This is a genomic window from Desulfovibrio sp. SGI.230 (assembly GCF_050313065.1).
Classification (GTDB): domain Bacteria; phylum Desulfobacterota; class Desulfovibrionia; order Desulfovibrionales; family Desulfovibrionaceae; genus Desulfovibrio.
In genome coordinates this window covers 1-56579 of the sequence record NZ_JBNPKS010000001.1, presented here as the reverse complement: position 1 = coordinate 56579, position 56579 = coordinate 1, and the positions used below count along the sequence as shown (strand labels likewise).

Here is a 56579-nt window from a genome sequence, read left to right as displayed (position 1 = left end):
CACCGTGCCGCTGCTGGTGGTATCGGACGTGACCTTGACCTTGACGTAGCGCTTGGTGTCCGGCAGCACGAGCTTGCAGAGGATGTCCCCGTCGGCAAAGGACGTGCCCGTACTGGTAGTGCCGGTGATGGTCACTTCGGGCGCACCGGGGATGTCGGCAAACGGCCCGTCTTCCGTATCACTGCCTTGCAAGGTCAGCTTGAAGGTCTTGTCCGCTGCCACTTTCACCGCACCGGCCGCCATGACGGTGACGGCAAGGGCGCCGTGATGCTCGCCCACGACAAGGGCGTTGGCGCAGACGAACTCGGCTGCATTGATGGCTTTGCCCTTCTCGAAGAACTGGTCGTACCAGCGATTCTCGGAACCGTAGGAAAAAGACATGTTCCCTCCTCCTTAGGCCACGGCCGTTTCGTTGCTGTCCGGCAGGTTGTAGGAGCCCACGACCTTGACGCCGTTGATGGCGCCCACGATGGTCTGGAGGTCCTTGTCGCCATTGACGTACATGATGTCGGCCTGCTTGATGGCGCCGAACACGCGCTGCACCACGCGGTGCTGGCCGAAGATCATGGTGTTCTGGGCCGAGCCGTGGATCTTGGCGATGGCGTCCTCGATCTGGGCCAGCGTGGGCAGTTTGGGCGTCTCGCCGTTGATGTCGATATTCACCAGGGCATGGACGGCCTTGGACGGCTTGAGCAGCTGCCAGCCGAAGCGGCCGCGGTACTCCACGCCGTAGCCGGTCACACCGGGCTGGGAGCGCAGGTGGTACAGATTGCCGCCGTTGATGGGCGTGGGATCGAGCAGACGGCCGGAGTTGAACTGCGTGGGGTCATAGATGCCCACATTGATCTCCTGGTCGAAACGCACCACGAGGATGGAGGAAAGCGTGCTGCCCGTCCCCCCGCAGGAAGTGAACAGCCTGTCCTTGAGGGCCGCCTTGCGCCAGTAATCGCGCCAGATGGCCAGCTCGGTGTCCATGCCCGCCTGCCGGTAGAAGGCATTCTCGCGGCGGGCAAAATACTGCTTGGCACCGCCGAACTGCGCGGCCTTGTCCTTGCTGACCTCGATCTCGCCGCCCATCAGGCTGACATAGGTCTGGCGCAGCTGGGTCTCGGCCTGCATGGTGGGCAGCGGCGCGCCCAGGTCGGTAAAGCTGGCACCGGTGATCTTGTCCAGCACTTCTTCCACGTTCCACAGGCCGTGGGTGGCCGGGATCCATTTCAGCAGGGTCAGGATGGGGGCTTCCTCGGTCAGATAGTCCACCAGCTCCGGGCGCTTCTTCGCCTTCTCAAGGGCGATCTCTTTGAGCGTCTGTGCAACAGCCATGTGTCACTACTCCTTGAACATGCCCTTGTAGGTATCGACCGCACTCTCCCGGGCATCGGAGGGAGCGGTACCACTGCCGCCGGACAGGACATCTTCGGACAGCAGCTTGCCGATCTCATGGAAGGCCCGCACGAACACGGGGTTATTGGCCATGTCACGACCTTCGATGGACGTGGCCAGGCGGCCGCCCATGCGTTTGTCCAGGGCCGTGAACGCCTTCAGGGCCGTCGCCTTGTTCTCTTCAAAGCGGCTGCCCCACTCGCTGCGCAGTTCCTTCACGCCGTCAGCGATGATCTTGTCCGTGATCTCCTTGTTGGCGCCCAGCTGCCAGTCCAGCAGCTTTTGTGCCTGGTCTTTGGTGATACCGTTGTCCACGCAGAACTGGCGGAAACCGTTTTCCACGCCCTGGTCGATCTGCCCCTTGAAGCTGTCGGGATATTTCAGGGCGATGTCCTCGACCTTTTCCGCCGGGCGGTAGCCAAGGCCGCGTTCCAGGGCCTTGAGGGCTTCTTCCGCGCTTCCCACGTCCTTGAGTTTTTCGCCCCAGCCTTCGGGCAGACCTGCACGCCAGTCGCCAGGAGGCGTGGTGCCGTCACCGGCCGGCGCCCCTTCACCGCCTTGAGGTGTCCCACCCTGGAGCGTGGTTTCCGCAGAGTCGCCCGCAGGCGGGGTACCGGGGTCGGTGACAGTAGAGGTCTCGATATCGTTGGACATGAAATATTCCTCCTATTGGATGCCTTGAAGTTTGCACACGATGCGGATGTAGATGTCAGGCACGGCCTGTGCCATGCGGTTGAGGATCTGATCGCTCACGTTCCTCATCCTCATGTCGTTTTCCGTGACCATCAGCCGCCCGGCGCCCAGCTCCTGCAAGAGCTGGAGCCAGATGCGTTCCGCTGCCGGGGACTGCATCATCTCGAACCAGTCCAGCTCAAAAAGGCGGAATGGGATGCTGGCAGGGCCCTGTCTTTCTGGACCATGACCGACTGCAAGCGCCTGATCCGGGAAGCTGCCAGGCTCCAGCCCAAGACGGCCTCCGAGGCTCAAGGCGCCGCAGCGCAGGAACAGCCGGAAGCACCGCAGCCCAAGGAATCCCCTGCCCCGGACTCCACGCAGGCCGGTGGCGCCGACACAGCGCCGGAACCGGAACAGGTGCAGGCCTTCGTCCCGCCGTACCAGACGTTCACCTGCCCCCACAACGGCTCCCAAATCACGGAAGACGACTGCTACGACTGCAAGCACCGCACAGGCTGCCCCCATTGGGAGGCTGCCCCGGCAGCGGATGCGTGATTCCCAGCCATCCATCCTCCCCCAAGCGCCCCGCCGGGGGCCTCGTACCCGGCCATGAGGAGGACATATGCTGCCCACCTTCAATGTCATCACCTGCCGCCGGTGTGGAAGATCGTTCATGGCCCCATCGCCCAAGTACAGGTTCTGCCCTGGCTGCCAGAAAGAAAAACACAGGCGTACCGATGCCGCTCGACGGGCCGCGAGGAGGATGTCGTATGGCAAAGTTGAGAGTTGATTTGACAGGCAAAAAAATAGGCCGTCTTACCGTCATCGGAAGAGCAGAGAACAAAGGAAGACATGTCGTCTACCGTTGCAGATGTGATTGTGGTAATGAAAAGGATATCTTTGCCGAAAGTCTGAGCAGTGGAAACACACAAAGCTGTGGCTGTCTCCAGAAAGAGAGAGCCGCCAATGCCCAAAGAAAGCACGGCGGCAAAGGGACAACGCTGTATAATGTATGGGCAACCATGAAAGCTCGCTGCCTCAATCCTAACAGCCCAGCATATAAAAATTATGGAGCAAGAGGCATTACGATCTGTGATGATTGGGCCAAGAGTTTCGCGGCATTCAAGGAATGGGCTGACGCCCACGGATATGCTGAGGGGTTGTCCATTGAAAGGATCAACAACAATAAAGGCTATTCCCCAGAGAATTGCAAATGGGCCACCCCAAAAGAGCAAGCTCAAAACAGACGTTTTCGAAAGCCGAAATACAAAGAAATTGTTTACAGCGTGGGCCAGGATGGAAAACGCTGGCTGCTCAAAAAGATTCCCTTTGAGGATAGGTGACGTGCGCGTGCTGACGCGGGAGGAGCTGCGGCAACTTACCAGCAAGTGAGCATCACCAACGAAAACAGGCCGTTGCCTTCGCGTCGTGCGGGGCAGCGGCCTGTTTGGCAAATAAACGTCGAGCGTTGTGTCAACTCAAAGCCCGTTTTTTGAGCAACAAACATCCTTGCTGCTCATCCATGTGACACAAGCGAAACGCCCCTTCTGGGCGTCGTCGTGGCATGGCGGCCACGGACTGATGAGCAGCCGGGGAAAAACGCATGAGCGCATATTATAACGAGATCGACCCGTTCGCTGCCCAGTGGCTGCGCGAGCTTATCAAGGCCGGGCATATCGCACCCGGCGAGGTCGATACAAGGAGCATAGAGAATGTCGCAGCAGATGATCTTGCCGGGTTTACCCAGTGCCATTTCTTTGCGGGCATCGGGACATGGTCATACGCCTTGCGCTGCGCAGGATGGCCGGATGACCGCCCCGTCTGGACAGGATCCTGTCCCTGCCAGCCTTTCAGCGCGGCAGGCAAAAGAAAAGGGACTGCTGACGAGCGGCACCTGTGGCCCTCCTTCTTTCGTCTCATCAGCCAGTGCCGCCCTGACGTCATTTTTGGCGAGCAGGTTGCAAGCCCTGACGGCCTTGCATGGCTCGACATTATATCGTCTGACCTGGAAGCAGCGCACTACGCCTGCGGGGCGGTCGATACCTGCGCTGCGGGCTTCGGTGCCCCGCACATCAGACAAAGGCTGTACTGGGTGGCCGACGCCGACGGGGAACAGTTACACCGGAGCTGGTTCCGGAAATCGGGAGGGAGGGCTGAATTTGCAGACGGCGGTGGAGTTATCGGGCTGGCCGACACCGCGTTCTGCGGAAGCGGGGCATTCTACGGGCAACCCGGCAAGGGCGTTCAACAGCAAAAGCCGACTGGAGGATATAGTTTTTCTGACGGGCTGGGTAACACCGTCGGCAAGAGGCTGGAAGGATACGCCGGGCATGGCGGCGGAGAGGCTGGACGGCAGAAACAGAACAGATCAACTTCCACGGCGGGCAGCAACGACGTACCCCTGCCGACTGACGGTTTCTGGCAAAATGCTGACTGGCTTCTGTGCCGGGATGGAAAGTGGCGGCCAGTTGAACCCGGCTCTTGCCCGCTGGCTCATGGGACTACCGCCAGAGTGGGACGACTGCGCGGCTATGGTAACGCCATCGTCGCGCCGCAGGCGGAAGTCTTTATAAGAGCGTTCATGGATATTCTGTAGCGAAACGCCAGAAAACAGGCCGTTGCCTTCGCATCGTGCGGGGCAGCGGCCTGTCGGGCAAGTAAAACTTATTCTGTCAAAGCTAGTATTTTATCACCAAGTTCATTAAACGTTTTTGCAAAATTATCTCGACTTTGTTGCATTGTATCCTGTGCAAAGCCAAAAACTTTTCCTGTATTATGAATATCATTATCTGTTAAAGCAAAAATTGGCTTAGAAAGTTGCTGGCTTATTGCAATGAGAGAGTTAAAATCAGATATGTAAGCCAAATCATAAGGCTCAAGGCCCGACCCCTCTAAAATATTTTTGATAGTCTCTTGTGATATTGTGCAGTTTATCTCAGTCAGCACTGGGATAAGCTTACTATTAATAGCTACACGAATTTTATCTATCCAAGCTTGAAAAGATGTTCCTGGCTTTCCATAACGAGGACGATATCGCTGTTGAATCACACCAAGAAATTGAGGATTATTACGGATAGGATATGTTCTTTTTTCAAATCTGTTATCCTCTATAAATCTTTCTATCTCTCTATGCCATTTTTTTATATTTTTTTCTAAAGAATTAACAGCCTGATAGCAGAAGAAATCTGGAGATGTAGGCACAATAAAATAATCACTTGACATCAAAATAACTTCATTCAAGCCACCAATTGTTGGACTTAGGTCATATATGACATAATCAATACCATTTTTATCAGCAATATCCTGCAAAATTTTTGGTAAATTACCAGGAATATTTCTAGTTGCTGGAACGCCTGCAGCGATTCGCAATGCTACACTGATCTGTGAATCGAGTTCAGAGACATCCAGATGACCTGAAAGTAAAAAAAGATTTGGGTTCCCAGTTTGATATAGGGAACCGTTCTCAGTACGATTAAACTCTTCAGGAGATGTCCCAGTAATAAGAGCAGTGACGACAGGTTTCATTGTCAAATTATCACGGCTAGCATAAAATTTTTCCATGTTTTCCTCTGTCGCAGCATCAAATCCCAAGACAAGTCCAGTCAAATTACATTGCGAATCGAGGTCAACGATAAGGACTTTTTTACCTTTATCGGCAAGAGTCCACCCAAGATTAAATGTCGTCGTTGTCTTACTGACGCCACCTTTATGATTAAAAAGACAAATACTTTTAGCCATATATTTCCCCTCACTGAGTTATTTTTATTATAGACAATGCCTCATAATTTTGTGTAATGCAATATCTCCCTTGACACCCGGCCGCCTTTTCGGGCAGCATGAAGGCACTACAAAACATCGGCAGTGTCCGCGCCACTGGCTCCCCAAACTACGCGCGCCCTGCCCGGCTTTCTGTGCTGGGTTTTCTTTTTTCAACTGTTAAGCTCTGCTTAACAGTTGTCTCCTTGCATATTTTGCCGGGTCGATAGCCTCTAATATAATACCCTTCGGGGGAATAAAGGCAGCGCCACCGATGGGCGTAGTTGAGGCCCGGCATTTCCTCAAGGGATGGCTTCTTACCATGCCCTAACCAAATGCCATACTACTAAACCATCGGAGGCCATCATGTGCCAGCTTTCTCCCGTCACCTTCCACGGCGACACCATTTTCTGCATCGACTACCAAAACCAGCCCTACACGCCCATGAAGCCCATCGTTGAAAATTTGGGCTTGGATTGGGCGACGCAGTTCCGAAAGCTCAAGAACAATGAGAGCAGATGGGGTATTGTCATCATGACAACAGCCATCAGAGGGACCGTCACGATGTTCGTGACGGTCCCTCTGATGGCGAACAGGAAATGCTCTGCATGCCCGTCCGCAAGCTGCCCTCCTACCTCAACAGCATCAACCCCAGGAAGGTAGCGCCGGAGCTGCGGGCAAAGATAGAGCTCTACCAGGCAGAAAGTGACGACGCCCTGTGGAACTACTGGATGCACGGCCGCGCCGAACGCCCGGCCCCGCAGACGGCGGAAGCCGCCATCACCCCTGACCAGCAATGTACGTTGCAGGCCATCGTCCGGGCAAGGGGGGAGGGCATCCCGGCAGAGCACCGCAGCAAGGGCCTGTATCCGCAGATTTGGTCGCGCTTCAACAGCCATTTCCGTCTGGGCAGCTACAAGCAGCTGCCCCAATGCCGCATGAGCGAGGCCGTGGCCTACCTCACCCGCATGGAGATAGCCCCGGCCCTGCCGCCGTAGCCGGAGCGCCTGCCCCTGTACCGCAACAGCTGCTTCTATCCGCCGCACCGCGACCGGAGACACGTCCCCGGCCCGCAGGAGGCCGCGCTGCTGGAGCTGTGGCAGGACTGGACCCGGCGCGAAGCCGGCCTCCGGCAAGAGTTCATGGCCATGCTGCGGGAACTGGACGCCCGCCGCGGTGACCTGTTCAGCTACGCCGTGTCCGACCTGGGCCGCAATGCGGATACCATGTTCAGCTCGCAGTGCCTGCTGGACAGCCTGTTCCAGAGCCGTACGGAAGCCGAGCAGCGTTTCCACCAGGCTCTGGAGGATGCAAGTCTGCACTTGCGCCTGAGCCTTAATGTGGCCGTGGCGCTGGGAAGATAGATAAGGAGAAGGGGCCCCGAAGGGGCCCCAAAGAGGTTCGAGCAGATCAAACAGTGAGAACTGCTTACATGTGACAGCTATCTGCGCCTTTTCGAGATGGACGTTTGCTTCCCAAGCGAAATGTCCTCCTTGAACGTCGCCGTGGCATGGAAATCCCATCCTGATGAATAGGTACGGATGGCCTTGTATTACTTATCCCTTTCCTTTTTTTTACTTCATTATAAAGCCATTCAAATTTATCTGCATATGTTTTATCATCATGATATTTTCTAACCTCTTCAATATATGGTTTTGCTCTGTCATATAAGCGTACAACACCAGATCCAGATGCAGTATCGAATACCCACATAGGTAAATATTTTTCCTTAGCAAGCAATCCCCAATGTTGGAAAAAATTTATAACAATATTTATTTCTTCTTCATCGAGTTTAATATTATTACCTGGCTTATAATTATATACATAGCGTCTTGCCCTGACCATTTCCTTATTTTCCATTATAGATAAGAAATCATGAACAGCCTTATATTTATTAGCTCTTATTGTTTGCAAAGAAAGCATAAAAGCTATTATAGCTCCCAATATTCCAACTATGGCTCCCAATATTCCAACTATAGAAGCATTCTTACCAAAAACAATCATTACTAAATCATTCATACGCTTCCCAACCTAACAGTTTATACAGCTAACAGAATCCCTAAGAGGGTTAGCATCTCCCTTGACACCCGGCCGCCTTTTCGGGCAGCATGAAGGCACTACTACTCTAGGCAGTGTCCGCGCCACTGGCTCCCCAAACTACGCGCGTCCTGCCCGGCTTTCTGTGCTGGGTTTTCTTTTTTCAACTGTTAAGCTCTGCTTAACGGTTGTCTCCTTGCATATTTTGCCGGGTTGATAGCCTCCAATATAAGACCCTTTGGGGGAATAAAGGCAGCGCTCCTAGAGGCGTAGTTGAGGCCCGGCATTTCCTTAAGGGGAGGGACAGTACCCCCAATCAATGCCTACTACTAAACTCTAGGAGGCACTATGTGCCAGCTTTCTCCCGTCACCTTCCACGGTGACACCATCTTCTGCATCGACTACCAGAACCAGCCCTATACGCCCATGCGCCCCATTGTGGAAAACATGGGGCTTGATTGGGGTTCACAAAGCGTGAAACTCAACGCAAACAAGGAACGCTGGACTGTTGCGATAATCGCAACGGTTGCCTAGGATGGCAGCGAGCGGGAAATGCTCTGCCTGCCCGTCCGCAAGCTCCCTGCCTACCTCAACAGCATCAACCCCAGAAAGGTACGGCCGGAGCTGCGGGCAAAGATAGAGCTCTACCAGGCCGAAAGCGACGACGCCCTGTGGAACTACTGGATGCACGGCCGCGCCGAACGCCCGGCCCCGCAGACGGCGGAAGCCGCCATCACCCCTGACCAGCAATGTACGTTGCAGGCCATCGTCCGGGCAAGGGTGGAGGGCATCCCGGCAGAACGCCGCAGCAAGGGCCTGTATCCGCAGATCTGGTCGCGCTTCAACAGCCATTTCCGTCTGGGCAGCTACAAGCAATTGCCCCAATGCCGCATGAGCGAGGCCGTGGCCTACCTCACCCGCATGGAAATAGCCCCGGCCCTGCCGCCGCAACCGGAGCGCCTGCCCCTGTACCGCAACGGCTGCTTCTACCCGCCGCACCGCGACCGGAGCCACGTCCCCGGCCCGCAGGAGGCCGCGCTGCTGGAGCTGTGGCAGGACTGGACCCGGCGCGAAGCCAGCCTCCGGCAAGAGTTCATGGCCATGCTGCGGGAACTGGACGCCCGCCGCGGCGATCTGTTCAGCCATGCCGTGTCCGACCTGGGCCGCAATGCCAACACCATGTTCAGCCCGCAGTGCCTGCTGGACAGCCTGTTCCAGAGCCGTACGGAAGCCGAGCAACGATTCCGCCAGGCATTGGATGATGCCAGCCTGCACTTGCGCCTGAGCCTCAATGTGGCCGTGGCGCTGGGAAGATAGAATCAATCGCACAACCGAGAACATGAAGAAAGGCCGTCCATTGGGCGGCCTTTCTTTATTGCCCCGGCGGCAACGAAAACCGAGACAAAGGAGACCCCTATGCCCTCTGAAAGTATCCTGCAGACCCCAAGGCTTCCCCCGGAAATCTGTGCGGACAGTGGCCGGATACTGCGAGCCCAGCAGGCCATGCAGTACCTCAACATCTCCAGGAACACCTTTTACCGCTACATCAAGCGCGGCATCATCCCGGCGCCGCGGTATCGGGGCCGCACCCCCTTCTGGAGGCTCGGAGACTTGCGGGGCGTCTATGCCAACCTTTCCGCCACCCCGGAAACAGACTGAGCCCTGGCCCTCAACTCATCCAGATAGTCCGCCCAGGCCTGCATCAGGCGACGGCGCTCCTTCATGTACTCTGCGCGGTTATAGATGGCCCGGATCTTGTCCCCTCCCGTGTGGGCAAGCTGGGCCTCTATAACATCGCCCCGAAAGCCCAGCTCATTCAGCAGCGTGGAAGCCATGGCCCGAAAACCATGGGCCGTCATCTGATCGCCGCTGTACCCCATCCGCCGCAGCGCCGACGTCACTCCGTTCTCGCTCAGGGGCCTGGAACGGGACACCCCAGGGAAGACATAGCGTCCGTCCCCGGTAAACTGGCGGATATCCTCAAGCACCAGCATGGCCTGCCGGGAAAGCGGCACGCGGTGCTCCTTCCGCATCTTCATCTTCTCTGCCGGGATGCGCCATTCCCGTGCCTCAAAATCCACCTCTCCCCACTCTGCGTGCCGGATCTCACCTGGCCGGCAGAAGGTCAGCGCGCTGAATTGCAGCGCAGCCCGTACCACCACCCCGCCTTTGTACTGATCCATGCACAAGAGCAACGCCCCCACTTCCGCAGGATCCGTGATCGCGGCCAGCTGCTTTCCCTGGTGTGGCACAAGCGCCCCGCGAAGATCACGGCTGGGATCCGATTCCAGCAAGCCGACAGCGACGCCATAGCGGAAGATCTGCCCACAGATACCCAGGACGCGCTGGGCGGTCTCGTAGGCACCCCGGGCTTCTATCTTGCGCAGCATGGCCAGGATCTCCGTTGGCCGTATGTCCGCGATGTCTTTCTTCCCTAGCACAGGATAGACGTTCAGTGCCAGACGCTCCCGGATCGTTTTGGCATGGCTCTCCGACCAGACGTTCTCCATGTTGTTGCGCCAGGCCTCTGCCACCTCCTGAAAGGTGCGACCAGGACACGTCGCTTCGGCCCTCGCTTTTTTGAGCTGCATGGGATCGTTTCCGGCTGCTATCTCCTGCCGGCACTGGTCGCGCTTCTCTCTGGCTTCTTTCAGGCTCACCTGAGGCCATGTACCCAAGGCCACCAGTTTTTCCTTTTTCTCGACACGGTACTTGAAGCGCCAATATTTTCCCCCTGTCGGACTGATCTGCAAATAGAGGCCCCCGCTATCATAATAGCGGGCCATCTTCGCGCCCGGCTTGATCGCCTTGATCTTCATCTCTGTGAGCTGCGCCATGCTTGCCTCCCGGGGATATCTTTGGGGTACATCTAGGGGTACCTGTTTGGGGATTGATAAATATACCCCAAAATGTACCCCCAGATAAAGTGTGCTGCTATGACACAAACAGGGACAGCAAGGGACTGTAACCCCGCGAAAAGAGAAGGCCCACGGTGTCTTTTGGTACACCGTGGGCCTCTGGGACATGCGCTGATGGTGGAGGCGGGGGGAGTCGAACCCCCGTCCGAGAACATTCCACGCAAAGCGTCTACAGGTTTAGGTCAGGAACAAATTTCACCACCCTGCTCGCCCCTGACCGGGCACAGAGCAGCAATCCCGCCGGTACAGATCTCGTGGAAACTCCCGGCAGGCGCCAAGCTCCACCAGCCTGATGCGATGTCGCCAGCCGGACGTATCAGGCGTCGGCCCGTCTGACGTGACCATCAAATGTGGTCAGGTGCCTCGCTGTTTTTAGGCAGCGTAAGCGTAGTCGTAATCGTTGTTGGCAATTACTTTTGTGCCGCTTTTTACGAGGCCAGCGGCGCCTCGACCTGCAACTTTGGTTTCCACATCCCCGTCGAAACCAATGCGCCCCCAATTGGGAATTACTACTATAGATAATACTGCCTGCTTTGACAAGCTGTTTTTTTATGGCCCGTGTACGACAGGTGAAGAGGTTGCACAAAAAAACTCCAGACGCTACAACCGCCCTTCTGGAATATGTTTCAACCCGTACGGAGGATGCATGGCTTCTGCCACTCGAGATCATTTTTCTTCACGGCTGGGTGTCCTGGCGGCAACGCTGGGCTCTGCCGTCGGGCTCGGTAATATCTGGAAGTTTCCCTCACTGGTTGGCCAGAACGGCGGTGCATCGTTCCTTGTGGTCTATCTGCTGGCATCGCTCTGCATCGGGCTGCCGCTGATGATATCGGACCTCAGCCTCGGCCGGGCCGGACGCAGCAACGTCATCAGCATTTTCCAGAAGCTGGCCCCCCGCACCGGCTGGTGGCTGATAGGCCTTTCAGCCATCATCAGCTGCCTGCTGATCCTGGGCTTCTATTCCGACGTGGCAGGCTGGGTCTTTGCCTATATCTTCAAATCCGCCACGGGCGCCGTCTCGTCCACGGATCCGGCCGTAGCCCAGGCCAGTTTTTCCTCTTTGCTGAATGATGGGCCGGTGTCCCTGTTCTGGCAATGGCTCGTCCTGCTGCTGACGGGGGGCATCATCATGCGCGGTGCCTCGGCCGGTATCGAAAAAGTGACGCGTATCCTGATGCCTGTCCTTTTCCTGCTGCTGGTGGGGGTCTGCATCCGCAGCCTGACCCTGCCGGGGGCCTCCGAAGGCTTGCGCTTTCTGTTCATGCCCCAGTGGGAACGGGTGGACGCTTCCGTCATCATGATGGCCATGGGGCTGGCCTTTTTTAAAATGTCCCTCGGCATGGGCTGCATGCTGACCTACGGCAGCTACTTCAAGGAAGACGTCAATATCCCGCTCATGGCCACCCGCGTCATGATCTGCGACCTGCTGGTCTCCCTGCTGGCCGGCATCGCCATCTTCCCCGCTGTGTTCAGCTTCGGCTTCCAGCCCGCGGAAGGGCCTGCCCTGCTCTTCCTGACCATACCCGCCGTCTTCGCTTCCATGCCGGGCGGGACCTTTTTTGCAACGCTCTTCTTCATCCTGTCTGCCATCGCCTCCACCGGAGCCATCCTTTCCTTGCTGGAAGTCCCGGTGGCCTGGCTCTCCGAACGCTTTTCCCTGCCGCGGACCAAGGCGGTGCCCATCCTGCTGGCCGGGCTCGTCCTGCTGGGCCTGCCGGCAACCCTTTCCACCGGTCCTGCATTGCAGGATGTAAAGCTGTTCGGCCTGACGTTCTTCGACCTGTACGATGCGTTATCGTCCACCATTTTGATGCCGCTCAGCGGCATCGTGACGAGTCTGTTCGTGGGCTATTTCTGGAAAAAAGAGCATATGCTCGCGGCTCTGGGGGGCGGTATGCCGGCCAGACTGGTACGTACCCTGTGCCGCACGGTGACGCCTGTGCTCATCACCCTGGTGCTGCTGCATGGTTTGGGCATCATCTAGGGCCAAGGACAGAACAACCGGTAACCGCATAGAACAGTTGAAGCGAGCCATCCCCTCCTGGATATGGTCTTCTCCGGTACCCCGTGCCGACAACAGACCAGGATAAACCGCCTCTGCCCCGCCATCGAAAATAAAGAAAGCCCGGCGTTTACGTCGGGCTTTCGTGTTCTCTCACCAATGTCTTTTCTGTCTTGCCGGTGTCGATACGATCCGGCCCGGCAAGCCGAAGTTTATTAAAGTATCACTTTAAAAATGGATGGATCATATTTTCCGGGAGCAGCAGCTCATCCAGTTCTTCCCGGGTAAGCAGCTGTTTTTCAAGAACAAGATCCATGACGGAACGCCCGCTTTCCAGGGCTTCCTTGGCGATGCTCGCTGAGGTTTCATACCCAAGGCGGGTATTCAGCGCCGTAACGATCCCGATGCTGTTCTCCACCAGCTGCCGGCAGCGGTCAGCATTGGCCGTGATCCCTGCAACACAGCGTTCCTGCAGGGTACTGAAGGCCCGGGCCAGCCTGCGGATCCCCGTAAAAAGCGTGAAAGCGATGATGGGTTCCATCACGTTCAGCTCCAGCTGCCCGGCCTCGGCGGCCAGGGTGATGGTCACGTCCTTGCCGATGATGTCGAAAGCGACCTGATTGACAACCTCGGGGATCACGGGGTTGACCTTGCCCGGCATGATGGAGGATCCCGGCTGCATCCGCGGCAGGTTTATCTCATGGAAGCCCGTACGCGGGCCGGAAGACAGCAGACGCAAGTCATTGCAAATCTTTGAGATCTTGACAGCTGTCCTCTTCAGGACGCCGGATGTCTGCACATAGGCGCCGGTATCCCACGTCGCTTCCACCAGATTGGTGGAGAGCCGAACGGGGATGTCACTGATCTCGGCCAGGCGCGCGACCACGAGCTGCGCATAGCCCTGGGGAGAATTGATGCCTGTCCCGATGGCCGTGGCCCCCAGATTGACTTCCAGCAACAACTTCTGCGCCTCATGGATGCGCTGGATATCCTCCCCTATGGTCGTGGCATAGCTGCCGAATTCCTGCCCCAGGGTCATGGGCACAGCATCCTGGAGCTGTGTGCGTCCCATCTTGACGATATGGGAGAACTCCACGCTCTTGGCCGCAAAGCCCTTCTGCAGAGGGATCATATGCTCCACAAGGTAGTCCAGCAGCCGGAAAAGGGCCAGCCGCAAGGCCGTGGGATAGACGTCGTTGGTCGACTGCGAGCAATTGACGTGGTTGTTGGGGTGGCAATAGGTATAGGCCCCCTTGGGATGCCCCATGATCTCCAGCGCCAGATTGGCGATGACCTCGTTGGCATTCATGTTCGTGGACGTCCCCGCCCCGCCCTGGATGCAGTCCACAGGGAACTGGTCGAGCATGTTTCCGGCCAGGATACGGTCACAGGCGGCGCAAATGGCGATGCCGATATCCCGGGGCAGTACCTGCAATTCCATATTGGCCAGGGCACAGGCTTTTTTGACGCAGGCCAGGGCCCAGATCATTTCCGGAAACTGGGAAAGCGGCGTTCCGGAGATATGGAAATTGTTCATGGCCCGCAAGGTCTGCACGCCATAGTAAACCGAATCATCTATGGTCAATTCACCCAGAAAATCATGCTCCAGCCGACTCATGGGACCTCCTGTGGCTATGCCGAAAAAGACAACGCCTGAACAGCGCGGATAACGGAACCCTGTTGCCAAGCGTACCGGGATGCCGGAGCAAAGTCCACTACTCCCCTGCCCGCAGCTCTTGCCAGCGGCGGCAACGCGCTGTAGGTTCGCCAGAGAAGATTCCCTCGAAGATACAGGAGATAGCAGCATGATATTCTTTTGCAGAAAGACTTCCACGGCCGACGGCAGGACGCGCTGGTCCGTGTGTGTACCGACCCTGATGGGCTTCACCACCATCGCCTGGTTCTACTCGGAAGATCTGGCGGACAACTTCATCCGTCATCTGGAAAGCAATGAAGAGGATCGCCGCCTGGCCAGCCTTGATGCCTGGCGCGAATTCCAGTTCCGCCTGGACTTCATCTGGAGTGAAAAGCTCCAGCAGGACCGGGGTTTGCTGGAAAACCACTGGCAGGATATCCAGAAAGTTCTGGAAGCATACAATCGGCGCATCCATGAGCTGCTGCGCGATACGGCCAGTTATCACAGCGAAGCCTTCACGGCCATCTGGAACGAAAGCTTCCAGGAGCTGGGGGCCATCCCCGGCCTGGAAAAGCTGGCCCAGACCCTGCATCAGCAAAGCCGTGTCCTCCACAGCCTCAAGACGGAGATCACGGCCCGGGTCCAGCAGGTCATGCCGGCAACGTCCCAGCGCCTGAACTGATCCCTCCTTTTACGCAAAAGGGCACACCTTGGGTGTGCCCTTTTTTATTTATCGGCGAAAAATACATCGCGCAAAATTGAGATTTAAGGCATTAAAAAAAATTTTTTGACCCGTGATTCATAAAAACAACTTTTTCGCTCTCAGGGGAAATATGCGCCATTTCCTATTTTATTGGCGATATCGACCTTTTCCACGTCCCCCAATTTGCCGCAGCCAGGTCACTGGAATGCTCCAAAAGGTACTATGACCGAAAAAGGCCACCCGCAAGGGTGGCCTTTGGTTAACCCGGGCTAAAAAATGCTATCCGGCATGCGCGGCCAGCTGGGCCTTGGCCTGACGAGCCTCTTCCTCCAGCTGTCCCTTGCGAGCTTCGGAGATCTTCAGGGCCGCGGCAAGCGCATCAAGGTAACTGCGTTCCATAAAGTGGTCGATATCCACGATCATACACGACAGACGGTACAGGTCTTCCCCCTGCTCTGCGGACCGGATCTCCGCGGCCAGAGCCGCAGGATCGATGGGGGCATTCAGCAGCTGACCCAAGAGGGCATTGGTGTCCTGACCGGGAGCCATCTGTGCGACGACCTTGCTGATACGATCCTGTTCCGTCGCATCGATATGTCCATCCGCCCGCGCGGCGAACACCATGGCGCGCAGCAGGAGCCGGGCCGTAGGATCCAGCTCGGCAGGGGCCACAGCCGCCACCGGCTGCTGGACAGGAGCCGGTTCCGCAGGCTGGCTCTCTTTCTGGGACTGCGACCATTTCTGGTAAAAATTCCAGGCTACTGCGCCCGCACCGACCAGAGCGGCATTCTGCAACGCGCCTTTGGACATGAAGGAGCCCAGCAGCGCCCCCAGGGCACCGGCACCCACCAGGCCGCCAACGCCGCCGGGAGCAGCCTTGGTCAGACCGGATGCCTGTTCTTTGGCCGTATCCATAAGAGAGCCAAGCGTTTCACCAATGTTCTTTTTATTGAAGATGTCGAAAAGGGACATATGAACCTCTCATGTTGTTGTCTGGCACAGGGGGATTTTCCATATATTCCCCTGTGCGTGAACAGCGTGTGTCAGAGTACAGATAGGGTCATGCCGCTATAAGTCAAGAGGATAGCCTTCGGGCTGCTTGCCGGTGGCCCTTGCTTTTTCCCTCACAGCCAATCTTCATTGCAAAAAACATGCTTCCACTATGTCATGGGCAGCGGAGCCACGATCGCACGACCATGCCTCACCATGCCCCGCTTCTGCTTTCATACTTTTCAGGGGTACATCCAATCGTCACACAACGGACATGCTCGCGTTCCCGTTTTTGCCTAGTGTGATTTCTGCAAAGGCAAGGCTTTCTTTTCACTTCAAGGAGAAAGATCATGACCAAAAGAAAACAGCCCCCCATCGAATGCCGCTTGCGCCCCAATTATACGAAAAAATGCATCGCCTGTGGGCACGGCCCGGTAGTCGATGTCTATACGAGAGACGGCCATTTCGTGAACAGCACATCCATGTGCGGTGCATGCAGCTTCGGCAAGGAAAAATACGCCGATCCTGAAAACTGGTAGCTGATTCTGCCGGAATTCCCCAATTCCTTCCTTCCCCTCAGAATGAAAGATGCCATGGCATATGCTGCCATAGCATCTTTCGTTTGTTCCTAAAAAATAAAACTCAATAATTATAGCATATTACTATGCGACGGACGAGCTGTGGAAAATGCCTCAGGCCAGCATCTCCAGGAAGGCTTCCAGCCGGACCTTGAGCTGCTCCGTATCCGTACCTGAATAATCCGTCACCACCTGCAGGAAAGGCAAGCCCAGCTCTTCGCGCACGAATTTTTTGACGCTCCAGGACTCGACATCATACGGCTGGCAGCCCTGCCATGTCAGATCGACCACGGCATCCACGGCAAAATCCCGGGCCAGATCCTTCAGGATGCTGTAGCGGTGGGGGTTGGGAGACATGACGGCGCAGTGCATGTCCAGATAGCGGCGGGCCAGGATGTCCAGGGCATCCCCCTCTTCTTCCATGTTCAGCAGGACTTTCTTGTAACAGGTGCAGTTATCGATACAGACCACGCTGGCACCGCATTCTTCCAGCAATTGCACGACTTTGTGCGACCCCATACCCGTGGGGACGCCTGTCAGCAGGATACGGGGAGCATCTGGAGCCACAGCCGCCGGGGCGTCCTGCAATTCCGCGTGGATGGCCTCCAGCAAGCGGATGGCCTGTTCATAGTCCGGCATGAACGAGGCCCGAAAACAGATGTCCAGCAGATCGAGACCCCGCAGGGGCGACGGACGCCGGCGGGCCAGATCCAGCACCTTTTTCAGGGCCTGACGCAAGCGGGACGTCAGATCCATGGCAGCCCGCAGCTTCTCTTCCGTTATCCGGACGCCAAAGTCCTCTTCCAGACGGGCTACCAGCAAGGCGTACTGCTCCCGCCAGTAGGCATGAGCGCGTTCATCCTGGATCTGCGGAAGCTGCAGGACCATCACGGGCTTATAGGCAGCCAGGAGTTCATACATCTTTTTCTTGCCATCACAGGTGGCATCCGCCACCACGATGTCAGAAGCCGCCAGATAGGGGCAGCTGTCCTGCAGGGCAAAGCCGAAGCTGCTCTTGATCAGGGGACACAGACAGCGCGGCAGCACCTCTTCCGCCACAGGGATGGAGTCCTGCTTCGTACCGCACAACGAGACCGGTACGGCACCCGCCGCAAGGGCGATCTCCAGCGGGGAATAGATGCAGAACTGCCCCACCACCTTGCGACCTTTTTCCCTGGCTTCCTGCAGGGCCAGCACGTTACGGCTGGTCACATCCCGAAAATGTTCAAGACTTGCGTATGTCATCTTTATTCTCCCATGCGCTCCGGACCGTGCCGGTGGCGTCGTTGCGTTATCAGCGGGCCGCCACAAGGGCCGCGCCCAAAGCTCCCACGGTCTGGGGATCGTCAGGGACATTGACCGGTACTCCCAGCTCCGCCGCAAGCAATCCGCTGAATGCCGGACTGGTAGCCAGCCCACCGGTAAAGGTGCACTCTCCCTTCAGCGGGATACGTGCTGCCAGCCCCCGCATACGGCGTGCGATGGACAGGTATACCCCCGCAGCGATGTCGGCCGGGGCCGTCCCCTGCGCCAGCAGCCCGATGATCTCTGTCTCCGCAAATACAGCGCACATGCTGGAGATGGATACGGGTTTGCCGGTGGCGGCGGCCTGCCCCAGCTCCGGCAGCTCCATGCCCAGGATACCGGACAAGACCTGCAAAAAACGTCCTGTCCCGGCCGCACATTTGTCATTCATGACAAAATCCTGCACAGCACCGTCTTCCACCGCGATGACCTTGCTGTCCTGTCCGCCTATGTCCAGCACCACGCCTGTGGCAGGAAACAGCCAGGAGGCACCGCGCGCATGGCAGGAGATCTCGGTCACGACCTTGTCGGCAAAGGGCAAGGCCACGCGGCCATAACCCGTGCCGACCACACGCCGCAGGCCCGCCGGCTCCACTCCCGCGGCACGGCAGGCGGCCTGCAGCACCTGTTCCCCGGCTTCACGGCTGTTCCAGCCGGTGGGCAGAACGGCCCGCCCAAGAACGATCTTTTTTTCCTCGTCCAGCACTACGGCCTTGGCGGCCACAGAACCCACATCCACTCCAGCTACCGGCATGGACAGCCTCCCGCATCATTTTTCCGCTCATCGCGCCCGGTCCCGGCACTTGTATCCAGCATTTCCAGGATGGAAGCCGTCAGGCGCGCATATTCAGGATCCCCACGGTGGCGGGGCCGGGGGATGTCCACCGGCACGACAGCGCGGACCGTTCCCGGGCGCGCCGACATGACCACGACCCTGTCAGCCAGATATACGGCCTCGTCCACCCCGTGGGTCACGAAAAGGATGGTGGTCTTGTGATGCTGCCAGATGCGCAGCAGCTCCCGTTGCAGCAGGATACGGGTATGCGCATCCAGCGCCCCGAACGGTTCATCCATCAGCAGCACGTCAGGCCTGTTGGCCAGGGCCCGCGCTATGGCCACGCGCTGCCGCATGCCGCCGGAAAGTTCATGGGGCATGGCCCGGGCAAAAGCGGCCAGATCCACCAGCTCCAGATATTCGCGCGCCACCTTGCGGCGCTCTTCGCGGCCTTTTCCGGCAAATTCAAGGCCCAGAGCCACATTGTCTTCCACCGTGCGCCAGGGCAACAGGGAATATTCCTGGAACACCATGCCCACCTCACGGCGCGGTGTCTTCACCGGCTGGCCCCGGTACAGGATCTCGCCTTCACTGACAGGTTCAAGCCCGGCAGCCATGCGCAAAAACGTCGATTTGCCGCAACCGCTGGGCCCCACGATGCAGATGAATTCATTCTCCCGCACATCCAGATCCAGTCCTTTCAGGGCCAGCACTTCACCTTCACGCAGGCGAAAGCGCTTGCGCACCTTTCGGGCAGAAAGCACACTCTCCGTCATACGCGCCTACCGGGAAAACTGTTTCCACGCATACTTGCGTCGCTCTATCCACTGAAAAGCCATATCCAGCAAGGCTCCCACCACACTGATGCTGATCATGCCGGCAATGACCACGTCCGTACGTCCCACGGTATAGGCATGTGTGATCAGATAGCCCACTCCGGAAAGGCTGCCGGGCAGCATCTCCGCGGAGACCAAGCACATCCACGCCACCCCGAGACCTATGCGCAGGCCATTGACGATGGACGGAGCCGCGGCGGGCAGCAGGATCTTGGTGAAGATGTCCCGCTCGGACGCCCCCAGAACCCGGGCCGAATCCACCAGCGTGCGGTTGACCGTCTGCACACCATGCACGGCGCTGGTCAGGATAGGGAACAGCGCGCCGATGAAGATGATGAACAGCATGGATATCTTCAAGTTATTAAGATAATAATATAATTCGCTTCGCGGCAGGCCCATGGCCGTTGCCAGGCTGCTGACGCCGAACCAGGCCAGCACCAGCGGTACCCAGGCCAGAGGCGGGATGGGGCGGAACATGCCCAGAAAAAGATTGAGCAGGCGATGCAGACCGGCATAATAGCCCATGGCCACCCCCAAAGGCACTCCCAGCAGCACGGCTGCCGCATACCCGCAGAGGACGCGCACCAGACTGATGCCGATATTGCCTGCCAGCGTGCCCATGGCGATGACATTGTCCAGCGGGTGCGCCAGCAGGGCCCCGATCTCCTCCAGCGGAGGAAGGATCAGGCTGTTGCCCACCAGCGTCGCCATAGATTCCCATACGATAAAGAAGAGCACAGGCACCAGAAGAGGTGCCGCCCAAAAGATGATTCGTCCCGGCATAGTCGACCTGCAAGCAATGAGTGGCCTGCGGCAGAGGCTCATCCCCTGCCGCAGGAAAAGGAACGCGGTTACAGAGATCCGGCTATTTTCCGGTATCAAGGAACGAATCGTTGATCAGCAGGGGGCGGGCCTGCTCCATGGTCTTGTGGCGCAGGCTGCCGCTGAACTTGTTCATGCTGTCCAGGATACGCAGATAGGTATCCGCGCCGCGCAGCCAGCTGTCATTGAAGCTTCCCAGGAACACAAGGCTGGACTTGCGCCCGGCCTCGGGCGGCAGACCGATCCACTGGGCGGCGATCTCACCGGCCTGCTGGGGATGGGCATTGCACCAGGCCCCCACGCGGGAGATCAGGGCCACGAAAGCCCGGACAACTTCAGGATGCTTGGCGATCATTTCTTCAGAGGCCACGCCCACACAGCAAGGGAAGTTGGCCCACTGCCCGGCGGGAGGCAGTTCGCCCAGATTGACCAGCACCTTGCCGATGCCGCGCGTCTGGGCCACTTCGGGGAAGGGCGAAGGACCGACAACAGCTTCCACCTGCCCGGCGGTCAGGGAGGCCAGCAGGTTACTGGTCTCTTTCAGGTCCACCAGCAGGACATCCGCCTTGCTGTCCGAAGGATCAAGCGTCACCTTGAGCCCGGCTTTGACCAGCGCGCCTTCCAGCACGATCTTGGGGGCACTGGTAGGCGAATGGAAGCCGATCTTAACGGGCTCCTTGCTGTCCTTCACCCGCTGCAGCAGGCTTTCCCAGCTGGTCAGAGAAGAATCTTTGGGCACCACCAGCGCCATGCCTTCCGTCTGCAGCGGGCAGACGATCTTCATGGGCGTCCCCTTGTCGATGCCAGCCATGATAGCCGTGATGGAGGCGATGCCCATATCCAGATGCTTCTGGGCAAAAAGCGTGGCGGTCTCGGAACCGCTCTTGGCCACGACCAGATCGAGGATGGCAATGGGCTTACCGTCCTTGATGAGCTCGTAGCTTTCGCGTTCCACAAGAGGTTTCAGATAGACGCCCAGATCGCGGAAGGCCTCACCGCGTGAAGCTGCGACCTGGAATGGGGAATGGTGGGTGGTGAAGATGAAACCAGTCTTGAAGGCCGGCAGTTCAGCGGCAACAGACATGGAACACAGACCCAGCACAGCGATGCCGGCCAAAGCCAGCCTGCGAAGGGTGGACGGAACGAACATGGGCAACCCCCTTTTTGTGATGATGCGACCACCGTGGTCGCAAAACGGCAGGCCATCCTGCCGTTGGGCACAAAAAAACCGCGCGAGACTGCGCGGAAGTGATGGGGTGTTGCGAGCTTGCCCGGAGAAAGGCGACGGAAAACAGGCGTCAGCAAACCGTCTGCGGCGACAAGGACATACAGCCCCACCACAGACAGCGTCAGGTCAGACCAGACAGAAGCATGCGCCAACTATCCATATTCTCTCCAGAAATACTACACCATATATATTTTGAGCATACGAAGGAAGGAATACAAAGTAAAGTACCCTCCCCTGTTCTCTTGAAAGTTTTTCCAAAACAACCAGCTATGAGACCTTTCCCTGTCGCCGGAAGGATCAAGACAGTCCTGAAAGAAAAAAGGGGGCGCTTTGGGCGCCCCCTTTATCGTCAACGTATCCGCGAACTGGCTCAGAACCGACTCGCGAACCGGTACGGGTTAGAACTTGATTTTGCGGTATTCTTCCAGGGCAGCAGCCTGCTCTTCGAAGGAAGCGAAGCCGGCCTGATGCAGGGCGTCTTCCACCGTGCTGCTCCAATCCCAGGTCGCGTAGATGACGGGCTTGTGGAACATGGAGCGGAAGCTTTCCAGCTCGGTGCGGTAGAAGGATTCCTTGGGGGTATCCAGATGCTCACGCAGCTGCTCGTGACGACGCTGCAGCTCGCCTTCGTACCATTCCTGGATATCCTGGGGCAGCGTGTACTTCTTCAGAATGTGGCCGTAACCGGCCTCTTCCATCAGCTTGGCAAGACGCTGATGATGCTGCTTGCCCAGCCATTCGCCCAGCTTGGACGTGGGGATGTTCTCGGCTTCCACAGCGGCGATGTCGAACACGGTCTGGAAGTAGGTATCCGGCACCACCGAAGCGGAGACGATACCGGCGATGGCCACCAGGCCGCGCAGGATCACACTGTTGGAGATACCCTGACCGCAGAAGCCCACCTTCTTGCCGTACTTCTGGCCGGTGAAGATGCTGACCAGGATGGCCCAGACCACGGCGGGATCTTCTTCGTCGTAGATGTGGCCCAGACGCGCGTTGTCGCGGTCCGTGGCCAGCACCATCTGGGTCATGTCGTTGGAACCGATGGAGAATCCGTCGAATTCCTGGATGAACTGCTTGGCCAGGATGGCGTTGGAGGGGATTTCCGACATCTGGATGATGCGCAGGCCGTCCTGACCGCTGGTCAGCTTGTGCACCTGGCTCAGGTAGGTCCGCATGGAGCGGGCTTCTTCCAGGGTACGCACGAAAGGCAGCATCATCTGCAGGTTGGAACCGCCGTACACGCCGCGGGCCAGCTTGAAGGCTTCGATTTCCCAGTCGTGGATATTGCGGGACACACCGCGGTAACCCAGCATGGGGTTGTCTTCGTGATGTTCGAAGAGGTTGCCGCCCAGCAGGTTGCGGTATTCGTTGCTCTTGAAGTCCGTGGTACGGTACACGATGGTCTTGCCGTAGAAGGCCATGGCAAACAGGGCCAGGTTCTGGGCCAGCGTCTGCACATAGTGTTCCTTACCGGTGCGGAAGCCGCGGGACTTGATGATGGCGCGAATCTTTTCGGGCAGAGCGCGCACATCGTCCATTTCCTTCTTCAGGCCGCCACGCAGGCTCACTTCTTCACGCAGACGGGCAATGTTGCCCAGCAGAGAAGTCACCACGGGCAGATCCTTGATGCGCTTCACATGCTCTTCCACCGAGGCTTCGATCTCGGCGATGCGCTTGGCCGATTCGGGATCGGAGGGCGAAAGCAGGGCCAGCTCGTCGTCGTAGCCCATGATGATGCGCACATGATCGGCCAGATCCACGGAGGTCTTGAGGATCTCCAGGCGGCGGGAAGCCATTTCCATATGCTGGTCGATCTTGTGGTCGAGCTCACGCATCTTGCGGTGCTGCAGCAGCACTTCTTCGGCACTGAGGCTGCGGTCGGCGTCCACCAGAGCGGAGACTTCGGCATTGAGGCCGGTCACTTCGCCCACGTATTCACGCAGGTTGAAGTTGAACACGATGAGGCCGGCAGCCATCTGCTCGCGCAGGACCTTGGAAAGGTTGTCTTCCAGTTCCTTGAGCTTGCCCTGCACCACGTCTTCCAGTTCGCCGTTATCGAAGGCTTCCAGAGCCTGGGGATGGATGCTGATGTTGCCCAGCATGAACTCGGCACGCAGCAGACCCACTTCGAACTGCGGGAACTCGCGCAGACGGGAGAGGAACAGGGCCTGGCCCACGTCCGCCAGCACCAGGCCGACCTTGGTCTTGGTGGTGGGCAGTTTGGCCACGTCCATTTCGCCGCCCACTTCGCGCAGAGGCAGTAGACCGCGATACACCCGGCCGCGGGTACCGTCGACGGTCACTTCCACGCCATCCAGGGCGCGCAGCACGTCCAGGCGCTGGATGCCGATGACGGCGGCGATGCCCAGTTCACGCGAGGTGATGGCGGCGTGGCTGGTATCGCCACCCACGTCGGCCATGATGGCGGAGGCCACACGCATGCCGGGCACCATGTCGGGGTCGGTGCGCTCGGCGGCCAGCACGTCGCCCTTGGCGACCTTGTTCAGTTCCAGAGCCGAACGCAGGAAGCGCACGGTACCGTGACCGGCACCGCGGGAGGCACCATTGCCTTCCACCAGCACTTCGGCATTGGCGGCAGCCTTGGCGTCCACTTCGCGACGGCGCATGAAGATGGTGGTGGGATGCAGCTCCAGCTCTTCGTTCCAGCGGGTCTCGGGGCGGGCCTGCACGAACCACAGTTTGTCGTTGGCGTCGATACAGAATTCCGTATCCATGATCATGCCGCCGTAAGCCTTGCTCACGGCACGCACGCCCTTGGCCACACGCTCGGCCTGGCTCAGCGACAGGGCCCAGCGCAGGGCTTCCAGTTCAGGCACGGCCACTTCACGGGTACCACCGCGTTCGTCATAGACGATCTTCATGTCCTTGCAGCCCATCTGGCGGATGACGACTTCACTGCCGTCATCGCGCTGGAAGACATAAAGCTTGTCGGGGGTCACCTTGCCGCCCACCACAGCTTCGCCCAGACCGTAGCTGGTATCGATGCTGACCAGGTCCTTACGGGCCGTGCCGCGGCAACCGGTGGACGTATCGGCCGAGAAGGCCGTACCGGAGATCACGGGGTTGATCATCTGCATCATGCAGACGGAAAGCGAGGTGTTCTCGATGGCCCATTCCTGCTTGGCGTTGATGGCGATGGCTTCATCGCCGGTCTCTTCAGCGCGGGCAATAGCATCGAGGATGGCCTCGCGGCGATAGGTCATGGAGCGCAGGTTGTACGCGGAAGCACAGTCCCAATGGTAGGCTTCCACGACCTTGGCCGGGCCCACCATGTTGAGGTAGGTGTCCTGCAGACCGGCAAAGGCTTTCTTGCGGGAGTCTTCACCGGCAGCCGAGGAACGCACGGCCACGGGGGTCATGTCGTCGCCGTTCTCGTTGCAAATGGAGAGGTAGGCACCGCGCACGGCCTCATCCACATCCTGGGGAAGATCCACGGACAGGATGGCGGCCTGCACCATGACAGAGCGTTTGCGCAGCTGGTCGATACCTTCGGGAGAGGTAGCAAAGCCTTCCACGATGGTATTGATGAAGGTGCGCAGTTTGGTGTGGGACTGGTCCCCTTCCGCAGCGGCAGCGTCATGGATCTGCTTGCCGAGCTGGCGGACGAACTTCTGCAGGAAGTCGGGGTCCTGGTTGATTTCGGGATCATTCCAGTCGATACGGCCGTACTCGCGGTCGACGACCGCGCGAACGATACGCCCGGTAACCTTGGTCTCATCCAGCACCCTGTGGAAGGCGAGCGAAGAGATGGCGCGGAAATAAGGCGCCTGGATACCTTCGATCTGGCTGATGAGGGCCGTGTTGTAGTTCTTGCCACCCACAAGCAGCTCGGCTTCTTCGCCGATCGCCACGATGTCGGCGCCGGTCAGCACCAACTTTTTGCGGATAGCTTCCGGGGATTCCTCTTTCTTAGTGGCAGCCGTTTTGGCCATGACTTCCTCCGTTATACCAGGAAAGAAAGCTTTTGATTGCAATCATCATACCCTAGCAGGCACATCCTGTCCACAATGCGGCGCAAATGCGCCACACGGCTAGATCACGCGGGATCCGCAGTAAGGACAGAAGGAGACATTGTCCATGGGGATAGGTTGTGCGCAGGCTTCATTGCTGCAAATACGCGGCACGGGGCCCAGTTCGACGAGCAGCTCGCCTTCACGCACGGATACCATCTGCTTGTTTTCCTTGAAGTCGGCCGTCTTCAGCACGCGCTTCACGACGCCATCCACAGGAGCCAGCACAGCCTTTTCCTGCTTCATGATGGATACGTTGAACAGCTCTTCGCCGGCCTTCACGATATCGCCGGGGTGGACGTACATGACCCACAGGTCGCCATTGCTGGGCGACGCCACATGGAACTTGTTGGCAGGATCCGCCATGGTCAGGCCCTTGGCCTTCTGGCCGGTGGGCTGGGCGACCTGCACTTCGCAGCTCATGATCTCGGAGTCCAGCACGTAACGGCAGATGACGACACCGGCATCGTTGGGACGGGAGATGCTCAGCAGCAGCAGATGGTGGGGCTTACCGCTGCGGTCATTGAAATAGAGGTCCTGGCCGGGCTTGAGGCCTTCGAACCAGACATGCAGGGGCAGATTGTTGGGATCGCCGTACTGCATGCGGAACTGCATGGTCTTGAGGGCATCGGCCGGATGGTTCAGGTACAGGACGAACTCTTCCTTGGTGGGCTTGCGCTTCAGCAGTTCGGTGCAGGCAGCTTCTTCGGCGGCCAGGTTCACGTCCGGCAGGCTTTCCAGAGGCGAGACTTCCGTACGGTTGGCAATGGCGCTCTTCCACTCGGAGCCAAAGGCGCTCTCGTAGACCCAGTCCGCGGGGAAGCCCAGCGGCAGGCGGCCGAACTTGCCCAGCAGCAGCTTGCGGAAGGCGTCGTTGCAGTCCTGGTAGATGTTCAGGCGGGCCTTGCGCATCTCGCTGGAAAGTTCGGATTCGGGCGTACGGGTGACTTCGTTGAGCACTTCGAGCAGGAAGCGGACTTCTTCCTCGCCGCCGCGCTTCCAGGCCCCGGTGACCGCCAGGAAGGCGGTGTTCCAGGTGATCTGCGAACCGGGCGTCACGTCGTGGTAACGAACGATCTGGCGGGTCCCTTCCAGGAACTTGAGCATGTAGGGCAGCAGGTGGATGTAGCCCTGCTTCATGGCGCCTTCCTGCGAGGAGGAAGTAGCACCGCCGGGCATGCCGTGGCGGGTCACATCGTAGTCGATGCCTTTGAAGTACGGCGAGCAGTAGCGGTCATAGTAGGGCATGATCTGCTTGCAGACGAAGTTGGCGTCGCGGATGGCATCCTTGTTCAGATGGCACTCCAGGCCCAGCTCGTCTTCCATGTAAGCCACCGTGGCCAGCACGTCGCCCTGCCCGTAAGAACGGACAGCGGAGCCCAGGCCCACGTCGATGATGTGGGCACCGGCCTTGGCCGCGGCCCCGCAGGCGGGGATGAACAGGCCGTCGGTGCAGTGGCGGTGGTAGTGCAGCACCAGTTCGGGCCAGCGCTTGCGCAGGGCCGTCACCAGCTCGGTCATGAAGCGCGGCGGGCAGACCCCGGCCATATCCTTGAGGCCGAGGATGATGCTGCGGGCAGCGGTCTTTTCATCGGCGCCCATGATGTCGGCCATCATGCGCAGGATGTTCTCGGTCACGCCCAGATAGTGATTGACGTCGAAGCCCTTGGCCCACGAAAGGGAGATGGCGGGCTGGAAGACCACGTCCTTGCGGTCCATGACCACTTCGGCAATGGGGCGCATGTTCTCCACATGGTTCAGGAAGTCGAAGCAGCGCACCACTTCGTAGTGATCGCAGATCATCTCGCCGGTCAGGCGCATGAGGTTGCGCGGCTGCGGCGTGTAGCCCAGCACGTTGGTGGAGCGCACCAGCAGCTGCTTGAGCGTCTTGGGAGCGAAGCTCTTCCACTCCTTCGCTTCGGAGAAGGGATAGGTCATGTTGGCCAGCATGGCCACATGGAAGTGGGCGCCGCCGCCGTTCTCGATGGAGAAGTAACCGGCATTGTCCAGGTAGGGACCGATCAGGCGGTCTTCGGCCAGGCGGAAGCGGTTGCCGGAGTTGGACTGGGTGAAGTCACGCGGCGTGGTATCCGTAAAGTGCACGTAGCCGCTGTCGCGGATGAAGTCCAGCAGGGCGCGGCGGTCGCCCTGAGGATAGGGAGACGGCTGGCGGCGCAGCTGGCTGGGGATGGGCGGCAGCACCGGATCGAAGGCGCCCAGACGAGGCGTGGTGACGGAACGGTATTCCCCGAGCTGCACATGGGGGTTGTAGCCCTTGGCGGAGATCTCCGCCACCAGGCGGGCCAGGCGTTCGCTTTCGGGGGCCACGTCCCGGTACTGCATGAGCTCGGGATGGTTGGCCACGAAGTTGGTGTTGATCTCGCCCTTGCGGAACAGGGGATGCTTGAGGATCTGGCGGTGGAAGGGGATGGTGGTCTTGATGCCGCCGATGATGTACTCGCTCAGGGCGCGGTCCATGATGCCCAGGGTCTTTTCCCAGTCGTGGGCATAGGCGATGAGCAGGGAGCCGGCCGAGTCATAGTTGGCCGGGAACTCATAACCGGCACTGATGTTGGAGTCCAGACGCACACCGGGGCCGCCAGGCGACACGTAACGGGTGATCAGGCCGGCATTGGGAGCGAAGTTCTCCTGCGGGTTCTCGCAGTTGATACGCACCTGCATGGCACAGTAGGAAGGACGCAGGTTCTCTTCGCGGTAACGCAGTTCCGCACCAAAGGCCACGGCGATCTGCTCTTCCACCAGGTCGATGCCGTAGCGGCATTCGGTGATGCCGTGTTCCACCTGCAGACGGGTGTTGACTTCGATCATGTAGGGCGTGCCGTCGGGCGTGACCAGGAATTCCACCGTGGCCAGGGAGTGGTAGCCCACGGCGCGCACCAGGCGACGGGCGTAGTCCTTGAGCTGTTCGCGCAGCTGGCGGGTCATGCCCGGCCAGGGCGAAGGCGTGATCTCGACGAGCTTCTGATGGTTGCGCTGCACGGTGCAGTCGCGTTCGTCAAAGGCAAAGACATTGCCATACATGTCGGCGATGACCTGGATCTCGATGTGGCGCACATCGGCCAGGAACTTTTCCACGAACAGGCGCGGATTGCCGAAGGAGGCCTGGGCCATGGTGGAGGCCTTGAAGAAGGCGTCTTCCAGCTCGGCTTCATTGTGGATGGCGAAGATACCGCGGCCACCGCCGCCGCCTTCGGCCTTGAGCATGATGGGCAGACCGATCTCGGAGATCAGCTGACGGGCGGTGGCGATGTCCACGGCCCCGTCAGAACCGGGTACCACGGGGATACCCAGCTTGCGGGCCACGGCGCGGGCCTGCACTTTGTTGCCCAGCAGGTTCATGGCTTCGGCAGTGGCACCGATAAAGGTGATACCGGCTTCCTTGCAGCGCTGGGGGAAACGGGTGTCCTCAGAGGCAAAGCCCCAGCCGGGGTGGATACCGACAACGCCGCGCTGGCGGGCTTTGTCGATGATGCGGTCAATATCCAGGTAAGCGCGGGGATCGGGTCCGAGCAGAATCAGTTCCTTGGCAGTGGATGCTGACGGCGCAGTTTTATCCACATCGGTGGCTGTCATGGCCGCGACGGCGTCAAAGCGTTCGCGGATGGAGCGACAGATGCGGCGGGCGGGAATGCCACGGTTGGCGACAAGGATCACCTTGCCCTTGAGAAATTCCTGGACGTCTGCAAAGGATTTGTTGGCCATGCCTTTTTGCCCTTTAGTAATGATGCGAAAGACGCAGGCTTCCGCTGTAAAAAACCTCCTGCCGGCCATTGCGCGACAGGCACAGTCCTCCATCATGGCACAGCCCTGTCAGAATGCCCTCGACGACCTCATCGCCGTCGTCGAGACAAACGCAGGACCCGCGCCAGAGCAGGAAGCTCTCGGCGAGATCCTTCCAGTTTTTCTTTAGAGAACCGCCGGTACTATACTCGCAAAACAGGCAGTTTACAAGTTGATACCATAGGCTCTCGGCGGTAAGAAATATTTTTTGTGATTTTTCCAGGCCCGAAACCAGGGCCTTCGCGGGCATGGCGGCCCCTGCGCGCAAGGTCTCGGCCGGCGGGGCCCAGGCCACATTGATGCCGATGCCGGCCAGCAGGACGCCCGCCCTTTCTTCCAACAGGATCCCCGCCACCTTGGCGGGGGTGTCCCCGTCCAGCACGGCAAGATCGTTGGGCCATTTGAGGCGCACCTCGAAGCCCAGCTTTCCCAGAGCGGCCGCCAGCATGGCCCCGGTCACGGTGGAGGCCGCGGAACTGGCGAACGGCTCCTGCATGGGGAGCCGCAGCGCCGCATAGATATTGCCGGCGGGCGAGACCCAGTTCCGGCGCAGCTGTCCCCTGCCCTGCCGCTGGCTGCTGACCAGCACGCTCTGCCAGGGCGCCAGCAGGCCGCGACGGGCCAGGGTATGCCCCACATCCAGTGCGGACGAGACCTCACCGAAACGCCAGACCTCAGGCCGCCCGGCCCTTTGCTCCCGCGCCCCGTTATGGCATGATGTCGTCATGAAGACCTACCTTGTTGGCGGTGCCGTCCGTGACATCCTGCTGGGACAGGCACCGGTTGAGCTGGATTATGCCGTGGACGGAGACGATGCCGCCTTTCTGGCGACGCATCCCGATGCCGCCCGCGTGGGGAAAAGCGTTCAGGTCTGTCTGTGGCACGGCTGTGAATTCATGCCGCTCCGTGGTGGGAGCCTGCCTGCGGATCTGGCCGCCCGTGACCTGAGCGTCAATGCGCTGGCCCTGGATGCCGGCGGGCATGTGCATGCCCATGCCAGGACGCTGGCTGATCTGGAGCGCAGGCTCCTGCGCCCGGCCTCGCCCGACGCTTTCCGCAAGGATCCCCTGCGCCTTTTCCGCCTGGCCCGCTTTGCCTGCCGTCATCCGGACTGGCAGCTGCACCCCGATTGCCTCCGTCTGGCAGCGGAGGTACCGGAAAGCGCTCTGGCGGCCATACCGGCGGAGCGGGTCGGCAGGGAGCTGCTCAAAGCTCTGGCCCTCCCCTGCCCCGGCCGCTTTCTGGAAGTCCTGGAGCAGCTCCACCTCTGGCGGCCGTGGTTCACGGAACTGGAAGCCATCGCCCGCATCCCCGCCGGGCCTGTACGCTGGCACAGCGGTTCGGTGCTCCAGCATACCGTCCGGGTCATGAACGCCGTGGCCGGCAACAGTCTGGCCGTCTGGATGGCCTTCTGCCACGATCTGGGAAAGCTGCTGACTCCTGAGGAAGAACTGCCCCACCACTACGGACATGAGCAGCGGGGGCTGGCGCTGGTGCGCCTTCTGGCCAAACGGCTGCACCTGCCCGTCCGGCGGGAAAAGGCAGGACTGCTGGCCTGCGAGCTGCATATGAAGGCCGGGCTGTATGACCGTCTGCGCCCCGGCACACGCCGGGACGTGCTCTGGACCGTGGCCACGCGCGGCCTGATGAAGGAGTTCTGGAGTGTGGTGGATGCCGACAGCAAGCAGGACATCAGCAGCAAGGCACTGGAGGATACGGCCCTCCTCCGCACCATAGGGCTGCCGCCCCAATGGCAGAACAAAGGAGCGGAATCCGCCCGCAAATTGCGGGAACTGCACTGTCAGGCCCTGGTCGGCAGCAGGTCGGCCTAGCTCCAGACTTCCGCTTCGGCCCTGCTCCGGCACCAGTCGCAGAGGGCATCCATCTCTTCACCGTGGTCATATCCGGCCAGGTGCCCCACGGAATGCGCCAGCAGGCGCAGCAGATGCTCTGCCGAGTCCTGGCCGTAAAGCAGGCATTCCCTGTTCAGCGTATCGAGGGAAAGGAGCATCACCCCCGGCAGGCTCTCATCACCGGGGAACGACAGCACATTGGTCGGGCCTGTGCAGCCCATGTAGCGCTGATTGGCCCGGGCGATGCAGGCATCGTCCACCAGATGGGCCTCCACAGGGCCCAGCGGACAACCGGCCTCCCGCGCTGCGGAGGTCAGGGCATCCAGTATCCTGCTTATCTGGCGTGGGGGCACAGGCAACAGCCAGGCCCCCGCCGGACAATGATCGATGACCCGGACAGCCATCATTCCCGCCCCGCCTGTTCTGTACGGGCCAGCTGTTCGGCTTCCAGCTTCTCCGCGGCTTCGACGGCGGCAGCGTCATGTACACGGCCGTGATGATGGCCGCTGTGGCTGTTCTCGGCTTTTTCTTCCGCCTCCCTGGCAGCCGGGGCGTTCTCGTGCCCCTTGGCTTCGGCCTTGCTTTCGGCCGGGCGGGCATCCGCGTTTTTGGCTTCCGCAGCCTTGCCTTCCTGCTTGCCTTCGTTCTTGGCCGGCGGATAGGCGATGCGCTGGTGGAAGATGCCCGTCAGGATGCGCTGGAAGTTCTCGCTCAGGTAATGCAGATCCTTGAAGGTCAGTTCGGACTCGTCGAGCTGGCCTTCGGAGAAGATGCCCTTGATGATGGTATCGATGTGCGTCCTGATACGGGCAGGCGTGGGATCCGTCAGCGTCCGGCTGGAGGCCTCCACGGAGTCTGCCAGCATGAGAATGGCGGCTTCCTTGGTCTGGGGCCGGGGACCGGGATAGCTGAAATCCGATTCGCGCGGCCGCTCGCCCATATTGATGGCCTTCTGATAGAAGTAGCGGATGACGCGGGTCCCGTGATGCTGGCGGATGATATCGATGATCTCCTGCCCCAGCTTGTAGCGCTCGGCCAGTTCCGTGCCCTTCTTGACATGGGACGTGATGATGAGCGCACTCATGGACGGGGCCAGCTTGTCATGCTTGTTGGGACCGCCGAACTGGTTCTCGATGAAGTATTCGGGATAGGTCAGCTTGCCCGCGTCATGATACAGGGCCGCCACCTTGCACAGCAGGCTGTTGGCTCCGATGGCCTTGGCCCCGGCTTCCACCATGTTGGCCACCACCAGAGAATGATGATAGGTGCCGGGGATGGTCACCATCAGTTCCTGCATCAGCGGATGCTCAAGGCTCATGAGCTCCATGAGACGGAAACGCGTACTGTAGCCAAAGGCCAGCTCCAACACGGGGCTGACGGCGAACAGCAGGATCAGGGACAGGAGGCTGTTGATGGCCACGGCCCCCAGCTGCATGGGGAACTCGTTGGGCGAGATCTGCGCCAGCAGGGCCATGCCCAGCCAGATGAGCGATTGCCCCACCGTCAGGGGGATGATGCTCCAGACAACGTCCTGCCGGGTCTGGGCATTGGTCACCAGCCAGGTGGCCAGCATGCCGCCCAGGAAATGATACAGGAAGAAGGTGTAGTCCGCCTGGAACATGAGCATGGCAAAGAAACAGAGCAGCAGGCTCATGGTGCAGTAGCGGCGGGCGGCAAAGACCATGGCCACCAGCCCCACGCCCCCGGCGATGGGGAAGGCCACGGCATAGTTGGCCATCAGCGTCAGGCTGTCGAAACGGGTGGCAAGGCAGAACGCCCCCTTGGCCCCCACGCTGAACAGGAACAGCACCAGCGAGATGAGCAGCATGTCCTTGCAGCGCAGCGGCGTGCCGGGCTTGCCGCTGGGCGCCACGAAGAAGCCGATGGACAGGATCAGGGAGAACAGGAAAGCCCCCAGCACCACGCCCCAGCGGACGGGATCGGCAGCGCTCTTATACAGGGTCTGCAGTTTGAGCTGCTGCTCGCGGCTCACCCTGTCCCCCTTGCGCACCACCAGCTCGCCTTTCTGGATCTGGTAAAAGACGGGCTCCACATTGGCCACCACGGCTTCACCGCGGCGCTGGGTCGTCTCACGGTTGAGCGTCAGGGACGCCGGGACCGTCGCGGAAAGCAGGATGTTGATGGCCCGGCGGGAGTGGGCGTTGAGGGTATCCTCCTGCCGCAGCAGGGACGAGATCTCGGCCAGGAAGGACTGCACATCGGGCAGCGTGGTCACTTCGGGGCGCAGCAGTTCCGAACCGTTGTCGAGGTTGCGGATGACGACCCCGGCCCGTCCAGCTCTGGCGGAGCGGATGTCGCCCACGAGGCCTTCGGCCAGGCGATCCCGGATCAGCGGCATCAGGGTCTTGAGGAGGTACTGCTGCACTTCCGGCAAGGCCAGCTGGGGCAGCACCTCTTCGGCCACCCGGGGCGTCAGTTCTTCCACCAGACGGCGGACAGAGGCCTCCCCTCTCGGAAGGTCCGCCAGATCTTCCTCGGCTCTGGGCAGAGGACGCTGGGCGGCAACAGGCGCGGCAGGAGCGGGCGTGACCGGGGCTTCCCCGGCCTGCCCCACAGTAGGCGCGCTGTCCTCCGCTTCGGGAGCCGCCGGAGCGGCTTCTTCCGGCACAGGCTTGACGCTCTGCAAGCCCTTGTGGTCGGCCATCACGTTCAGATGATGCAGGATCCCAAGGATGCGGTTCTGGAACATCTCATAGGGCTGCATGCTCAGGTCGTAGACCGAGGGCTGGAGCATGAGCACCTGGCGCTGCCGGGCCTTGCTGGCCTGCACGTCTTCCACCAGGATGTCGCGGTCAGCGATGACGTCACTGTCCGCCACCTGCCCCGCCACATAGACGCGGCTTTCCGGCGTCAGATTGGCACCGGCCAGCAACGAGAGGAAAAGCAGGGTCAGGATCAATACCAGCAGGCCGCGACCGCAGTGGTGACGCGTTCTCAGCGTCTGCCACAGGGCCACCATGCTGGAGGGTCTAGCTGTCTTTTTCGGCGTTGTCGTAGGCATTGACGATGGCTCCCACCAGAGGATGGCGCACCACGTCAGCCTTGCTGAAGTGGTGCACGGCAAGACCGGGGATCTTGTCCAAGATGGCCAGGGCATGGACGAGGCCCGAGCGGGCCCGCCCGGAAGACGGGTTGACGGGCAGGTCGATCTGCGAGGTATCGCCCGTGACCACCACGCGCGATCCAAAGCCCATGCGGGTCAGGAACATCTTCATCTGCTCGTGGGTGGTGTTCTGGGCTTCGTCCAGGATGATGAAGGCATCATTGAGGGTACGGCCACGCATGAAGGCCAGGGGGGCCACCTCGATGGTCCCCACTTCCAGCATGGATGCCACCTTGGGCTGGGGCACCATGTCGTGCAGGGCATCATACAGGGGACGCAGGTACGGATTGACCTTGTCCGCCAGGTCGCCGGGCAGGAAGCCCAGCCGCTCCCCCGCTTCCACGGCGGGACGCGTCAGCACGATGCGCTTGACCTGATGCTGCTGCAGCATGGAGATGGCCATGGCCACAGCAAGATAGGTCTTGCCCGTACCGGCAGGCCCCACGGCAAAGACCATCTCGTTCCGGCGCAGGATATCCAGATACTGCTTCTGGGCCACATTGCGGGCCGTCACCGTCTTGCGCGGCGTATTGACGAAGACAGCCTCCTGGAAGACCTGCCGCAGGTTGAGCCCGGGATCGGCCGCCAGCATGGCATAGGCCCGGGACATATCCTGCTGGCTGATGCTGATGCCGTTGCGCAGCATATCATAGAGCTGCACGAAAAGCCGGTACAGGCACTGCAGGACGGCATGGTCCGGACTGGAGAAAAAAACAGAAGCACCGCGGCTGCCTATCTGGGCACCGCTGGCAGCGGCCAGCAAATCCAAATGGGCATTGCGGGGACCAAACAGCTGATTGGCCAGCAAAGGATCATCGAAATCGATCCTTTCCTGAGAAGATGAATATGAAGCCATGATTTTTGCCTAGCGTATTTTGGGCTTTCTGTCCATGAAAGGGCTTCCGGCTCCGGCGCACTATTCCTTAAAGTATAACTTTAATAAAATTGGAGCTGCGTTCAAAAAAATAAGGGGGCACCCCAGGCGCCCCCCTTGCAGCTTTTTATGTTTCCGGACTAGCCAGCCAGCTTTTTGGCCAGCAGCTCATTGACCAGCGCGGGGTTGGCCTTGCCGCGGGTCGCGCGCATGACCTGGCCCACAAAGAAGCTGATGAGCTTGGTCTTGCCGCCACGGAAAGCCTCCACTTCGGCGGGATTGTCGGCCAGCACCTTGTCCACGGCCGCTTCCAGCGCAGAGCTGTCGGAGATCTGCACCAGGCCCTTTTCCTTGACGTAGGCTTCGGGCATGGCGCCGTTTTCCATCAGGTCGGCAAAGATGTCATTGGCGATCTTGGCGCTGATGAGGCCCTTGTCCACGATGCTGACCAGCTCGGCCAGAGCTTCGGGCGTCATGGCACAATCCTGCACATGCAGGGAGCGGGCGTTGAGCTCGCGCAGCAGCGGGCCGAGGATGAAGTTGGCCACCTTGCGGGCATCGGCTTTGGCCGCCGCAGCCTCAAAGAAATCGGCCATGGCACGGCTCTGCACCAGCACTTCCGCCTCGGGTTCGGGCAGGCCCGTCATGGCGATGAAGCGCTGCATGCGGGCGGCAGGCAGCTCGGGCAGTTCCTGCTGCCAGCGGCTGAACTCCTCATCGGTGATGGTCACGGGCAGCAGGTCGGGATCAGGGAAGTAACGGTAGTCGTGCGCTTCTTCCTTGCCGCGCATGGAAGCCGTGATGTTCTTGGTGGCATCGTACAGGCGGGTCTCCTGCACGATCTCTTCCCCGTCCGCCAGGGCATCCTGCTGGCGGGCGATCTCGTAATCGATGGCTCGCTGCACATTGCGGAACGAGTTCAGGTTCTTGAGCTCGGTACGGGTGCCGAAGGTCGTGCTGCCTACAGGACGGATGGAGACGTTGGCATCACAGCGGAAGCTGCCCTCCTCCATGTTGCCGTCGCAGACGCCCAGATAGGTCACGATGCCGTACAGGGCCTTGAGGTAGGCCACGGCCTCGGCGGAAGAACGCATGTCCGGCTCGGAAACGATCTCCACCAGCGGCGTCCCGGCGCGGTTGAGGTCCACATAGCTGACGTTCTCGCCCTGGGCGTGGATGTTCTTGCCCGCGTCGTTCTCCATGTGGATTCGCGTGATGCCGATGCGCTTTTCGGCACCGTCCACCGTGACCGTCAGATGGCCATGCTCGCAGATGGGCAGGTCGAACTGCGAGATCTGGTAGCCGGACGGCAGGTCGGGATAAAAATAGTTTTTGCGGGCGAAAATGGAATTGCGGTGGATACTGCAGTTGGTGGCAAGGCCCACCAGACAGGCATAGTGCACGGCCTGCCGGTTGAGCATGGGCAGGGCACCGGGCATGCCGCCGCAGACTTCGCAGACATTGCTGTTGGGAGCCTGCCCGAAACTGGTGGGGCAGGAGCAGAAAAGTTTGGTGGCCGTAGCCAGTTGTACGTGGACTTCCAAGCCGATGACGGCTTCATATGCAGGCATGAAAAACTCCGTGAACCAGATGTTAGGAACGGCTGATGGTCGCGTCGAAATATTTGCCGACGCCGTACTCGCCACGCCGTGTAAAGCGGGCCGGATCGGGCCCGATGATCTGCATTTCCCTGTTTTGCCGCTGCACGTCCAGGGCTATGCGCATCTCCTGGGTGCAGCCGGTAGAAAAAGTGGCGTCCTTGCCGGACCAGATGGGCGGGACCTTGCGTCCCATGAGCCGGAAGCTTTCTTCGATATCAGCAAACGTCTGGAAACGCCAGACGTCGATGAAGCCGCTCCGCTGCACGCGCTCCCACATGAACATGAGGTCGTCCCCGTCCATGCCCTCCACGAAATGCTCGGCAGGATTGACGATCAGGACGTTGTCCAGGCGTTTGCGCAGATCGCCCACAAAGGTCCGCGCCAGTGAGATGGCGGTCTGGGTCTCGCCGGGGATGCTGCCGATGATGCAGCTGTAGAACATGACCGTACGGCCGTTCATGCGGGCCTCGCGCATGCGGGCGATGATGCCGTCCGCATGGGCCGCCACGTCCTGCTCGGTCAATTTTTTTACCCCGGGCGCATGCCGGCGCAGGGCCAGATGCATGTCCGCGCCGTCATGCCAGTAGCAAAGGATATCGCGGGTGAACTCGCAGCTGGTGCCCAGCAGCATGTCGGCCGAACGCCAGCCCTTGGCCAGGATAAGGTCCGCTTCCTTCCAGGCACGGGAAAAACTGATGGAGACCCGGTACAGGTTGAGCCGCTCACGCGTCCCGTCGCTGATGACCAGCAGACGGTGCTCGCGCAGATGGCGCAGCAGCTGGTTCTTGCTCAGGTGGGCGTCACGAACGATATAGTCCTGCTTCAGCTCCTCACGCAGGACAGGATCTTCTTCCACGTCATCCAAGGTGGGCGCATAGAAGAAGAAACCGTCCTTGACGGCAAAAATGACACGATGCTGCATGCGCAACAGCTTGCGCACCACCGCCAGATCGAAGACCACCCCGCCGTCGGCATCACACAGATACAGGATGGTCCGCGGCCGGGAGGCCAGTTCATCCAGATAGCTTTCCAGCTCCGCAGCCTTCTGCTCCGCGCGGTGGAACTCTTCTTCCAAAAATATCCTGTCGGGGACGGCGGTCTCCAGCTCCAGCGTATAGGCGGAAAGGAACAAATGACGGACCAGGCTGCAGGCATCCAGCCGGGCCCGGGCCGCCTCGAGCGTATCCGGCAGCGGGGCTACCGGCATGCCTTCAAGGGCGGTACGCACGCTCTCCGAGCGCAGGATCTCGCGCTGCAGGATATTGAGCGCATGGCGGCGCTGCCGCCAGGGATCGCCATCGCCCAGCCCCTGGGCCAGGACGATGTTGGTCATGCGCTTGATGAGACGCGGCGGCAAAAGCGTATGCTGGGCAACCGCACTGCGGAAGCGGTAACGACAGAACAGCAGCAGCGCCCGGCGCTGCATCCTGTCCGTCACGAGGGACCGCACAAGGCGCACGAGGATGCGCCAAGCGCGATTGTACTCTTTTTGCAGCCGTCGGGGCATGGTCGGCTCGCACAGCAAGGCGAACATGGCGTCCGAACAGGGAAGATACACGCTGCCGGGGCCGCCGGCCACCATGAATTTCAGCTGTTCAGGACTGGCAACGATGTGCGGATTGAGGTCATGGACAAGGTTGTTGTCGATGAACAGATTGTACAGCCATGCGTCGAAGCAGGCATCTTTTCCCAGCCGGACATCAGCCATGCGGCGCGGCGCGTTCCCATTCATGCGGGCCTCACTTGTGTTTGGCGCCCGATGCCATATCCGTCACGAAGCCGCGCGTCCGCAAGCGTTCAAAAAACGGCATTTCCTTGCCCACAAAGCAGACGGCGTCTTCCAGCCCCGTCACCTCCACCCGGTCCCCCACCTGGAGCAGCAGGCCTTCCTGACCGTCCACCGTGATGTAGGTCTCGGTGGTACCGGGCAGCAGGTCGATACAGAAGCGGGTCTTATGGGGAAAGACCATGGGGGGGATGGTATTCAGGAAAGGACAGATGGGCGTGAACACCATGCAGTTGAGGCTCGGGTACAGCAGCGGGCCTCCGGCGGAGACGCTGTAGCCCGAACTGCCGATGGGGGTGGAGATGATCACGCCGTCACTGCGCAGACGGCACATCTCCTGCCCGTCCACGCCGATGTCCATGTTGACGAGCCGCGAGAGGGCCGCCCGGCTGAGGACGACGTCATTGACGGCCACGCCCTTGGCGAGCGTGCTTTCATTGCGTACGACTTTCCATTGCAGGGCCATACAGGTACGCTCGGGAGTGATGCCTGCCAGGGAATCGGCAAGGCCCTTCTCCCACTGCTCCGGCTGGATGTCGGCCAAGAAGCCGACCCGGCCGAAATTGATGCCCAGCAGGGGGATGCCCCGGCCTGCCACCCGACGGGCCACACCCAGCATGGTGCCGTCCCCTCCCAGGACAACGGCAAAATCCAGATCGGGAAGAGCATAGGCGGGATCGTCAAACCCTCCGCTGATGGCCGTGACAGAGTGTCCCCTGGCGCGCAGCCAGGCACCTATTTCAGCTTCGAGACGTGCCGCACGGTCACTGTTGGCCTTGCGGACCACGAGAATATGGCGGGCTTTGCTTTGCATCCTTTTTCTCTACGTTATAGGCGCGCGCAGTGCAAGTGGGAAGAGGCTTTTTATCTTGTCAGGGCAGTTGCTTTGTCTTAAAAATGGTACGGCCGCAGGCCATCAGGACGACACCATGCAGACAGCGCAGGACATCATAACGACATACAGCCGGACAGGCGCCCGCCTGCGCGAGGTCTTTTTCCAGGAAAGAACGCCCCTTTTGCAGAAGGCGGCCCTGCACATGGCCCGCTGCCTTATCCATGACGGCAAGGTGCTCGTCCTGGGCGAAGGGGCCGCCGGTATTTGTGCCCGTGCCGCAGCCAAGGCCCTGCTTGACCGGCTCGATCTCGACCGGCCGGCGCTGCCGGCCATCTTGCTGCCGGCCGGGAGCCCGGGGTACCAGACGGCGGACAGAGCGGCCCTGCGGCAGCTCGAGGCCCTGGCCCGGCCCGGGGATGCGCTCCTGACATTCCTCCCCGACACAGCACAGACGACCATGGGGCCCGTGCTGGCACTGGCGCAGGAGACCGGCATGTCCTGCATCACTCTTTGCGGGCGTCCTGTCGCGGGTCTGTCCCTGCCCGGGCTCGTGATCGATGTCCCGGATGCTTCCGGGGCCCCTGCCTCCCTTGTCCATGAACTGCTTTTTGCCGCCGGCCATCTTGTCTGCAGGCTGGTGGATTACTATCTTTTCGAAAACGTGACGGCGATCCAGGCCGTCGATCCGCAGTAAGAGGTTATACGACCATGCCCATCTACGAATACACTTGCACCAAATGCGGCAAGGATTTTGAGGAACTTGTCTTTGGCGATGACCTGCCCGCCTGCCCCCATTGCGGCGCGGCCGAGACCCGCAAGCTGATGTCCCGCTGCGCTCACTGCAGCGGCGGCAACGGCGGCGATGACTCCTTCGCTCCTTCCATGCCCGCCTCTTCCGGCGGCTGCGCCGGCTGCTCCGGCGGTAACTGCGCCACCTGCGGCCACTAGGAGACGCCATGCGCAAAAATCTCGTCATCGCCACCCGCGGCAGTCAGCTGGCCCTCTGGCAGGCCGAACACGTCAAAGCCTGCCTGGAGTCCCTGGAACCGGGCCTGAACATCAGCCTGCGCGTCATCAAGACCCGCGGCGACATCATCCTGGATGTCCCTCTGTCCAAGGTGGGCGGCAAGGGCCTGTTCGTCAAGGAGATCGAGGAAGCCCTGCTGGACGGTTCCGCCGACCTGGCCGTGCACAGCATCAAGGACGTGCCCATGGTCCTGCCCGAGGGCCTCGTCCTGGGCTGCGTGCCCCAGCGTGAGATCTGCGTGGACTGCCTGCTCTCCAACCGCTACGCCTCTCTGGACGAACTGCCCCGGGGGGCCCGCGTGGGCACCAGCAGCCTGCGCCGCCAGGCCCAGCTGCTCAATCTGCGTCCCGACCTGGAGATCCTTTCCCTGCGCGGCAATGTGGATACCCGCCTGCGCAAGATGAAGGAAGGCGAATACGACGCCATCGTGCTGGCCTCCGCCGGGCTCAAGCGTCTGGGTCTTTCCGCGGACCGCATGCACCATTTCGAGGCGGCCTCCTTCGTGCCCGCCGTGGGTCAGGGTGCCCTGGGCATCGAATGCCGTGGTGATGACAGTGAAGTGCTGGAACTGCTGTCCCGCATGGAACACCGCCCCACCCGCATCTGCGTGGAAGCCGAGCGCGGTTTCCTGGCCGGTCTGGACGGCGGCTGTCAGGTGCCCATCGCCGGTCATGCGGAGATGCTGGACGACGACCGCTTCATCCTGGACGGCCTGGTGGCCGAAGTGGACGGCAGCGTCATCCTGCGCGAACAGCAGGAAGGTACGGCCGCCACGGCACGCGAAACGGGCTTTGCCCTGGCCCGTCATCTTCTGGACAAGGGCGGCAAGGACATCCTTGACCGCCTGTATGCTGAAAACCGGTAGTAATGATGCCCAAGATCCTTCCTCTGCCCACATCGCGACTGCACGCGACGTTCGATCCCGAACGCATCCCCTGGCAGGACAGCCGGGAGATCCCCTTGCCCCGCAACGGGGCGGGCAGCCGCAACGCTTTCCAGCCTCGCGCCATGCAGGCTCTGGACATGGCCCTGAACATCAGGGCCTGTGGCTACAATGTCTATGTCTCCGGCGATGCCAATCTGGGGCGCAGCTATACCCTGCTCTCCTATCTTGGCCCGCAGGCCCGCAAACGGCCGACGCCGCCGGATCTGGTCTATGTCCACAACTTCGATGACCCCGACCGGCCGCGTCTGCTTTCCCTGCCTGCCGGTCAGGGCAAAAAGTTCAAGCAGTGCGTGACCTCCACCGTGGATGCCATCCTGCATGAACTGCCCCGCCGCTTCGAAGCCGCGCCCTTCGTCAAGCAGCGTGCCCGGCTGGTGGACAGCTTCCAGAAGATCCGCAGCGGCCTGCTGAGCAAGATGACCTCCGTGGCCCAGCACAAGGGCTTCCATCTCGACATGGACGAAGGCGGCAGCCTGACCCTGTATCCGCTGGTCAAGGGCAAACGGCTGAGCGAGGAAGAGTTCGAGCATCTGGACGACAGCCTGCGCATGACCCTCAAGCGGCGCGGGGAGACCCTGGTCCAGAGCATGGCCAGCTTCATGCGCCAGTTGAGCAAGGCCGAGGAAAGCTTCCATGACGACGAGCGCAACCTGGAACAGACCGTCATGGCCCAGGTGCTGGACGCCCTGCTGCTCCCGGCCCAGAAAAAACTGCTCAAAGCCTGCCAGAGCGAGGCCCTGGAACAGTACTTTGTCAGCCTGCGCGCGGACATCCTGAAGAACACCGAAGCCTTCCTGCCCCGGGAGGCCAGCCAGTCCGGCCCGGATGTCCCCCATGCGCCCCTGCCGCCGCAGGGCGATCCGCTGTACCGCTATGACGTCAATGTCTTCGTGGACAACAGCCAGCTCAGCGGCGCCCCCATCGTGGTGGAAGACCATCCCACCGCGTCCAACCTGCTGGGCTGTATCGAGCGGGAATCCGAGCTGGGCGCTCTGGTGACGGATTTCACCCTTGTGCGGGCCGGGAGCCTGCACAAGGCCAACGGGGGCTTCCTCGTCCTGCGGGCGGAAGACCTGCTGCAGCATCCCAATGCCTGGGAAGGTCTGCTGCGGGCCCTGCGGGCCAATTCCCTGCGCATCGAAGACGGCGCGGAGACCCCGGATGCCGCCATCCGCACCAAGGGCATCAACCCCGAGCCCCTGAAGCTGGACCTCAAGGTCGTGCTTATCGGTACGGAAGACCTGTACGAAGCCCTGGTCCTCAATGAGGACCGCTTCGCCAAGCTGTTCCGCATCAAGGCCCAGATGGCCGAACGCATGGACCGCAATGCCGCCGGCGTCCGTTTCTATCTGTCGGTCATCGCCCGCATCGCGGAAGAATCCGGCCTGCGGCCCTTCGACCGCACGGCCCTGGCCTGGCTGGTGGATCTGGGCTCGCATCTGTGCGAGGACCAGCGCCGCCTGTCGCTCAAGTTCCCGCTGCTGCGCGAACAGATGATCGAGGGGGACGCCCTGGCAGGCATGGAAGGCGCCGAGATCGTCACCGGTGATATCATGGAGCGTTCCTATGCGGCGCGCACCTACCGGGCCAATCTTGTGGAAGAGATCTTCATGGAAGAGTACGACCGCGAGATGATCAAGGTCTGTACTTCAGGCAGTGCCATCGGTCAGGTCAACGGCCTGTCGGTCACCGGCTACGGTGATTTTGAATTCGGCCTGCCCCACCGCATCTCCTGTACCGTGGGCGTCGGCCATGAAGGCATCATCGACCTGGAGCGGGAAGCCGAACTGGGCGGCCCCATCCATACCAAGGCCATGATGATCCTCAAGAGCTACCTGACCAATCTCTTTGCCCGCAAGAAACCTCTTGTTCTGGCCGGGTCGCTCTATTTCGAACAAAGCTATGCCGGTATCGAAGGCGACTCCGCTTCCGGTGCGGAGCTGGTGGCCCTGCTCTCCGCCCTTGCCGATGTGCCCGTGCGGCTCGACCTGGCCTTCACGGGCGCGGTCAGCCATTCCGGGCAGATCATGGCCGTGGGCGGCGTGACGCGGAAGATCGAAGGTTTCTTCAAGGTCTGCGCACGGCATGGTCTCACGGGCAGTCAGGGGGTCATCATCCCCCACGACAATGTGGATCACCTGATGCTCTCCCCGGATGTGCTCCAGGCCGTGGAAAAGGGACAGTTCGCCATCTATGCCGTCCGCAGTATCGAAGAGGCCCTGACCCTGCTCACGGAGCTGCCCGTGGGACGTCGCCGCAAGGACGATACGTTCACGCCCGGCAGCCTCTACGATATGGTGGACCGCCGTCTGGAAAGGTTGGGCGATTATGCCCAGAACTCCTTCCGTCGGACGCGTAAAGGATAGGCGCCATGCATTGACTTGCCTTCATTGAGCGAGTAAACAGTTCTGGCCGATTGTGAAAAAGACGCTTAACCCCCGCAATGACCATGACTGCAAAAAATAAAAAAGAAGCCCTGCTCCAGGCCGCCAAGGAACTTTTTGGTGAATGTGGCTATGTGGAAACCACCTTCAAGAAGATTTCCGACCGGGCTGGTGTGGCCCTTGGACTGCTGACGCATCACTATGGCAACAAGGAAAAACTGTTTCTGGCCTCGGGACTCGATGTGCTGGAACATTTTCTGGTCAAGCTGCGCCAGGCCACGGCCGATGCGGCCTGCGGCTATGATGCCGTCATGCACTTCTGCAAGGCCTATCTGGACTTCTCTGTGGACAAGGACTCCAACTGGCTGGTGCTGGTGCGCTGCTCCCCGTACAGCGATATGAAGACCAAGACGGACAGGGAACAGATGGATTCCATGTTCGCCCAGGTGCATCGTGAACTGGAAGAGCAGATCCAGCGCGGCATCCGCGACGGCAGCATCGTCAATGTGGACAGCAAGGCCACGGCGCAGGTCATCATCTCCCTGATGGTGGGGGCCAACCGTACCCGCGTGCTGACCCCCTATGCCCTGCCGGAGCTCTATGACGAGACCCTGGATTTCGTCTCCCGCTCCATCCGCAAGAACTAGTCCTTTCCCTCCCCGCTAAAAAACAGATCCCCGGCAGGAAACTGCCGGGGATTTTTTATGGCTCGCCCTCAGGGGATACTTCTCATAGAGAGAAAGAGACCGTCTTTCCCGTACCAGCCAAAGATCCTGCCGTTTGTTCGACACTCCATAAGCATGGCATCCCGCCCAACCCTTTGCAGGCTTTCAACGCAGTCAGCTTTCCGCAAGCCGCCTCTGCACATATAAAAAGGGCCTGCCCTTTACAGGACAGGCCCTCCTCTGGTCTTGGGTCGGTTCGTTGCCTAGTCGGGACGGCGGCCGATGCAGAAGTAGGCGAAACCACGGCTGCCCATGGCGGCGGGCGAGTAGAGGTTACGGCCGTCAAAGAGCAGCGGCGCGGTCAGCAGGGACTTGATGCGGTCGAAGTCGGGATTGCGGAACTGGTTCCATTCCGTCACCACCAGCAGAGCCTGGGCACCATCGCACACGCCGTACTGGTCGTCCACGATCTCCACCAGGGGGTTGTCCTGGAAGATACGGCGGGCGTTATCGGCCGCCACGGGGTCGAAAGCCCGCACCTTCATGCCGGCTTCGGTCAGGGCGTTGATGATGTTGATGGCAGCGGCTTCACGCATGTCGTCGGTGTTGGCCTTGAAAGCCAGGCCCCACAGGGCCAGGGTCTTGCCCTTCACACCACCCTGCGGCGCAAAGTATTCCTTGATGCGCTCGGCCATGTGCAGCTTCTGGCGGGCGTTCACGGCTTCCACGGCATTGAGCAGCTTGGGCTCCATACCGGCGGCTTCGGCCGTATGGATCAGGGCCTTCACGTCCTTGGGGAAGCAGGAGCCGCCGTAACCAACGCCGGGATAGATGAACTGGTAGCCGATGCGGCTGTCAGAACCGATGCCGTTGCGCACGTCGCGCACGTCGGCGCCCACACGCTCGCAGATGGTGGCGATCTCGTTGATGAAGGAGATCTTGGTGGCCAGCATGCAGTTGGCGGCGTATTTGGTCATTTCAGCGCTGCGGATGCCCATGACGATCAGTTTGTCACGGGTGCGGGCAAAGGGCGCGTACAGTTCGCGCATGGTGGCGGCGGCCTTGTCCGACGAGGTGCCGATGACCACGCGGTCAGGCTTCATGAAGTCGGAGATGGCGTCGCCTTCCTTCAGGAACTCGGGGTTGGAGACCACCTCGAAGTCGAAATTCTTGCCGCGGGCAGCCAGTTCTTCGGTGATGATGGCGCGCACACGGTCGGCAGTGCCCACCGGCACCGTAGACTTGTCCACCACGATGAGGTCGTTTTCCATGGTACGACCGATCTCGCGGGCCACCTGCTCCACGTAGTGCAGGTCGCAGGAACCGTCTTCTCCGGGAGGGGTACCCACGCAGATGAAGGCGCAATCAGCGCCAACCAGACCTTCCGCCAGGCTGGTGGTGAACTTCAGGCGGCCATCGGCATGGCTGCGGCGCACCATGGGTTCCAGGCCGGGCTCGAAAATATGCACGGAGCCGGCATTCAGGCGGGCCACAACATCCTTGTTGACATCGATGCAGGTCACGGAGTTGCCCATTTCAGCGAAGCAGGCAGCACTCACCAGACCCACATAGCCGGTGCCGACGATACACAATTTCATATGTTTTCTCCCTTGGGGCGCTCTTGACGCCCGACAGTGATAACGTCAAAACAAATCGATTGAGTGCGCAGTATAGCGTTTTTTTTCCTGAGCTTCAACTCCGGGGGCGGACATGCTGGTGGGACTGGGGATGGACCTGACCGATATCGGGCGTATGGAACGGGCCCTGCAACGCCATGGGGCACGTTTCGCAGCCAGGATCCTGGCACCTGCCGAACAGGATGCCTGCCCGGAGCTGCGGCCCGCCTTCGTGGCCGGACGCTGGGCTGCCAAGGAAGCCGCCGTCAAGGCGCTGGGCTGCGGCTTCAGCCTGGGGATCGGCCCACGGCACATCGAGATCCTGCCCACGCCGACGGGCAAACCGGAGTTGCGCTTTACCGGCCCGGCCCTGGAGCGTGCCCGGCAGCTGGGCGTGCGCCATATCCATGTATCCATCACGCATGAACGAACCACGGCAGCCGCGGTTGTCGTACTGGAGGCCTGACGATGAACGGGGAATGGTGGTCCGCACTGCCGCCGCTGCCCCTGCCGCACGAGATGCAGCAGTGGGACAGGCAGGCCATGGAACTGGGCATCCTGCCGGAGATCCTGATGGAAAATGCCGCGGCCGCGGCGTTCCGCCAGCTGAGCGCCCTGTGCCCCCGGCTTGCGGGGAAGCAGGTCTGGCTGCTCATGGGCAGCGGCAACAATGGCGGCGATGCCGCCTGCCTTGCCCGTTATCTGCTTGATGCCGGAGCCTGCCCGCATGTTTTCCATACCCGGCCGTTGGAGCATTACCGGAACGAAACGGCATATCATCTCCGGACGGCCCTGACATGTGGCGTCCCCTTCCTTCCGGTGGCCGCGCTGACGGAGACGCACCTCCCTCATCCCGACATCCTGGTGGACGGGCTGCTGGGCACGGGTTTTTCCGGCCAGCTGCGCGACGACGCCCGACGTCTGGTCTCCTTCGTGAACGAACTTTCTCCCCGGCCGCTGATCCTGTCCCTGGACGTACCGTCGGGCCTGGATGCCACCAGCGGCCTGCCCTGTCCCGAGGCTGTCAAAGCGGACATGACGGTCAGCTTTGCCGCCGCCAAGCCCGGCCTGATGCTGCCGTGGGCCCGTCCTTATACCGGGGAATGCCATGTGGGCCCCATCGCCATGCCTGCCAAAGTCCGGAAAGAAGGCCCCTGCTCTTTCCGCCTTCTGGACGGCCATGCCCTGACCCTGCTGCCTGCCATGACGGCCGCGAGCTACAAGAACACCTACGGGCATATCCTCGTCATGGGAGGACGCCCCGGCATGTGCGGTGCCGGACATCTGGCCGCCCGGGGGGCGCTGCGTAGCGGTGCCGGCCTGGTCACGGCAGCCATGCCCGCAGCCGGTGAAGATCAGGTGCGCATGGGCTGGCCCGAGATCATGACGCTGCCCCTGGGCGATCCCGGAAACAGGGATTGGCCCGCCCAGCTCCCGGACGACCTGCGGCAACGCCTCCACCAGTGCCGGGCCCTGGTCATCGGCCCCGGTATGGGACGCGGAGAAGACAGCCATGCGTTTCTGGCAGCCCTGCTGAAAGAACCTGAACGCCCGGCCTGTGTATTCGATGCCGATGCCCTGATGCTGCTGGCAGGGGATCCCGCCCTGCTGGCGGCCCTTGGCCCCGGAGACATCCTGACGCCGCACCCCGGCGAGGCCGCCGCCCTGCTCCACTGCCCGGGCAGTGCTGTCCAGCAGGACAGGATGGCGGCCCTGAAGGCCCTTTGCGCAGCCATCCCCGCAGCTGTCGTCCTCAAAGGCGCAGGGACGCTGGTCGGCCAGCGGGACTGCCCCACAGGCCTCAGCCCCCTGGATGTCCCCCAGCTGGCCATGGGCGGTTCCGGCGACGTGCTTGCCGGTTGTACCGCGGCCCTGCTGGCTCGCTTGCAGGAAAGCCCCCGGGCGGCCCATCAGGCCGCCTGTCTGGCAGTGGCGCTGCATGCCGCTGCCGGCCGGATACTGGCCCGTACCCATCCCCACCGGGGCAATGTGGCCGGCGAACTGGCCGATGCCCTGCCCCAGGCCATGACACTTTAACCGGATACCCCCGCTATGGATGCCTTTACCTTTGTGCTCGAATCCCTGGACGATACCGCCCGCCTCGGCACCTTGCTGGCCGGCATGATGCAAAACGCCCCCCAGGTGCGCGCCCTGCTTTTGCAAGGAGATCTGGGCAGCGGCAAAACGACCCTGACGCGCTCCCTGGTCGCGGCCCTGCCGGGTGGCGACCAGGCCGAGATCTCCAGTCCGTCCTTCACCATCTGCAACAATTATCCCACCTGCCCGCCTGTCCTGCACTGCGACCTCTACCGTTGCCCGGCCTCCCTTCCCGACGAAGTCTGGGACGCGCTGGACGCCGATGCAGGCATCTGCATCGTGGAATGGGCCCAGTATATCCCCGAAGCGGCCCTTCCCAAGGAATTTCTGGACATCCGGCTGGAGTCATGCGAAAAGGGACGATTCCTGACGGTAATGGCGCATGGGCAGGCGTCTCAGGCTCTGGCTCAGGAGCTGCATACAGCCTGGACCACATCCGGACGGCACGGCTCCCGGACGGATCTGCCCCTTTTTTCGTGAGACAGGTGCATCAATGGAATCTGGCATGAAAATCTTAGTTCAAAAATTCGGTGGCACTTCAGTGGCAAACCTGGAGTGCATGAAGAAAGTGCGCGAAAAAGTGCAGGCCGGGTTGAACAAGGGCTACAAGATGGTGGTCGTGCTTTCCGCCCGTTCGGGCGAGACCAACCGTCTGCTGGCCCTGGCCTCCGAGTGGTCCTCCACTCCGGACCCGGCGGAATGTGATTCTCTGGTCTCCACCGGGGAACAGGTCTCCATCGCGCTCTTCACCATGCTGCTCAAAGACGCGGGCATCCGCGCCCGTTCCCTGCTGGCATGGCAGATCCCCATCATTACCGATGACGACCACGGCAATGCGCGTATCGAATCCATCGACAGCCAGCGCCTGCGCAGCTATCTGGATGAATACGACGTGCTGGTGGTCGCCGGTTTCCAGGGGTGCACGGAGTCCCAGCGCATCACCACCCTGGGCCGCGGCGGTTCCGACACCTCGGCCGTTGCCCTGGCTGCCGCCCTGGGTTCGGTGGAATGCGAGATCTACACGGATGTGGACGGCGTCTATACCACCGACCCCAACATCTGCTCCAGCGCCCGCAAGATGGATCGTGTCGCCTATGAAGAAATGCTGGAAATGGCCAGCATGGGCGCCAAGGTGCTGCACATCCGTTCCGTGGAATTTGCCAAGAAGTACAAAGTGCCTGTGCGCGTCCGCTCCACTTTTTCCGACGACCCCGGCACGCTCGTTACCCAGGAGGACTCCAGCATGGAAGCTGTTCTTGTTTCCGGCATTGCCTATGATAAGGACCAGGCTCGTGTGACCCTGCACGACCTTCCCGACGTGCCCGGCGTGGCCGCCGCCATCTTCGGCCCCCTTTCCGAAAAGGGCGTGCTGGTGGACATGATCGTCCAGAACACCAGCCTTGACGGCCATACCGACATGACCTTCACCATCTCCCGCAAGGATCTCAAGCAGACCCTGGCCATCATGGAAGAAGTGAAGGAACGCACCGGCGCCACCGACGTGGTCTCCGACGTCAATGTGGCCAAGGTCTCCGCCATCGGTGTCGGCATGCGCAACCACTCCGGCGTGGCCGCCCGTGCTTTCTCCGCCCTGACCCAGGAAGGCATCAACATCCTGATGATCAGCACCTCCGAGATCAAGATCACCATCCTGATCCAGGAAAAGTACGTGGAACTGGCCGTGCGCATCCTGCACGACACCTTCGGCCTGGACTGGGATATCAACTAGCCCCGCTCCTGCCTGCCTGCTGACCGGCCCCGGCCAGCCGTCGGCAATACGCCCCATACGATAAAAAAGCCCGGTATCCTGTGATACCGGGCTTTTTCTTTCTCATGCGAATGCTCGTAACAGGCCTTTACCGCGGAAAATCTCCTCTTCGTAAACTGATGCCTGTCACAGGGGCAGCGGCCTTTTTTCATCCACTTAGGACAGCGTCCCGCCTAGTGGCGCATCTCGGCCCCCAGGGCCAGCAAAGTCGTCTGCAGATCCGTCATGCTCTGGCAGATATAGTCAGCATGGACGGACTCCAGTTCCTGACGGCTCCCGTACCCGTACAGCACGCCCACGGTCTTCATGCCTACGGCATGACCGCCGACCACGTCATGGAACCTGTCCCCCACCATCAGCGAATGGGACACATCCGCGCCCGTTTCCTGAAGGGCATAACGCAGCACATCGACTTTGTCGTTGCGGGCCCCGTTCAGCTCGGCACCGGCCACAAAGGAAAAGTATCGGCTCAACTGGAAATGATCCAGAATCTGACGGGCGAACACCTCCGGCTTCGATGTGGCCAGATGGATGCGGTGTCCCTGCTCGATCAGACGCTCCAGCATCTGGGGCACCCCGGGATAGACCTGATTTTCAAACATCCCCTGCCGCCGGAAGTACTCGCGGTATTTTTCCACCGCCAGTGCGACACGGGCGCTGTCTCCCGGAAAATAGCGGGCAAAGGACTGCTTGAGCGGCGGACCGATGAAGAAGAGCAGGCTGTCTGCACTGGCCCTGATCCCGAAATGGTTCAAAGAATACAGGACGGAATTGATGATGCCCTGCTTGGAATCGGTGATGGTGCCGTCAAGATCGAAAAAGAAAGAAGTATGGGCCATAGGCATACCGGGGGTTGCGACTACGAAAAAAGCTGCCGGACGTTTTTATTACTATTGCCTCTTGCGGCCTACTGGTCAAGCAGTCCCAGGTGATCCAGCACCAGGGTCGGCTGGCGCTCCAGTCCGGGAAGGTCGGAACGCCGGGCTTCTCCGCTCAGGACCAGCAGGAAATCGATGCCGGCGTTCTCGGCCAGCAACTTGTCGGTGGACAGCCTGTCGCCCACCATCAGCATGTTTTCCGGCGCATAACGCTGCAGCAGGCCGGAAAGCAGGGTCGCATCCGGCTTGCCGAAGATGCGCTCCGGTCTCCTGCCTGTGGCGGTGGCGTACAGGGCCAGAAAGCTGCCCACGTCCGGCAGGGGGCCTTCCGGGGAGGGGCAGACCAGATCCGGATGCGTGGCCAGGAAGCGCACATCATCCTTTTGCAGCAGCAACGCGGAACGTGACAGTTTTTCATAGGTCAGTTCCGTATCATAGGCCAGGATGACAGCCTGTGCGCCTTCTTCCTGCTGCTTCAGTTCGGGCATGCGCTGGCGCAGGTCGGAAACGAAATCCCGGTTGCCGACCACATACGCCGTATGGATGCCTTCCGCCTTCAAAAAAGCGACCAGCGGCGTCACCGGCGAGAGCAGCTGCTCCCTGCGGGCGGGGATACCCATGCCGTTCAGCTTTTTGATGTAGGTCTCCGGTGCCTTGGAGGTATTGTTGCTCAGGAAGAAGAAGTCCACATCTTCCCAGTGCCGCTGCACAAAGGCCACGGCCCCCTCGATGGGATTGTCCCCCATATAGATGGTACCATCCATGTCCAGAACGATGCAACGTTTGTCAGGAAGCCGCATGCCGTGTCCCCCAAGTTTCAAAAATGAAAAAAATGACGGCAAAACTGTGGCGCCCCCGTCCGGCACCCGCCGCCGTGCCGGGATTCTACACAGGCCGATGGCCTGCTGCAAGCGGCGTTTTTCACGCCTCTTGCCCATCTTGACACAACAATGTCCTGTAAGTAGAGGAAAGGGACGACTTCCCCGTATAACTTTCGCAAACGAAGATTCCAAAGCTATAATTGTCGCTCCTGTGAGCGGAGGACAGCGTGAAAGAAACCACAGTGATCATCATTGGCGGTGGTGCGACAGGTATCGGCATTCTGCGCGACCTGAGCATGCGCGGCGTGCCCGCCCTGCTGCTGGAACAGGGGGGGCTGGCCCACGGCACGAGCTCCCGCTTCCACGGCCTGCTGCACAGCGGCGCCCGGTACGCTGTCAGTGACAGCGAATCCGCCCGGGAATGCATCGAAGAAAACATGATCCTGCGCCGCATCGGCAAGCAATGTGTGGAAGAGACCGAAGGCTTTTTCGTCCGTACCAAACTGGACGACCCGGCCTTCGAACCCGGCTGGGTCGAAGCCTGTGCCCGTGCGGGCATCTCCGCCGAGCGCATCGATGTGGCCGAAGCACGGCGGCTGGAGCCCAATCTGGCTCCCAATATCTGTTCTGTTTACCGCGTGCCGGACTCCTGCGTCGACGGCTTCCGTCTGGTCTGGCACAATGCCCTGTGTGCCCGGCGCTACGGCGGTGACATCCTCACCTACCACGAAGTCATCGCCATCAAGCAGAGCAACGGTAAGGTCACGGGCGTCACGGCCCGCAACCGCATCACCGGCGAAGAACTGGACATCGCCTGTGAATACGTGGTCAATGCCGCCGGTTCCTGGTCCGGACAGATCGCCCAGCTGGCCGGCCTGGATGTCAGCGTGTCGCCCGACCGCGGGACGCTGATTGTCTTCAACCACCGCTTCACGTCGCGCGTGGTCAACCGCCTGCACAAAAGCTCCGACGGTGACATCTTCGTCCCGCACGGTTCCATCACCATCCTGGGAACCACGTCGACGCCTACCGACCGCCCGGACAACAATACGCCCACGACCGAGGACGTTTTGCGTCTGCTGGATATCGGCGAGCCCCTGTTCCCCGATCTGCGCTCGTACCGCATCCTGCGTGCCTTTGCCGGTACGCGCCCGCTCTACACCCCCAACAATGCCGTGGGCCGTGCCGCCAGCCGCAATTTCCACATCGTGGACCACAAGCAGGACGGCCTGGAAGGCATGGCCAGCATCTTCGGCGGCAAGCTGACCACCTACCGCCTGATGGCGGAACGGATGAGCGATCTGGTCTGCCGCTATCTCGGCAATAACGAGCCGTGCCGTACGGCGGAAGAACCCATCATGGAGGATCCCTCCCCCGAGCTGATGCAAAAAGCCGCCAAGGTCTTCCCGCTCAATGGCGCCGTCCTTGCTGCCGACCGTCTGGGCAGCACGTTTGCCGATGTAGTGGAAAAGGCCGCATCCGAAAAGGACAACGAACTGCTGTGCGAATGCGAGATGGTCAGCATGGCTGAAGTGGAATATGTGGCCCGCGACCCTGCCACCCACTCCCTGCATGATGTCCGCCTGCGCACTCGTCTGGGCATGGGTACCTGCCAGGGCACGTTCTGCTCCCTGCGCGCCATCGGCGCTTTGACCGAGCGCAATGTTCCCCTGGCCTTCTCCCCCACGGAAGACGTCTCCCAATTCCTGCAGGAACGCTGGCGTGGTCTGCGCCCGGCCCTGTGGGGCAAGCAGCTGAAAGAAATCGAACTGGGGCGTGCCATCTATGCGGCCACCCTCAATCTGGATGGAGCCGGCAATGAACAAGAGAAATAGCGACGTCCTGGTTATCGGCGCCGGCATGTCCGGCCTTGTGGCGGCCCTTGCCGCTGCCCGGCGCGGCCGCAAGGTCACTGTCCTTTCCCGGGGCGTGGGAGCGCTGGCCATCGGTAGCGGTTGCGTGGACGTCTTGGGCTATGTCAACGGCCAGGCTGTTTCCGGCCATCCGCTGGATGCCATCGAATCCTTGCCCGAGGCCCATCCCTATCGCCTGCTGGGACGTGATCGTGTGGCCGAAGCCTGCTCTTTCCTGGAAGAAATCTGTGCCGCTCAGGGCCTGTCCCTGCTGCCCATGAAAGAGAACAATCGCCTGGTCCCCAGTATCATGGGCACCCTTAAGCCGAGCGGCCTGTGCCCGGCCAGCGCCGATGGCGATCTGCTGCTGAAGGCCAAACGAGTTGCCGTGGTCACCATCGAGGGTCTGCGCGACTGCCAGCCCAATCTGATCATCAAGCAGTTCCGCCGTTATCCTGCTCTCAGGAGCATCGAGTTCACCGAAGTCGTTCTGCCCTCGCCCTTGGGCAAAACGCACCGCAATATCACGGCTCTGGATCTGGCCCGCTATGTGGACCGTCCCGAAGGGGTCTTCTGGCTGGCCGATGCCCTGAAAAAAGCCTGCGGCCGACAGGACCTCATCCTGCTGCCGCCTGTGTGCGGCGTGCGCAACTTCCTTTGGAAAAAACTGGTGGAGCTGCTGGATTGCCCGGTGGTGGAAATGCTTTCCATCCCTCCGGGAGTCAGTGGTCTGCGTTTGCGCACCTGTCTGCTGAATGCCCTGCGCGAGCTGGATGTCACGCTGCTGGAAAATACGACGGTGATCCGTGCCGACGTCGCGGACGGGCATTGCCGCGGTGTGATCACCTCCGGTCTCGACCACGAACACGTTTATGCTGCTGATCAGATCATCGTGGCTACCGGTGGTTTCATGGGCGACGGATTCGAAGCGGAGCCCGGCAAGATGCAGGAAAGCATCTTCCAGCTGCCGCTCTGTCTGGAAAATGGCGAGATGCCTTCCGCCGATCCTTCTGACTGGTCGGAAGAAAACGTCTTTGCCCGCCATGCCTTCGCTACCCTGCGCGTCCGCGTCGATGCACAGCTGCGTCCCTGTTCTGAGGAAGGCTCGGTACTGCTGGACAATGTCCGTTTTGTGGGCCGCTCGCTGGGCGGCTATGATTTCGCTACTGAAAAAAGCGGTAACGGCGTGGCCCTTGCCACGGCCTGGTATGCCGCCCAATGTGTGTAAGGCAGGTGCATGATGGCTCTCAAACATCCCAATCCTGATGCCTGTATCGCCTGCACCACCTGTGTGGTACAGTGCCCGGTGGCCCAGGCCACCACGAACTTCCTTGGCCCCCGCATGATCGGTCCCGCCTATGAGCGCTTCCGCCTGCTGGGTCTTGCCGAAGAAGAATCCCTGCACTATTGCGCCAACTGCAAAAACTGCGACATCGCCTGCCCCCAGGGCGTCCCGATCTCCAGCCTGAACATGATGGCCCGTGCCGAGCAGTGCCGCAAAAAGCGTCCGCCCCTGCGGGACTGGATCCTTGGGCACGGCGAGCTTATGGCCAAGCTGCTGCGCTACGTGCCTGCCAAGCTGAAGAACTTCGGCATGCTCAATCCCGTGACCCGCTTTGCGCTGGACAAGCTGGGCATCTCCGCCAAAGCTCCCATGCCGGCTTTTGCCGAAAAAAGTTTCCGGCAGCAGCTGAAAAAAATCTGGCAGCCCCATACCAACAAGTATGTCGTCCTCTTCCCCGGTTGTTATCTGGATGTCTATGATCCGCAGACCGGGCTCGACCTTGTGTGGGTGCTGAACCAGGCTGGCTACCATGTCATCGTTCCCGAGGAATTCGTCTGCTGCGGTCTGCCCATGGTCGCCAACGGATTCTGGGATGACGCTCGCGCCAATGCCAAAAAGAATATCGCGGAACTGCAACGCTGGCGCAAGGAAGGCATCCCGGTCATCACCGGTTGCCCCAGCTGCGCGTTGATGTTCTCCTCCGATCTGCCGGAATACTATCCCGACCTGATGATCGATGGCGTCTCCACTACCCTGCTGGATGCTCAGGCTTTCCTGCTGGATTGCGTGGATAAGGGAGAACTGCGTCTGCCCGAAAAAACTGTGGACAGTTCCGTGGTTCCTTCCGAGCTCATCTATCACGCCCCCTGCCATCTGCGTGCCCAGGGCAACGGCCTGCCCGGCCTCGACCTGCTCCGCTCTCTGCCCGGCATGCATGTCAGCAATGCCGATGCCGGATGCTGCGGGATCTCAGGCAGCTATGGTTTCAAAAAGGAAAAGTATCCCATCGGCATGCAGGTGGGCTCCGCCCTCTTTGATGCCGTACGCAAAAGTCCGGCTCCCGTAGCCGCTTCGGAATGCGGCACCTGCCGTGTCCAGATCAAGCACGGTTCCGGCAAGGATTGTCTGCATCCGGTTTCCGTGTTGCGGCGCTGGATGGAAGCTGCCCGTTAATTAGGGATTCTTCCGAGGACAAAAATATAGTGACGAGGCCTCTGCATGATGCAGAGGCCTCTTTTTTTACAGCCAGATTTTCTTTTGAAATCATATTATCAGCATATTCTTAAGAAATTTCACTGCCTGCTGCAGCTAAACTCAATGAACAGGAGAAACAACTTCCACATTGCCGCAACGAAGAGCCTGCCATATCAGCGCATATAAGATCTCAAAGTTTACATAATTATATGAAGAACGTCTTTCTTATGGGCTTAAACCTTGATCGCTTAGTAACCTGCGCTGCGTAAGCAGAAGGTACGCAGGGGATTTTATCGATACTGGAACTATTGTCTTATGGACTGGGTGTCTCTCACATCCCTTCCGAGAAAAATTCCAGGCTCCCACCCCCTATCCCGGTAAGCACTCCTCTCCTTATGAGAAGATCTGACAGACCATCTCGAAAGATCTACAATATTTCAAGGTGCTATGAGCGGCCGTCTCCAAAACAAAAAATCCCCGGCGGAGTGGGGAC

Annotated in this window: 49 protein-coding genes, 2 other RNA genes and 1 pseudogene (1 of these 52 running past the window's edge); 25 read left to right on the top strand and 27 right to left on the bottom strand. The window is 60.3% G+C overall.

Annotated elements, in window-relative coordinates:
- The 4 genes in view from ACQRAG_RS00260 to ACQRAG_RS00245 are tightly spaced (at most 12 nt apart) and all read right to left on the bottom strand, a layout consistent with a single transcriptional unit that may run on beyond the window.
- Positions 1-381, bottom strand: the 5' portion of a protein-coding gene (locus tag ACQRAG_RS00260; RefSeq protein ID WP_300644907.1) for a hypothetical protein. It extends 30 nt beyond the left edge of the window; only the first 381 of its 411 coding nucleotides appear in the window; it begins with the start codon at positions 379-381; its stop codon lies off the left edge, out of view.
- A 12-nt stretch (positions 382-393) separates the two neighbouring features.
- On the bottom strand, positions 394-1323 hold the full coding sequence (locus ACQRAG_RS00255; RefSeq protein WP_418735874.1) for a major capsid protein: 930 nt from the start codon (positions 1321-1323) through the stop codon (positions 394-396).
- A gap of 6 nt (positions 1324-1329) precedes the next feature.
- Entirely contained in the window at positions 1330-2037 is a 708-nt protein-coding gene (locus ACQRAG_RS00250) for a hypothetical protein (RefSeq protein WP_427803694.1), read from the bottom strand.
- Positions 2038-2049: 12 nt separating this feature from the next.
- A complete protein-coding gene (locus ACQRAG_RS00245; RefSeq protein ID WP_427803693.1) occupies positions 2050-2238 on the bottom strand; it encodes a hypothetical protein in 189 nt (62 codons plus the stop codon).
- A gap of 63 nt (positions 2239-2301) precedes the next feature.
- On the opposite strand from ACQRAG_RS00245, the gene ACQRAG_RS00240 reads away from it, so the two are divergent.
- From ACQRAG_RS00240 to ACQRAG_RS00225, 4 genes are all read left to right on the top strand, one after another.
- Positions 2302-2613: a hypothetical protein gene (locus ACQRAG_RS00240; protein WP_427803692.1), complete on the top strand. Its 312-nt coding sequence runs from the start codon at positions 2302-2304 to the stop codon at positions 2611-2613.
- A 215-nt stretch (positions 2614-2828) separates the two neighbouring features.
- Entirely contained in the window at positions 2829-3401 is a 573-nt protein-coding gene (locus ACQRAG_RS00235) for a hypothetical protein (protein WP_427803691.1), read from the top strand.
- 188 nt (positions 3402-3589) lie between these two features.
- An RNA gene (locus tag ACQRAG_RS00230) (hammerhead ribozyme type II) lies at positions 3590-3653 on the top strand.
- 8 nt (positions 3654-3661) lie between these two features.
- A complete protein-coding gene (locus ACQRAG_RS00225; protein WP_427803690.1) occupies positions 3662-4654 on the top strand; it encodes a DNA cytosine methyltransferase in 993 nt (330 codons plus the stop codon).
- Positions 4655-4722: 68 nt separating this feature from the next.
- Here the strand turns inward: ACQRAG_RS00225 and ACQRAG_RS00220 are convergent, their stop codons facing one another.
- Positions 4723-5796, bottom strand: coding sequence for a ParA family protein (locus ACQRAG_RS00220; RefSeq protein WP_427803689.1), 1074 nt, complete (start codon positions 5794-5796; stop codon positions 4723-4725).
- Positions 5797-6123: 327 nt separating this feature from the next.
- Between ACQRAG_RS00220 and ACQRAG_RS00215 the strand changes: the two genes are divergently transcribed.
- The 3 genes from ACQRAG_RS00215 (at position 6124) to ACQRAG_RS00205 (ending at position 7178) form a co-directional block, all read left to right on the top strand.
- A complete protein-coding gene (locus tag ACQRAG_RS00215) occupies positions 6124-6477 on the top strand; it encodes a phage antirepressor N-terminal domain-containing protein (protein ID WP_427803688.1) in 354 nt (117 codons plus the stop codon).
- Positions 6423-6812, top strand: a complete 390-nt coding sequence (locus ACQRAG_RS00210; RefSeq protein ID WP_427803687.1) for a phage antirepressor N-terminal domain-containing protein — start codon at positions 6423-6425, stop codon at positions 6810-6812. The genes ACQRAG_RS00215 and ACQRAG_RS00210 overlap by 55 nt, the downstream gene beginning before the upstream one ends.
- Positions 6813-6956: 144 nt before the next feature.
- Positions 6957-7178 carry a hypothetical protein gene (locus ACQRAG_RS00205; protein WP_427803686.1) on the top strand — a complete coding sequence of 74 codons (222 nt, stop codon included), beginning with the start codon at positions 6957-6959 and terminating at the stop codon, positions 7176-7178.
- Positions 7179-7242: 64 nt separating this feature from the next.
- Here the strand turns inward: ACQRAG_RS00205 and ACQRAG_RS00200 are convergent, their stop codons facing one another.
- Positions 7243-7833, bottom strand: a complete 591-nt coding sequence (locus ACQRAG_RS00200) for a DUF4760 domain-containing protein (protein ID WP_427803685.1) — start codon at positions 7831-7833, stop codon at positions 7243-7245.
- A gap of 366 nt (positions 7834-8199) precedes the next feature.
- Between ACQRAG_RS00200 and ACQRAG_RS00195 the strand changes: the two are divergent.
- Positions 8200-9168: pseudogene (locus ACQRAG_RS00195) on the top strand (phage antirepressor N-terminal domain-containing protein).
- Between the two features lie 99 nt (positions 9169-9267).
- Positions 9268-9510: a helix-turn-helix transcriptional regulator gene (locus tag ACQRAG_RS00190; protein WP_427803684.1), complete on the top strand. Its 243-nt coding sequence runs from the start codon at positions 9268-9270 to the stop codon at positions 9508-9510.
- On the opposite strand, the gene ACQRAG_RS00185 is transcribed toward ACQRAG_RS00190, so the two are convergent.
- Together ACQRAG_RS00185 and ssrA are read right to left on the bottom strand one after the other, a co-directional pair.
- Positions 9474-10688, bottom strand: coding sequence for a tyrosine-type recombinase/integrase (locus tag ACQRAG_RS00185; RefSeq protein ID WP_427803683.1), 1215 nt, complete (start codon positions 10686-10688; stop codon positions 9474-9476). The two genes, ACQRAG_RS00190 and ACQRAG_RS00185, sit on opposite strands and share 37 nt — an antisense overlap.
- 196 nt (positions 10689-10884) lie before the next feature.
- Positions 10885-11266: a transfer-messenger RNA gene (gene ssrA / locus ACQRAG_RS00180) on the bottom strand.
- Between the two features lie 149 nt (positions 11267-11415).
- On the opposite strand from ssrA, the gene ACQRAG_RS00175 reads away from it, so the two are divergent.
- Positions 11416-12753, top strand: coding sequence for a sodium-dependent transporter (locus ACQRAG_RS00175; RefSeq protein WP_204674065.1), 1338 nt, complete (start codon positions 11416-11418; stop codon positions 12751-12753).
- Positions 12754-12994: 241 nt separating this feature from the next.
- Here ACQRAG_RS00175 and aspA read toward each other — a convergent pair whose 3' ends face one another.
- Positions 12995-14389 carry an aspartate ammonia-lyase gene (gene aspA / locus ACQRAG_RS00170; protein WP_302261534.1) on the bottom strand — a complete coding sequence of 465 codons (1395 nt, stop codon included), beginning with the start codon at positions 14387-14389 and terminating at the stop codon, positions 12995-12997.
- A gap of 187 nt (positions 14390-14576) precedes the next feature.
- Here aspA and ACQRAG_RS00165 point away from each other — a divergent pair, with 187 nt between their 5' ends.
- Positions 14577-15089, top strand: coding sequence for a hypothetical protein (locus ACQRAG_RS00165; protein ID WP_427803682.1), 513 nt, complete (start codon positions 14577-14579; stop codon positions 15087-15089).
- A gap of 300 nt (positions 15090-15389) precedes the next feature.
- Here the strand turns inward: ACQRAG_RS00165 and ACQRAG_RS00160 are convergent, their stop codons facing one another.
- Positions 15390-16082 carry a tellurite resistance TerB family protein gene (locus ACQRAG_RS00160; RefSeq protein WP_168936545.1) on the bottom strand — a complete coding sequence of 231 codons (693 nt, stop codon included), beginning with the start codon at positions 16080-16082 and terminating at the stop codon, positions 15390-15392.
- Positions 16083-16450: 368 nt separating this feature from the next.
- Here ACQRAG_RS00160 and ACQRAG_RS00155 point away from each other — a divergent pair, with 368 nt between their 5' ends.
- Complete coding sequence (locus ACQRAG_RS00155) at positions 16451-16639, top strand: hypothetical protein (protein WP_168936508.1); 189 nt, start codon at positions 16451-16453, stop codon at positions 16637-16639.
- Positions 16640-16792: 153 nt separating this feature from the next.
- On the opposite strand, the gene ACQRAG_RS00150 is transcribed toward ACQRAG_RS00155, so the two are convergent.
- The 8 genes from ACQRAG_RS00150 to ACQRAG_RS00115 all read right to left on the bottom strand — a co-directional run bounded on the left by ACQRAG_RS00150 (position 16793) and on the right by ACQRAG_RS00115 (position 30206).
- Complete coding sequence (locus ACQRAG_RS00150) at positions 16793-17923, bottom strand: double-cubane-cluster-containing anaerobic reductase (protein WP_303740313.1); 1131 nt, start codon at positions 17921-17923, stop codon at positions 16793-16795.
- 49 nt (positions 17924-17972) lie between these two features.
- Positions 17973-18737 carry an acyl-CoA dehydratase activase gene (locus ACQRAG_RS00145; protein WP_168936506.1) on the bottom strand — a complete coding sequence of 255 codons (765 nt, stop codon included), beginning with the start codon at positions 18735-18737 and terminating at the stop codon, positions 17973-17975.
- Positions 18728-19522, bottom strand: coding sequence for an ABC transporter ATP-binding protein (locus ACQRAG_RS00140; protein WP_320855050.1), 795 nt, complete (start codon positions 19520-19522; stop codon positions 18728-18730). The genes ACQRAG_RS00145 and ACQRAG_RS00140 overlap by 10 nt, the downstream gene beginning before the upstream one ends.
- Positions 19523-19540: 18 nt before the next feature.
- Positions 19541-20305, bottom strand: coding sequence for an ABC transporter permease (locus ACQRAG_RS00135; RefSeq protein ID WP_239465013.1), 765 nt, complete (start codon positions 20303-20305; stop codon positions 19541-19543).
- 154 nt (positions 20306-20459) lie between these two features.
- Positions 20460-21533: an ABC transporter substrate-binding protein gene (locus ACQRAG_RS00130; RefSeq protein ID WP_297160248.1), complete on the bottom strand. Its 1074-nt coding sequence runs from the start codon at positions 21531-21533 to the stop codon at positions 20460-20462.
- Between the two features lie 509 nt (positions 21534-22042).
- Positions 22043-25600 carry a PEP/pyruvate-binding domain-containing protein gene (locus tag ACQRAG_RS00125; protein ID WP_168936077.1) on the bottom strand — a complete coding sequence of 1186 codons (3558 nt, stop codon included), beginning with the start codon at positions 25598-25600 and terminating at the stop codon, positions 22043-22045.
- Between the two features lie 99 nt (positions 25601-25699).
- Positions 25700-29401, bottom strand: a complete 3702-nt coding sequence (locus ACQRAG_RS00120) for a pyruvate carboxylase (protein ID WP_204625633.1) — start codon at positions 29399-29401, stop codon at positions 25700-25702.
- Between the two features lie 13 nt (positions 29402-29414).
- On the bottom strand, positions 29415-30206 hold the full coding sequence (locus ACQRAG_RS00115) for a biotin--[acetyl-CoA-carboxylase] ligase (RefSeq protein ID WP_168936075.1): 792 nt from the start codon (positions 30204-30206) through the stop codon (positions 29415-29417).
- Here ACQRAG_RS00115 and ACQRAG_RS00110 point away from each other — a divergent pair.
- Positions 30205-31311, top strand: a complete 1107-nt coding sequence (locus ACQRAG_RS00110) for an HD domain-containing protein (protein ID WP_289616239.1) — start codon at positions 30205-30207, stop codon at positions 31309-31311. The two genes, ACQRAG_RS00115 and ACQRAG_RS00110, sit on opposite strands and share 2 nt — an antisense overlap.
- On the opposite strand, the gene ybeY is transcribed toward ACQRAG_RS00110, so the two are convergent.
- From ybeY to ACQRAG_RS00080, 6 genes are all read right to left on the bottom strand, one after another.
- The gene (ybeY, locus tag ACQRAG_RS00105) at positions 31308-31739 is read right to left on the bottom strand and encodes an rRNA maturation RNase YbeY (protein ID WP_427803681.1); all 432 of its coding nucleotides are present in this window, start codon (positions 31737-31739) and stop codon (positions 31308-31310) included. The two genes, ACQRAG_RS00110 and ybeY, sit on opposite strands and share 4 nt — an antisense overlap.
- Positions 31736-34354 (bottom strand): HD family phosphohydrolase, encoded by a 2619-nt coding sequence (locus ACQRAG_RS00100; protein WP_289616238.1) that lies wholly within the window; start codon positions 34352-34354, stop codon positions 31736-31738. Before ACQRAG_RS00100 ends, ybeY begins: the two co-directional genes overlap by 4 nt.
- Positions 34323-35312 (bottom strand): PhoH family protein, encoded by a 990-nt coding sequence (locus ACQRAG_RS00095; protein WP_168936073.1) that lies wholly within the window; start codon positions 35310-35312, stop codon positions 34323-34325. The genes ACQRAG_RS00100 and ACQRAG_RS00095 overlap by 32 nt, the downstream gene beginning before the upstream one ends.
- A 158-nt stretch (positions 35313-35470) precedes the next feature.
- Positions 35471-36901, bottom strand: a complete 1431-nt coding sequence (gatB, locus tag ACQRAG_RS00090; protein ID WP_006005996.1) for an Asp-tRNA(Asn)/Glu-tRNA(Gln) amidotransferase subunit GatB — start codon at positions 36899-36901, stop codon at positions 35471-35473.
- Between the two features lie 22 nt (positions 36902-36923).
- Positions 36924-38663, bottom strand: a complete 1740-nt coding sequence (locus tag ACQRAG_RS00085) for an ARMT1-like domain-containing protein (protein WP_303877468.1) — start codon at positions 38661-38663, stop codon at positions 36924-36926.
- A gap of 7 nt (positions 38664-38670) precedes the next feature.
- Positions 38671-39531 (bottom strand): NAD(+)/NADH kinase, encoded by an 861-nt coding sequence (locus ACQRAG_RS00080; protein WP_204625628.1) that lies wholly within the window; start codon positions 39529-39531, stop codon positions 38671-38673.
- Between the two features lie 115 nt (positions 39532-39646).
- Here ACQRAG_RS00080 and ACQRAG_RS00075 point away from each other — a divergent pair, with 115 nt between their 5' ends.
- The 5 genes from ACQRAG_RS00075 (at position 39647) to ACQRAG_RS00055 (ending at position 44556) form a co-directional block, all read left to right on the top strand.
- Positions 39647-40246, top strand: a complete 600-nt coding sequence (locus ACQRAG_RS00075; RefSeq protein ID WP_427803680.1) for an SIS domain-containing protein — start codon at positions 39647-39649, stop codon at positions 40244-40246.
- A gap of 14 nt (positions 40247-40260) precedes the next feature.
- Positions 40261-40500: an FmdB family zinc ribbon protein gene (locus ACQRAG_RS00070; RefSeq protein WP_006006004.1), complete on the top strand. Its 240-nt coding sequence runs from the start codon at positions 40261-40263 to the stop codon at positions 40498-40500.
- Positions 40501-40508: 8 nt separating this feature from the next.
- Entirely contained in the window at positions 40509-41444 is a 936-nt protein-coding gene (hemC, locus tag ACQRAG_RS00065) for a hydroxymethylbilane synthase (RefSeq protein ID WP_297160456.1), read from the top strand.
- A 5-nt stretch (positions 41445-41449) separates the two neighbouring features.
- A complete protein-coding gene (locus ACQRAG_RS00060; protein WP_427803679.1) occupies positions 41450-43891 on the top strand; it encodes a Lon protease family protein in 2442 nt (813 codons plus the stop codon).
- Between the two features lie 77 nt (positions 43892-43968).
- The gene (locus ACQRAG_RS00055) at positions 43969-44556 is read left to right on the top strand and encodes a TetR/AcrR family transcriptional regulator (protein ID WP_006006010.1); all 588 of its coding nucleotides are present in this window, start codon (positions 43969-43971) and stop codon (positions 44554-44556) included.
- 281 nt (positions 44557-44837) lie between these two features.
- On the opposite strand, the gene ACQRAG_RS00050 is transcribed toward ACQRAG_RS00055, so the two are convergent.
- Positions 44838-46172 carry a UDP-glucose dehydrogenase family protein gene (locus ACQRAG_RS00050; RefSeq protein WP_168936342.1) on the bottom strand — a complete coding sequence of 445 codons (1335 nt, stop codon included), beginning with the start codon at positions 46170-46172 and terminating at the stop codon, positions 44838-44840.
- Between the two features lie 112 nt (positions 46173-46284).
- On the opposite strand from ACQRAG_RS00050, the gene ACQRAG_RS00045 reads away from it, so the two are divergent.
- From ACQRAG_RS00045 to ACQRAG_RS00030, 4 genes are read left to right on the top strand one after another with little or no spacing between them, the layout of a single operon-like run.
- A complete protein-coding gene (locus ACQRAG_RS00045) occupies positions 46285-46656 on the top strand; it encodes a holo-[acyl-carrier-protein] synthase (protein ID WP_204626513.1) in 372 nt (123 codons plus the stop codon).
- A gap of 2 nt (positions 46657-46658) precedes the next feature.
- Complete coding sequence (locus ACQRAG_RS00040; RefSeq protein ID WP_427803678.1) at positions 46659-48227, top strand: NAD(P)H-hydrate dehydratase; 1569 nt, start codon at positions 46659-46661, stop codon at positions 48225-48227.
- A gap of 15 nt (positions 48228-48242) precedes the next feature.
- Positions 48243-48767, top strand: a complete 525-nt coding sequence (tsaE, locus tag ACQRAG_RS00035) for a tRNA (adenosine(37)-N6)-threonylcarbamoyltransferase complex ATPase subunit type 1 TsaE (RefSeq protein ID WP_168936345.1) — start codon at positions 48243-48245, stop codon at positions 48765-48767.
- A gap of 25 nt (positions 48768-48792) precedes the next feature.
- Positions 48793-50016 carry an aspartate kinase gene (locus ACQRAG_RS00030; protein ID WP_006006022.1) on the top strand — a complete coding sequence of 408 codons (1224 nt, stop codon included), beginning with the start codon at positions 48793-48795 and terminating at the stop codon, positions 50014-50016.
- A 212-nt stretch (positions 50017-50228) separates the two neighbouring features.
- On the opposite strand, the gene ACQRAG_RS00025 is transcribed toward ACQRAG_RS00030, so the two are convergent.
- Together ACQRAG_RS00025 and ACQRAG_RS00020 are read right to left on the bottom strand one after the other, a co-directional pair.
- The gene (locus tag ACQRAG_RS00025) at positions 50229-50894 is read right to left on the bottom strand and encodes an HAD family hydrolase (protein WP_168936347.1); all 666 of its coding nucleotides are present in this window, start codon (positions 50892-50894) and stop codon (positions 50229-50231) included.
- A gap of 68 nt (positions 50895-50962) precedes the next feature.
- Positions 50963-51733 carry an HAD-IIA family hydrolase gene (locus ACQRAG_RS00020; RefSeq protein ID WP_040369319.1) on the bottom strand — a complete coding sequence of 257 codons (771 nt, stop codon included), beginning with the start codon at positions 51731-51733 and terminating at the stop codon, positions 50963-50965.
- A 248-nt stretch (positions 51734-51981) separates the two neighbouring features.
- On the opposite strand from ACQRAG_RS00020, the gene glpA reads away from it, so the two are divergent.
- Genes glpA through ACQRAG_RS00005 form a run of 3 tightly spaced genes read left to right on the top strand, consistent with a single transcriptional unit; the run spans position 51982 to position 56065 of the window.
- Positions 51982-53589, top strand: coding sequence for an anaerobic glycerol-3-phosphate dehydrogenase subunit GlpA (gene glpA, locus ACQRAG_RS00015; RefSeq protein WP_297139802.1), 1608 nt, complete (start codon positions 51982-51984; stop codon positions 53587-53589).
- Positions 53573-54835, top strand: coding sequence for an anaerobic glycerol-3-phosphate dehydrogenase subunit GlpB (glpB, locus tag ACQRAG_RS00010; RefSeq protein WP_304025532.1), 1263 nt, complete (start codon positions 53573-53575; stop codon positions 54833-54835). The genes glpA and glpB overlap by 17 nt, the downstream gene beginning before the upstream one ends.
- 9 nt (positions 54836-54844) lie before the next feature.
- Positions 54845-56065, top strand: a complete 1221-nt coding sequence (locus tag ACQRAG_RS00005; protein WP_240937741.1) for an anaerobic glycerol-3-phosphate dehydrogenase subunit C — start codon at positions 54845-54847, stop codon at positions 56063-56065.
- The last annotated feature ends 514 nt before the right edge of the window (positions 56066-56579 follow it).

Excerpts from the sequence above, each read along its gene's own strand:
- ACQRAG_RS00255 (WP_418735874.1), bottom strand. The coding sequence starts at position 1,323 with ATGGCTGTTGCACAGACGCTCAAAGAGATCGCCCTTGAGAAGGCGAAG.
- ACQRAG_RS00250 (WP_427803694.1), bottom strand. The coding sequence starts at position 2,037 with ATGTCCAACGATATCGAGACCTCTACTGTCACCGACCCCGGTACCCCG.
- ACQRAG_RS00245 (WP_427803693.1), bottom strand. The coding sequence starts at position 2,238 with ATGATGCAGTCCCCGGCAGCGGAACGCATCTGGCTCCAGCTCTTGCAG.
- ACQRAG_RS00240 (WP_427803692.1), top strand. The coding sequence starts at position 2,302 with ATGACCGACTGCAAGCGCCTGATCCGGGAAGCTGCCAGGCTCCAGCCC.
- ACQRAG_RS00235 (WP_427803691.1), top strand. The coding sequence starts at position 2,829 with ATGGCAAAGTTGAGAGTTGATTTGACAGGCAAAAAAATAGGCCGTCTT.
- ACQRAG_RS00225 (WP_427803690.1), top strand. The coding sequence starts at position 3,662 with ATGAGCGCATATTATAACGAGATCGACCCGTTCGCTGCCCAGTGGCTG.
- ACQRAG_RS00220 (WP_427803689.1), bottom strand. The coding sequence starts at position 5,796 with ATGGCTAAAAGTATTTGTCTTTTTAATCATAAAGGTGGCGTCAGTAAG.
- ACQRAG_RS00215 (WP_427803688.1), top strand. The coding sequence starts at position 6,124 with ATGGCTTCTTACCATGCCCTAACCAAATGCCATACTACTAAACCATCG.
- ACQRAG_RS00210 (WP_427803687.1), top strand. The coding sequence starts at position 6,423 with ATGCCCGTCCGCAAGCTGCCCTCCTACCTCAACAGCATCAACCCCAGG.
- ACQRAG_RS00205 (WP_427803686.1), top strand. The coding sequence starts at position 6,957 with ATGGCCATGCTGCGGGAACTGGACGCCCGCCGCGGTGACCTGTTCAGC.
- ACQRAG_RS00200 (WP_427803685.1), bottom strand. The coding sequence starts at position 7,833 with ATGAATGATTTAGTAATGATTGTTTTTGGTAAGAATGCTTCTATAGTT.
- ACQRAG_RS00190 (WP_427803684.1), top strand. The coding sequence starts at position 9,268 with ATGCCCTCTGAAAGTATCCTGCAGACCCCAAGGCTTCCCCCGGAAATC.
- ACQRAG_RS00185 (WP_427803683.1), bottom strand. The coding sequence starts at position 10,688 with ATGGCGCAGCTCACAGAGATGAAGATCAAGGCGATCAAGCCGGGCGCG.
- ACQRAG_RS00175 (WP_204674065.1), top strand. The coding sequence starts at position 11,416 with ATGGCTTCTGCCACTCGAGATCATTTTTCTTCACGGCTGGGTGTCCTG.
- aspA (WP_302261534.1), bottom strand. The coding sequence starts at position 14,389 with ATGAGTCGGCTGGAGCATGATTTTCTGGGTGAATTGACCATAGATGAT.
- ACQRAG_RS00165 (WP_427803682.1), top strand. The coding sequence starts at position 14,577 with ATGATATTCTTTTGCAGAAAGACTTCCACGGCCGACGGCAGGACGCGC.
- ACQRAG_RS00160 (WP_168936545.1), bottom strand. The coding sequence starts at position 16,082 with ATGTCCCTTTTCGACATCTTCAATAAAAAGAACATTGGTGAAACGCTT.
- ACQRAG_RS00155 (WP_168936508.1), top strand. The coding sequence starts at position 16,451 with ATGACCAAAAGAAAACAGCCCCCCATCGAATGCCGCTTGCGCCCCAAT.
- ACQRAG_RS00150 (WP_303740313.1), bottom strand. The coding sequence starts at position 17,923 with ATGACATACGCAAGTCTTGAACATTTTCGGGATGTGACCAGCCGTAAC.
- ACQRAG_RS00145 (WP_168936506.1), bottom strand. The coding sequence starts at position 18,737 with ATGCCGGTAGCTGGAGTGGATGTGGGTTCTGTGGCCGCCAAGGCCGTA.
- ACQRAG_RS00135 (WP_239465013.1), bottom strand. The coding sequence starts at position 20,305 with ATGGCGACGCTGGTGGGCAACAGCCTGATCCTTCCTCCGCTGGAGGAG.
- ACQRAG_RS00125 (WP_168936077.1), bottom strand. The coding sequence starts at position 25,600 with ATGGCCAAAACGGCTGCCACTAAGAAAGAGGAATCCCCGGAAGCTATC.
- ACQRAG_RS00120 (WP_204625633.1), bottom strand. The coding sequence starts at position 29,401 with ATGGCCAACAAATCCTTTGCAGACGTCCAGGAATTTCTCAAGGGCAAG.
- ACQRAG_RS00110 (WP_289616239.1), top strand. The coding sequence starts at position 30,205 with ATGAAGACCTACCTTGTTGGCGGTGCCGTCCGTGACATCCTGCTGGGA.
- ACQRAG_RS00115 (WP_168936075.1), bottom strand. The coding sequence starts at position 30,206 with ATGACGACATCATGCCATAACGGGGCGCGGGAGCAAAGGGCCGGGCGG.
- ybeY (WP_427803681.1), bottom strand. The coding sequence starts at position 31,739 with ATGATGGCTGTCCGGGTCATCGATCATTGTCCGGCGGGGGCCTGGCTG.
- ACQRAG_RS00100 (WP_289616238.1), bottom strand. The coding sequence starts at position 34,354 with ATGCCTACGACAACGCCGAAAAAGACAGCTAGACCCTCCAGCATGGTG.
- ACQRAG_RS00095 (WP_168936073.1), bottom strand. The coding sequence starts at position 35,312 with ATGGCTTCATATTCATCTTCTCAGGAAAGGATCGATTTCGATGATCCT.
- gatB (WP_006005996.1), bottom strand. The coding sequence starts at position 36,901 with ATGCCTGCATATGAAGCCGTCATCGGCTTGGAAGTCCACGTACAACTG.
- ACQRAG_RS00085 (WP_303877468.1), bottom strand. The coding sequence starts at position 38,663 with ATGAATGGGAACGCGCCGCGCCGCATGGCTGATGTCCGGCTGGGAAAA.
- ACQRAG_RS00080 (WP_204625628.1), bottom strand. The coding sequence starts at position 39,531 with ATGCAAAGCAAAGCCCGCCATATTCTCGTGGTCCGCAAGGCCAACAGT.
- ACQRAG_RS00075 (WP_427803680.1), top strand. The coding sequence starts at position 39,647 with ATGCAGACAGCGCAGGACATCATAACGACATACAGCCGGACAGGCGCC.
- ACQRAG_RS00070 (WP_006006004.1), top strand. The coding sequence starts at position 40,261 with ATGCCCATCTACGAATACACTTGCACCAAATGCGGCAAGGATTTTGAG.
- hemC (WP_297160456.1), top strand. The coding sequence starts at position 40,509 with ATGCGCAAAAATCTCGTCATCGCCACCCGCGGCAGTCAGCTGGCCCTC.
- ACQRAG_RS00060 (WP_427803679.1), top strand. The coding sequence starts at position 41,450 with ATGCCCAAGATCCTTCCTCTGCCCACATCGCGACTGCACGCGACGTTC.
- ACQRAG_RS00055 (WP_006006010.1), top strand. The coding sequence starts at position 43,969 with ATGACCATGACTGCAAAAAATAAAAAAGAAGCCCTGCTCCAGGCCGCC.
- ACQRAG_RS00050 (WP_168936342.1), bottom strand. The coding sequence starts at position 46,172 with ATGAAATTGTGTATCGTCGGCACCGGCTATGTGGGTCTGGTGAGTGCT.
- ACQRAG_RS00045 (WP_204626513.1), top strand. The coding sequence starts at position 46,285 with ATGCTGGTGGGACTGGGGATGGACCTGACCGATATCGGGCGTATGGAA.
- ACQRAG_RS00040 (WP_427803678.1), top strand. The coding sequence starts at position 46,659 with ATGAACGGGGAATGGTGGTCCGCACTGCCGCCGCTGCCCCTGCCGCAC.
- tsaE (WP_168936345.1), top strand. The coding sequence starts at position 48,243 with ATGGATGCCTTTACCTTTGTGCTCGAATCCCTGGACGATACCGCCCGC.
- ACQRAG_RS00030 (WP_006006022.1), top strand. The coding sequence starts at position 48,793 with ATGAAAATCTTAGTTCAAAAATTCGGTGGCACTTCAGTGGCAAACCTG.
- ACQRAG_RS00025 (WP_168936347.1), bottom strand. The coding sequence starts at position 50,894 with ATGGCCCATACTTCTTTCTTTTTCGATCTTGACGGCACCATCACCGAT.
- ACQRAG_RS00020 (WP_040369319.1), bottom strand. The coding sequence starts at position 51,733 with ATGCGGCTTCCTGACAAACGTTGCATCGTTCTGGACATGGATGGTACC.
- glpB (WP_304025532.1), top strand. The coding sequence starts at position 53,573 with ATGAACAAGAGAAATAGCGACGTCCTGGTTATCGGCGCCGGCATGTCC.
- ACQRAG_RS00005 (WP_240937741.1), top strand. The coding sequence starts at position 54,845 with ATGATGGCTCTCAAACATCCCAATCCTGATGCCTGTATCGCCTGCACC.